Here is a 55844-nt window from a genome sequence, read left to right on the forward strand (position 1 = left end):
CGCACACCATGTCCGACCTGCTCGCCCTCGAGCACCCCGAGGACCGGATGAAGGCGAAGGGTTTCGTCGAGCGGTCCGGCATGGTCATCTGCGGCGGTCTGCCGCGGGCCGAGATGGAGAACCTGACCGAGGTCGTGCCGATGTCCGAGGAGGAGCAGAACATGCTCATCGGCTGGCAGGACCCGCCCGCGTGGGACCCGGCCACCGGCCAGGAGGCGGCGCCGCCCGGCCGGGGCAACTTCCTGGTCAAGGTCGGCGGCCGCCCGGGCATCCCGGTGCACGTCGGTCTCACCTCGGTCGAGCGCGAGATCAACGACACCAACAAGCTGTGGAAGACAGGTGCCGACGGCAACCCGCTGAAGGTCGAGGTGGCCGCCGACGGCTCGGAGGAGGTCGTCGAGCAGTACAGCCTGGACGACCCGACGATGTTGCCGCCACCCGACCCGACCACCCGGCTGGTCGCCCGAACGGGAGTTGACGAGTAATGGCCCAAGGCAGGAAGAGCACCGGTCCCGGCGGGCTGTCGGTCGAGTCGGTCCTGGTCTTCATCGGCATCGGACTGTTCGTCCTGGTCGTCGGCGGTGTCTGGGGCGCGCTGAAGGCCGCGGCCGCGATCAACGACACCCGCGCGGTGCCGGGCCCGATCGGCGCCCTGGCCGACCTGATCAACGGCCGGATCCGCTGGTCCGGCGCGGCCACCGGCGTACTCATCCTCGAGCTCGTCGCGCTGGGTCTGATCGTGGGCACCGCCTGGTACTTCCTCCGCCGGCGGCAGAGCAGCGTCGGCCGGGTCGACAAGCAGGCGTTCCTGATGTCGAAGCGGTCGGAGATCTTCAAGATCACCCGGGAGGGCGCGCAGGCGATCGCCAACCGGCTCGGCGCCGGGCACGCCGGTCCCGGCGTCCTGATCGGCCGGACCGTCCGGGACAACCTCGAGGTGTTCGGGTCCTGGGAGGACATGCACGTCGACATCTGGGGCCCGCGAACCGGTAAGACGACGTCTCGCGCCGTACCGGCGATCCTGGACGCGCCCGGCGCGGTGATCGCCACCTCGAACAAGCGCGACATCGTCGACGCCACTCGGGGGCCGCGGCTGGAGAAGGGCCCGGTCTGGGTGTTCGACCCCCAGGAGGTCTGCGAGGAGCCGCCGAACTGGTGGTGGAACCCGCTGACCTACATCACCGACGAGACCAAGGCCCGCGAGCTCGCCGAGCACTTCGTCGCCTCGCAGCGCAAGCTGAACGCGCAGACCGACGCCTTCTTCGACGCCGCCGGCACCGACCTGCTGGCCGGCCTGCTGCTCGCGGCGGCGGTCGCGAAGCGCCCGATCACGCAGGTCTACAGCTGGCTCGCGGACCAGCGCAACGACGAGCCGGAGCGGATCCTGCGCAACACGCCGGGTCTGCACCTGTCCGCCGACGCGCTGGCCGGTGTCATCAACGCGCCGGACAAGCAGCGCGCCGGCGTCTACGGCACGGCGCAGCAGAGCGCCCAGTTCCTGGTCAACCGCAAGGTGACCCGCTGGGTGATCCCGCAAGGCCCGAACGACACCCGACCGCAGTTCAACCCGCACGAGTTCGTCCGCCAGGGCGGCACGCTGTACAGCCTCTCCAAGGAAGGCGCCGGTACGGCGGGACCGCTGGTCACCGCGTTGACCGTGGCGGTCGTGGAGGCGGCCGAGGAGTACGCCAAGGGCAACCCGATGGGCCGGATGCCGAACCCGCTGGTCGGCGTGCTGGACGAGGCGGCGAACGTGTGCCGCTGGAAGAACCTGCCCGACCTCTACAGCCACTTCGGATCCCGCGGCATCGTGCTGATGACGATCCTGCAGTCCTGGCCGCAGGGTGTGGAGTGCTGGGGCCAGGAGGGCATGGAGAAGCTCTGGTCCTCGGCGAACGTCCGGGTGTACGGCGGTGGCGCGTCGGACGCGAACTTCCTCGAGAAGCTCAGCAAGCTGATCGGCGACTACGACATCATTTCCAGCTCGGTCTCGTACAACAAGGGTGAGCGCGGCACCAGCCGGCAGACCCAGCGGCACAACATCCTCGAGGTGTCCGACCTGGCCTCGATGCCGCCCGGCCGGGCCATCGTCTTCCCTTCGGGCATCCCGGCGACCATGGTGAAGACGGTGCCGTGGTTCACCCGTCCCGACGCCGGGGCGGTGAAGGCGTCGCTGGCGAAGTACGATCCGGGAGCCGCGGCCGGCGGCTCGTCGCAGGGCGGGGCGAACCCGTGGGTGACGGCCGGCACGCAGCAGCAGTCCGGACCGCCCCCGCTGCCGACGGGCGTCCCGGTGTGGGAGCAGCAGAGTGAGGAGCAGCGTCGTGGATGGTGAAGCGCAGGAACTCTTCTACCCGCACGTCGCGGCCTTCGTCGAGGACCGGCTGATCTACCTCTACGCGCGGCGGATCGGGCAGCAGTACGTCTGGTGCCCGGAGTGGTACCGGCACGCCGAGGCGCTGAGCCGGCTGGACTCGATCTGGCGGGCCTGGGAGCACCTCCGGCTCGACCCGGCCACCGGGATGTCGGTCTGGTGGCGTGACCACGCGGACCCGCACATGATGGCGTTGCTGGACCCGGACGGCCCGTTCGCGGCCTGCCGGGGCGCCCACACCGACTACCCGATCCCGCCGCTGCCAGTGGAAGAGCCCCCGGCCGGCCTGTTCTTCGACCAACGCCAGCCCAACCTCCGCGGCATCTGAATGTGGCGCTGGGGCAACCTGCTGCTCGCTTTCCTGGCCGAGCTGGTTGCCCTAGGCATCTTCGCGTGGTGGGGCTGGACAGTTGGTGGTACGACGTTCGTCCAGTTGCTGCTCGCCGTCGGCCTGCCGGCGGTGACCGCGGTGGTGTGGGGACTCTTCGCCGCTCCCACGGCGACTCGGACGACGCCCGTCGTACGGACCGTTGTGAAGGTCGTCGTCTTCGGTCTGGCCGGCGCTGCGCTCTGGAGCCTCGGTCATCCGGTGTGGGCGGTCGCCTTCGTCCTGGTGGTCGCGGCGAACCTGGTGGTGATCCACGTCCAGGGGCTCACGCCTGACTAGTCGTCGCCCAGGCCGATGTTGCGGAGTTCTCCCGGGCGGCGGTCCTTGCGCTTGTCATGCTTCGGCTTGCGGCGTTCGAACTTGCTCGCGACCGGTGTCTCAGTGGGCCTGCGGGCGGCTTCCTCGGCCGGTGGCTGGCCGGGTTGCTGGGCGGCGTCACTCCGCCGGTCGCGCGCGTCAGCGTCGTACTCGTCCGCGCGGCCGCGGTCGTATCTCGCGTCCCGCTCCTCGCGGTCGGCGGCCCGCTCGTATCGGCGTCCGGCGGCTGCGGTGGCGTCTGCTCCGGGCTCGTCGGGCCGTGCCGCCGCTTCGTCGAGCAGGTGGCGGCCATGGGCGCGATCGCTGAGGCCCTGCTGGTACTTGCCTGCCGCGTCGCTACGGAGCCGGTCGGCCTTGACCTCCTCGGCGTACGCGAGCCTGAGCGCCTCGTGGGTCTCCGTCCTGGCGTTGTCCTCGGCTTCCCGATGAACCCGATGGAGCTCCTGCTGGTCCTTCGCGGCGAGCTCGAGCGTCTCCTCGTCATCGCGAAGCTCCTCGAGCTCTTCCTCCTCGCGGAGTTCCTCGAGCTCCTCCTCGCGGGCGTCGTCGGTGTCGGCCATGCCGCTCCTTTCCTCCCGCCAAACCATGCCGCACCGGCAGGGTCAGCGGATAGCCCCAGTCACCAGCCAGGCGTCGCGACGCTCCCGGGTGACCAGAGTGAGCAGCCGCAGCAGCATGAAGCCGCCGAACGCCCACCACAAGGCGACGACACCGCTGTCGAACCACAGCACACTCAGCGCCAGCGGCACGTACAGCACGAGCGCGATCACGCCAGCCACCGCCAGGTACGGTCCGTCGCCCGCGCCGATCAGTACGCCGTCCAGCACGAACACCACACCGTTCACCGGTTGCCAGAGCGCTGCGACGACCAGTACGGCGGCCAACGTACGCCGTACCTCTGGATCGGCGGTGAACCACGGCACGTAGACGTCCCGCAGCCCCCACAGCGCGAGGCCGCCGAGCACTCCGGAGACCAGGCCCCACCACATCATCCGGCGGGTGATCGCGCGCGTCCCGGCGACATCGCCGGCACCCAGCGAGCGGCCGGTCAGCGCCTGCGCGGCGATGGCGATCGCATCGAGGGCGAGCGCCAGGAACGACCACAGCGTGAAGGCGACCTGGTGCGCCGCGACGGACGTCGTGCCGAGTGCGGTGGCGACGAAGGCGAGCAGGATGATTGCCACCCGCAACGTCAGCGTGCGGACGATCAGCGGCACACCCATCTGGGCCGACGCGAGGATGCCGGGGCGGTCCGGTCGCAGCTTGGCGCCGTCCCGTCTGGCGCCCTTGACGACGACCACGACCAGCGCGACCCCGGCGGCTGTCTGGGCGAGCGCCGTACCGAGTGCGGAGCCGGCGATGTCCAGGTCGAGGCCGTAGACGAGCAGGAAGTTCAGGCCGATGTTGAGCAGGTTCGCGCTGATCGCGACGACCATGGGGGTCTTGGTGTCCTGCAGGCCCCGCAGTACGCCGGTCGCCGCGAGCAGCAACAGCATCGACGGGATGCCGAAGCAGGAGATGCGCAGGTAGACGACCGCATGGTCGGCGACATCCGACGACGGGTCGAACGCGGCAATGGCGGCCGGCGCGAGGATCAGCCCGGCCACAGCCAGTACGACGCCCAGCACCAACGCCAGCCACAGTCCGTCGATGCCCTGCGCCAGCGCACCCCGGTGGTCACCGGCGCCGATCCGCCGGGCGACGGCCGACGTCGTGCCGTAGGCGAGGAAGACGCAGACGCCGACCAGGGTCTGCAGGATCGTCCCGGCGATCCCGAGTGCCGCGAGCTGCGGCGTGCCGAGGTGCCCCACGATGGCCGAGTCGGCCAGCAGCATCAGCGGCTCCGAGACCAGCGCGAAGAACGCCGGGACGGCGAGCCGGAGGATCTCCCGGTCCTGCTCACCGAGCAGGCGTCGTAGCCCGGACCTCACCGTTCCGGGTGGCCTGTCATGAGCATGACGCTCATTGTGCCTGACTCAGGCTGTGCACAGGCCACCGGACCCGGGAGTCCGGAAGAAGGTTCGGAAGTTTTTCTTCTCCACAGTTGTGCATTGGTGAAACCGCAGGTCAGGGGCCGGTTGCGGAGCGTTGTCCCCAGATATCCACAGGGTTGTGCCCAACCTGTGCACACCTGCTCCCGGGGTTTCCCACAACTCGTCCACAGGGGGTGTGGACGACGAACTACCACCCTGTGACCCGACCGGCGTACGGTCGCGTGACTGACGCCGTCCCGGTGGCGGATATTGTCGACGGTCCGGCTTATGATTCGATCAGGTGTTCGATTCGAGCCGGTTGGCCGTGGTGCGGGACAACCGGTCGGTGGCGGACGAGGAGGTCGGGCGAAGTGAGCGTGGCGGAGTTCCGCGGGGGACCGGGCAGCGGTCAGGAAGAGCGCAACCCGGAGATGGGCTTCGACCGCACGCCGCCGCAGGACCTGGCGGCCGAGCAGTGCGTGCTCGGCGCGATGATGCTGAGCAAGGACGCGATCGCCGACGTCATCGAGACACTGCGCAGCACGGACTTCTACCGCCCGGCGCACGAGGTCGTCTTCGACGCCATCACCGACCTGTACGCGCGCGGCGAGCCGGCCGACGCGATCACCGTCGCGGCCGAGCTGAACCGGCGCGGCGAGATGGCCCGGATCGGCGGCGCGCCGTACGTGCACACCCTGGTCGCCTCCGTCCCGCTGGCCGCGAACGCCGGCTACTACGCGCACATCGTCCGGGAGAAGGCGATCCTGCGCCGGCTGGTCGAGGCCGGCACCAAGATCGTCCAACTCGGGTACGCCGGTGAGGGTGAGGTCGACGACGTCGTCGACGAGGCCCAGGCCGAGATCTACTCGGTCACCGAGAAGCGCACCGCCGAGGACTACGCGCCGCTGAAGGACATCATGGAGGGCGCCCTCGACGAGATCGAGGCGATCGACTCCCGCGGTGACGCGATGGTCGGGGTGCCTACCGGGTTCACCGACCTCGACGAGCTGACCAACGGCCTGCACCCCGGGCAGATGATCATCGTCGCGGCCCGGCCCGCGATGGGGAAGGCGCTCGCCCTCGACACCCCGCTGCCGACGCCGACCGGCTGGACCACGATGGGCGAGATCGCCGTCGGCGACCAGCTGCTCGACGCCGACGGGTCGCCGACCACCGTGGTCGCGGCGACCGAGGTGATGGTGGACCGGCCGTGCTTCCGGCTCTCCTTCTCCGACGGCTCCACGATCGTCGCCGACGCCGAGCACCAATGGCGGGTCGAGGACGGCGGCCGCCCGGTGGTCTGCACGACCGCCGACCTGCACACGGCGATGTCCGCGAGTCCCGGGCTGACACCGCCGGTCCCGGGGTCGGCGCCGCGTCAGATCACCGGGCACGGTTTCCCGGCCGCGCTGGCCGGCGAAGGTGAGCGCCGGATCGAGTGGATCGACCCGGTCGACAGCGTCCCGGTGCGGTGCGTCGAGGTCGACAACGCCGACCACCTGTACCTGGCCGGCAAGACGATGATCCCGACCCACAACTCCACCCTCGGGCTGGACTTCGCCCGCTCGGCCTCGATCAAGCACGGGCTGACCTCGTGCATCTTCTCGCTGGAGATGAGCCGCAACGAGATCACCATGCGACTGCTCTCGGCCGAGGCGAAGGTGCCGCTGCACCACATGCGCAACGGCAAGATGACCGACGAGGACTGGGCCCGGCTGGCCCGCAAGATGGGCGAGGTCTCCGAGGCCCCGCTGTTCATCGACGACTCGCCGAACCTCACCATGATGGAGATCCGCGCGAAGGCTCGCCGCCTCAAACAGCGCCACGACCTCCGCCTGATCGTGATCGACTACCTCCAGCTGATGACGTCGGGCAAGAAGGTCGAGTCCCGCCAGCTCGAGGTCTCCGAGTTCTCCCGCTCCATCAAACTCCTCGCCAAGGAGCTCGAGCTCCCCGTAGTCGCCATCTGCCAGCTCAACCGAGGCTCCGAACAACGCTCCGACAAACGCCCCATGGCCTCCGACCTCCGCGAATCGGGATCCCTGGAGCAAGACGCCGACGTCGTGATCCTCCTTCACCGGGAGGACGCCTACGAGCGCGAGTCCACCCGGCCCGGCGAGGCTGACTTCATCGTTGCCAAGCACCGTAACGGCCCCACCGCCGACGTGGTCGTCGCCTTCCAAGGCCACTACTCCCGCTTCGTAGACATGGCCCACGACGGCTGAAGTGTCGGTGCGGGCGGATAGCGTCAGCGCATGATCTCCTCTGCCCGGGGTCGGTATCGCGCCGACTGCAACTGTTCGACCGAGGGCGGAGCGCGGGACTCGAAGGTGCAGGCGGTGGTGTTCCAGTTGCTGTCGTTCGTGCTCAAGGGTGGCAGGCAGAACGTGCCGATCCCGGAGGATCGGCGGATGGAAGTCGACATGGTGTTCGAGCCGTCGCCAGACTTCCGGCTGGCGATCGAGTACGACGGGGCCTACTGGCACACCGGTCGAGAAGTGGCCGACCTGAACAAGTCATACCGCCTGATGGGCACTGGATTCGCGCACCGGGTTATGCGACTGCGCGAGGCTCCACTCGAACTCCTCGACATCGACGACGTGTCGTTCGCCAAGGGCACGCCTCCGGTGGAGCTGGCTCAGCTGACCTTGCTGCACTTCTCGCATGAGGCGTATCGACGGCCCCGAGTGGCCGCCGAGGTGTTCTGGAACATAGAGACCTTTCTGAAGAGTTCTGCGACTCGGCTACGGCGCGAGCGGGTCGTCTGCCCGGACTGCCTCTCGCAGGCGAAGTACCTCGAGGTGCTGGAGTCGGCCGACGTGCCGGGGACCGGTCGTCCGCACCGGTTTCCTGGGGTCTGGCAGCCGGGCCGTGCGGCCCGTCGTCGCGCTGCGGGTTAGCGGTCCGTTGTCGTCACTCCGCTGTCCACCGCTTGGCTGAGATGGATTCTTGGGCTAGGAGGCGGAGGGAGGAGATGAGGGTTTCGCCGAGGATGGTGCCGATGACTACGGATTCGGCTAGTTGGTCTCGGGTGGGGTTGGTGGAGACGGCGGCGATCTCGAGTTCGGTGAAGCGTTCGACGGCTTCGGCGTAGGCGTCGAGGAAGCCGACGAGGTTGTCCTGGCCGAGGGTGTGCAGGGCGGCCACGGTTTCGATCAGGGTGGCCAGGGCGGGGGCCGTGGACTCGACGGACCAGCCACGCCGGGCGATCAGGTCGGCGACCTGGGCGGCCGCGGCGGTGCGGGCCTCGTCCGTGGCGGCCGGCTTGCGGGTGGGGGTGAGGGCTCGGTGCGCCCGGCCGATCTGCTCGTGCAGGGGTACGGCGTCGGAGTCGAGCGACTCGAGGATCTCCTTCACCTGCGCCACCGGGACCTGTGCGAGCTCGATCAGGGCCCGGATCAACCGCAGCCGGCGCAGGTGCGCCTCGCCGTACGACGCCTGGTTCGGGCTGCTCAGCTCACCCTGCGGCAGCAGGCCCTCACGCAGGTAGTACTTGATCGTCGGCACCGGTACGCCGGCGGCCCGGCTGAGTTCCCCGATTCGCATCTCGCTTGCCTTCCTCACGGTTGTGATGGATAGTAGCAGTATCCATTAACGGATAGTGCAACTATCCATAGTCAGGAGGTGACCGGATGATCCCCCTCGTCCTGGTACTGACCACGCTGTTGTTCCGGGCGCTGGGTGCGCTCGGAGTACGGCGATTCGCGAGCTGGCCGGTCAGCGCGGCGCATGGGATGGCCGTGATGCTGCTCTTCACCGCCAGCGCGCACTTCGTGCCGGCGAGCGTCACCGCGATGCCGAACCACGCCGACCTGGTCCGGATGGTGCCGCCGTTCCTGCCGTTCGCGGACGGGCTGGTCTACCTGACCGGCGTGCTGGAGTTCGCCGGCGCGGCCGGGCTGGTGCTGACCGCGACCCGTTGGCCGGCCGCGGTCGGGCTGGCGGCGCTGTACGTGACGTTGCTCCCGGCAAACATCTACGCGGCGACCGCCGACGTAGCGTTCGCCGGTGAACCGGCGACTCCACTGTGGCAGCGCATCCCCGAGCAGGTGCTCTACATCGCCGTCGCGCTGTGGGTCGCCTACAAGTCGAACAGCGCGCCGACCCGCGAACTGCTCACCCAAGCCAAGAAGGAGAAAGTGCCCGCATGACGGAAGCTTCGCGTGATATGGCCGGAGCGATCCTGCTCACCATCGTGACGATTCAGTTCGGCGGCTACTTCATGACCAAGATCGTCCGCGGCCAGGTGCCGATGACGGACTTCCAGAAGTCGTTCGCCCGGGCAGGTCACGCCCACGCCGGCGTGCTGGTGATCCTCAGCCTGGTCGGGCTGCTGTACGTCGACCAGACCGGGCTGACCGGGGTCATGCTGTGGGTGGCGCGGCTGGCGATCCCGGTCGCGGCGATCCTGATGTCCGGCGGCTTCTTCGCGTCGTCGGCGGGCAAGGGCCGCACGCAGCCGAACCAGTTCCTCTGGATCCTCTGGCTCGGCGCCGCGTCCCTCGCCCTCGGCGTCCTGACCCTGGGCGTCGGCCTGATCACCGCCTGAACGACCGCTGGAGCCGCTCGCCCACCTGGGCGATCGCCTCCGCGGTCTCCGGGGTCGCCCCATCCACGGTGAAGTCCGCGCCGAGGGCAACCACCGCCGCGACGTACTGGATCAGGAGCTGTGGTGACTCCGCCGTCAACCGCACCACGCACGACTCGGGCCCGTCGTCCTCGACGGTGCCCGGTAGCCACCATCCGTAGAAGTTCCGCTTGAACTCATCGGCCGGCAACCGCACCCGCAGGCTCACCGAGTGCCGGTACGACGCCGTCGCGAACGACTGCACGAGGTACGACGCGGCGTCGGGCGCCGGCAGGTCCCGCGGCGTGAAGTGGTGCCGACCCGGCCGCACGGTGCTGATCCGATCGACCCGGAACGTCCGCCAGTCTGCCCGATCCGGGTCGTAGGCGAGCAAGTACCACTGCCCGTGCACCGCCACCAGCTGATGCGGCTCCACGCGACGCCAACTGCTCGCACCCGACCGGGATTCGTAGTCAAAGGCAACGATCTCCGAGTCCCGGCAGCACGAGGCCAGCAACGCCAGCAGGTGGGCGTCGATCCGGGGCAGGCCGAGGTGCGGGGCCACCGACGATTCGCCGAGCGCCGCGACCTGCGGGCGCAGCCGCGCCGGCAGCACCTGTTCCAGTTTGGCCAGCGCACTCATTGCACTGTCCTCGACCCCTTCGATCCCGGTCACGGTCGCGAGCCCGGCCGCCACCGCGATCACCTCGTCGGCGTCGAGGATCAGGGGTGGCATGTTCCGCCCCGAGGTCAGTCTGTAGCCGCCCGCCGTCCCGGTCGTCCCGGTCACCGGGTAGTCGAGGGACCGCAGCCGCTCGACGTCCCGGCGTACGGTCCGGTCGGTGACGCCGAGCCGTTCGGCGAGTTCGCGGCCGGACCACTCTCGCCGCGACTGCAGCAACGAAAGCAGTCGAAGCAGCCGCCCGGGCAACTCGTTCACATCCACCAGAATTCCACAGCCTTGCGGACAAGAGCTGTCCGCAAGGGCTCCTAGCGTGGGTCACATGATGTTGACGAAGGAATCGAACGGATACGACGAGGCACGGCTCGGCTTCCAGCGGTTCGACCCGCACCAGCCGGACGCGATCTTCCCGGTCACCAGCGCGGCCGAGGTCCAGGAGGCCGTCCAGCACGCGGCGGACAACGGCCACCGCATCGCCGTCCAGGCCTCCGGCCACGGACTGACTCGCGGCAGCACCGGCGTCCTGATCGCCACCCGAAACTTCAACCAGGTGCGGGTCGACCAAGCCGCCAAGACGGCCTGGATCGAGGCCGGGGCGACCTGGCGGCAGGTGATCGAAGCGGCCGCGCCGTACGGGCTGGCCCCGCTGTCCGGCAGCTCCCCCGGGGTCGGCGCGATCTCCTACACGCTCGGCGGCGGCGTCGGCCTGATGGCGCGCCGCCACGGCTTCGCCGCAGATCACGTCCGTCGGATCGAGGTGGTCACCGCGGACGCCGTACGGCGGAACGCCGAAGACGACCCGGACCTGTTCTGGGCCCTGCGCGGCGGTGGCGGCAACTTCGCCGTGGTCACCGGCCTCGAGATCGAGCTCTTCGACGTCCCGACCCTGTACGGCGGCAGCCTGTACGTCGACCTCGCGGACAACCCGACCGTGCTGGAGACGTGGCGCGAATGGACCCGCACGGTGCCGGACGAGGTGACGTCAGGCGTTGCGCTGGTGCCGTTCCCGGACATCCAGCCGGTGCCGGCGCCGCTGCGTGGCAAGCACATCGCGCAGATCCAGCTCGCAATCCTCGGCGATCACGGCGCCGACCTGATCGAACCGCTGCGAGGTGACACCGTCCTCGACACGGTCGGCGAGCTGCCCTACCTCGAGTCCGGCAAGATCTTCGCCGAACCCGAACGGCCGGACAGCTACCGCTCGCGCAACGTCCTGCTCAGCGACCTCGACCCGGACGCGCTCGCGAGCCTGCCCAAGAGCGCATCGACGTGCGTGGTCGGCATCCGGCACCTCGGCGGCGCACTCAGCCGACAGCCGGCCGTTCCGAACGCGGTCGGCCACCGCGCGGCGTCGTACTCGCTGACCGTGCTCTCACCAGGCAAGGGCGACGTGACCGGCCTGCACCGGGAGATCCTCGAGCCGTGGGCCGCCGCGACGATCGGCCGATCCCTCAACTTCAGCTTCGGTGCGCTGACGCCCGACGAGGTCCGCCAGGCCTTCGACCCGGACGATGTCGACCGTCTCGTCGAGCTCAAAGACCGGTACGACCCCGATCAGCGCCTGGCCCCGAACCATCAGCTCACCGCGCTGCGGTGACGTCGATCTCGACGAGCTGGCCGGGGAAGCCGAGCTGGGCGACGCCGAGCAGCGTGCTGGCCGAGGCGAAGGCGGGCGCGAGCGGTGAGGCGTTGAGCTGCGTCCACACCGCGGCGAGGTCCTCACGGACCGGGCTGGCGACGTAGATGACCGTGCGTACGACGTCGTCCGGGGTGGCGCCCGCGGCTTCGAGCGCGGCGAGGATGTTGCGGATCACCTGCCCGGTCTGACCCTCGAGTCCGCCCTCGGCGAGGTCGCCGGACGGCTCCAGCGGACACTGGCCGGCGAGGTAGATGAGGGTGTCGGCCTGGACCTTGGTGATGTGGTGGTAGCCGGGGGTCGGGTGCAGGTTGTCCGGGTTGGCGCGCTCGATCGTCACCCAGCTGAGCAAACGCGACGCCCGGCCCCCGGTCAACGGGATTTAGTCGGCGAAGCGCCGTACGTACCGCTTCTGCCAGGGGGTTTCGACGGCGTGGCGGTCGTAGTACTGCCGGACGAACTCGACGGCTTGTTCAGCGGGGATCCCGTCCAGGATCGCGAGGCAGGCGAGCGCCGTACCGGTCCGGCCGCGGCCGCCGCCGCAGGCGAACTCGACCCGTTCGGAGCCGGCTCGCTGTAGGGCGTCGGCGAAGACCCGGCGGGCTTCGTCGCGGTCGGCGGGCAGCCGGAAGTCGGGCCAGCGCAGCCAACGCGACTCCCACGAGACCTCCGGAGGCGGCTTGCCCAGCAGGTAGACGCCGTACGACGGCAATGGTCCTGCCGGCAGGCCGTTGCGCAGACCGCGTCCGCGCACCGTCAGGCCCGACGGCAGGACCACCACACCGGTTGCCTTCTCGTCCCAGGTCGTCACCTGGTCAGCTTATTCAGGCGGTCAGGCGCTCCTCGGTCGAGGTGGAGAAGAGGTGCAGCTTCTCCGGGTTCGGGGCGAGGTGGACGATCGTGCCCTTGTCGTTGTGCAGGCGGGTGCCGATCCGGGCGATGATCTGCTGGTTCGTGGTGGTGTGCTCCGCGGTGCCGTAGAGGAACGCGTCCGAGCCGAGCTCCTCGATCACCGCGACCTTCACCGGCAGGCCCTCGTCGGCGAGGCTGAACGCCTCCGGCCGGATGCCCAGGGTCAGCGTCTTGTCGTCACCGGCCTTGGCCAGCAGCCTGCGCTCGATCGGGACCACGAAGTCGCCGATCTTGGCGCCGCCGTCGACGATCTCGGCCTCGATCAGGTTCATCGCGGGCGAGCCGATGAAGCCGGCCACGAACTTGTTCCGCGGCCGGTCGTACAGGTTCAGCGGGGTGTCGACCTGCTGCAGTACGCCGTCCTTCAGTACGGCGACCCGGTCGCCCATCGTCATGGCCTCGACCTGGTCGTGGGTGACGTAGACGGTGGTGACGCCCAGCCGGTGCTGGAGCTCGGCGATCTGGGTGCGGGTCTGGACGCGGAGCTTGGCGTCGAGGTTCGACAGCGGCTCGTCCATCAGGAACACCTGCGGGTTGCGGACGATCGCGCGGCCCATCGCGACGCGCTGGCGCTGGCCACCGGACAGCGCCTTCGGCTTGCGGTCGAGGTACTCCTCGAGGCCGAGCAGCTTGGCGGCTTCGAGGACTCGCTTCGCCCGCTCCTCCTTGTGGATGCCCTGCATCTTGAGCGCGAAGCCCATGTTGTCCGCCACCGTCATGTGCGGGTAGAGCGCGTAGTTCTGGAAGACCATCGCGATGTCGCGGTCCTTCGGCGGGCTGTTGGTCACGTCGCGGTCGCCGATGTAGATGGAACCCTCGTTGACCTCCTCGAGGCCGGCCAGCATCCGCAGCGCGGTCGACTTGCCCGATCCCGACGGGCCGACGAGAACCATGAACTCGCCGTCCTGGATGTCCAGGTCGAGCTTGTCCACCGCGGGGAGGTCGGTGCCCGGGTAGACCCGGCTGGCTCCCTTGAACGAGACAGTTGCCATGTTGCGCTTCCTTCCTTCGCCGGCAGGAACGTGCCGGACGGTCCGTAGCAAAGGCCCCCAGACGTGTGGGTGTCTTGCTTCGGTGATGTATCACCAAAGCATCTGTTCCAACGATTGAGCGGCCAGATCCATTCCCCGCCAATGGAACTGCGAGACTATTGACAAAAGAGATTTTTACGTACAAAGTTCTTTGTGTGATGAGAGACGTGATGCACCTGGAGCAGCTCGAGCAAGCGGAGGCGCTGTTCAAGCCGCAGCGCATCGAGGTCCTGCGGCGGCTGGCCGAGCCGCACACCTGCGGCGAGGTGGCGGAGCAGCTCGGCCAGACTCCGCAGCGCGTCTACTACCACGTCAAGCGCCTCGTCGAGGCCGGGCTGGTGACCCTGGTGGAGGAGCGCAAGGTGCGCGGCATCCACGAGGGCATCTACCAGGCGACGGCGCGCTCGTACTGGTTGTCGCCGCGGCTCGTCGGCCGGATCGGCGGGCTGCGCCGGGCCCAGGACGAGCTGAGCCTCGGCTACCTGCTGGACCTGATGGAAGAGGTCCAGACCGACATCGCCGCGCTGGACCGGGAAGCTCCGGAGCTGCCGTCCATCGGGGTGTCCGGTGAGATCCGGGTCCCACCGGACCGGCGGCGGGAGTTCTTCGAAGACCTGCAAAGCACGCTGCAAGACCTGTTCTCGCGCTACGGCGGCTCCGAAGGCGACGCCTTCAAGCTGGCCGTGGCCTGCTACCCCAAGGGAGACCAAGACCATGACTGAACCGCTGATCCTCACCGCCCGCGCCAAGACCGGCATCGACGACGTCCGCCAGGCGCTGACCGACCCGAAGACCCTCAACCTCTGGCTCGGCGAGCACTCCAACGTCGACCTGCCCGGGACCTTCGAGTTCTGGGGCCGCTACATCCCCGAGGGCGACGCGCCGCACCAGCGCGTCCTCGAGTACGACGGCCAGACCCTGAAGCTGGCGTGGACGCTCGGCGGCGAGGAGACCACCACCGAGATCACGCTGGCCGACGAAGGCGCCGACGCCACGCTGATCAAGCTGTCCCAGACCGGGTTCGACTACGCCGACCTGGTGGCCGGCGGCAACATTCGCGGCGTGCTGCAGACCTTCTGGGCGCTCGCGCTCGCCAACCTGGTCGACCACCTCGAGGGTCGTGAGCTGACGCCTCGGCAGGACTTCACCTCGACCGCCTTCAGCGGGGAGGTGCTGATCGACGCCCCGGTCGCGCAGGTCTACGACTCGCTGGTCGACTCCGAGAAGGCGTCCGCGTGGTTCGGGTACCCGATCGGCATCGAGCCGAAGGTCGGCGGCCGGTACGCGATGGGTGGTTTCGACTCCGGGATGCCGGCCGCGAAGGTGGTCGACCTGGTCGAAGGCAGCAAGATGTCGGTCGACTGGGGCCCGGCGGGTGTCAGCACCTGGGAGCTGGCCGAGTCCGAGGGCAAGACCCGGCTCACCTTCGTGATGAGCGGGTTCGACACCGACACCCCGCCGTACTCCGCCTGGCTCGGCTGGCTCAGCGGCGTCGCCGAGCTCCGCCGCTACAACGAGCAGCCGAACTGGCAGCCGATCTGGGTCGCCTAGAAGTAGCCGGGCCGGATGGAGTCCGACATCAGATCGAGCAGGGCGGTCACTGCCCTGCTCGGTCTCCTGCCGCCCATCGTGATCGCCGACAACGTCCAGCGCAGGTCCGGCGCTCCGGCGATCGGCAGCCGGGCCACGCCTGCGAGCTCCGCTCCCTCGAGGTTCGGCACGACGGCGACGCCGAGCCCGGCCCGCACGTAGTCCGGCACCGCGGTCACGTCGGGAACCTCGACCTGGACCCGGCGCTGGATGCCGGCGTTGTCGAACACCCGATCGACCGTCCGCCGGTTGCCGAACCCGCCCAGCATGTCCACGAACCGTTCCCCGGCCAGCTCGTCGAGCCTGATCTCGGTCCGGCCGGCCAGCGGATGCGACGACGGCAGCAGGACGACGAACGGCACCGACCCGATCTCCCGCGCTTCCAGCCCGACCAGGTCCGGCTTGGCCAGGCCGACCAGGGCCAGGTCGAGCCGGCCGTGCCGGACGTCGTCCGCCAGTCCACTCGATCCGCTCGGCGACGTGGTCACCTGGACGTCGACCAGCGGGTACTTCCGGTTGAACGCGCCGAGCAACTCGGCCAGGTCGACCAGCCCGATCCGGGTCATCGTCCCGATCCGGATGTTGCCGCGCAGCCCGGTCGACACCTCCTCGACCGCGGCCCGGGCCCGGTCCAGCGCCTCCAGCGCAGCCTTTGCCTCAGGCAGCAAAGCCTGTCCGGCCGTGGACAGCGTCACGCGCCGGGTCGACCGGTCGAACAGCGTCGTCTCGAGATCGGTCTCCAGCGCCCGTACGGCGGCCGACACGGTGGACTGGACCGTGAACAGGCGCTGCGCGGCGCGGGTGAAGCTCAGCTCCTCCGCGACCGCGACGAAGTACTCGAGCTGCCGGCTGTCCACAGGCCAATTATCGTCAACTCCGATAAGAGCGTGCAAGAACTTTCGTTGGACTCGATAGATCGAGCGAGCGAACCTGGTGACATGTCCACTCTGACCAGCTCGCACGCGCTCGAGTCGAAGCGGGTGCGGTTCGCGCACGGTCCGGGGTTCTGGGTGATCGCCGCGGCGTTCCTGACCGTGATGGCGTTCTCCACCGTCCCGACCCCGCTCTACGCCATTTACCAGCACCGCGACGGCTTTCCGACGTACGTCATCACCGTGATCTTCGCCAGTTACGCGGTCGGCGTGATGGCGTCGCTCTACCTCGCCGGCCACGTCAGCGACTGGCTCGGCCGACGCCGGGTCGCGCTCCTCGCCGTACTCGCGGAAGCCCTGTCGGCGCTCGTGTTCCTGGTGTGGCAGGACGTGCCTGGACTGCTGCTCGCGCGCTTCATCTGCGGTGTCGGCGTCGGCGTGCTGACCGCGACGGCGACGGCGCACCTCTCCGAGTTGCGGCAGGTCGCCCGTCCCGACGAGGACCCGAGCCGGTCGGCGCTCATCTCGAGCATGGTGAACCTGGGCGGGCTGGCGTTTGGTCCGTTGGTGGGTGGTCTGCTGGCGACGTACGTGTCCGCTCCGCTGGAGCGCCCGTACGAGGTCTTCCTGGTGTTGCTGGTGCTGAGCGCCATCGGGATCGCGCTGGTGCCGGAGACGGTCGAGCGGCTGGAGGAACGTCCGGCGTACCGGCCGCAGCGCGTGACGCTGCCGTCGTCGGCGAAGCCGTTGTTCTTCGCCACCGCCATCGGCGCCTTCGCGGCGTTCGCGATCTTCGGGCTGTTCACGTCGCTGGCGCCGACCTTCCTGGCCGGCACACTCCACCACACGTCGCGGCTGCTGGCCGGAGTCGTGACGTTCGTGGTCTTCATCGCCGGGGCGGTGAGTCAGGTCGTCTTCGTCCGGATGAGCCGGCGGAACCAGCTGCGGCTCGGACTCGTGTTCATGTCGCTCGGCCTGGCCGGCGTCGCCGTGGGCGGCCTCGTTCCCAGCCTCTGGATGTTCACCCTCGGCGGTGTCGTCTCCGGTGCCGGCGCCGGCGTCGTCTTCCGGGGCGCCGTCGCGACAGCGGCATCGCTGGCCGACCCGAGCTCCCGGGGAGAGGTGCTGGCTGCGCTCTTCCTGATCGCGTACGCCGGTCTGGCCGTCCCGGTGCTCGGCATCGGGGCCGGCATCGCCTTCCTCCCGGCTCAGGTCGCCCTGCTGCTGTTCTCCGCCGTCATCCTGCTCCTGGTCAACGCCGCCGTACTCCGCATGGTCGCCGCGACGAAGTGATCAGCTGTGATCGTGGTGGACGAACCAGATGCCACGGGCCGGCTCCGTGCCCAGGTTGCGGAACAGGTGCGGGACGGTGGAGTTCAGCCCGAGCGCCTCACCGGCGTGCAGTGTGAAGGTCTCGAACCCGAAGGTCACCTCCAGCTCGCCCTCGAGCAGGTAGCCGTACTCGTACCCGTCGTGGCGCAGCATGCGTTCGTCGTTGGTCGAGCTGGAGCCCGGCGGGTAGACGATCTCGATGAAGTCCAGCTGGTGGGCGGTGTTCGTCGCCAGCTGTTCCCAGACCACGCCGGTGTCCATCACCAGTCGGGTGCGGTTGCCGGGTGAGGTGACCGACAGGCGGCCGGTGCTCCCGTGGTCGTCCCAGACCCGCTCCAGCGAGCCCAGGTCCGAGCGGCGGACCGGCTCATCGGCCGCCCTGCTCAGGGCTGTTGGGATGTCCGTCACCTGCTCCGACGCCACGGCATCGGCGTCCGGCTCGTCCTCGCTCTCGAAAAGGTGGTCGATGGACACGCCGAGGGTCTGCGCCATCGAGTACAGCGTCGCCACCGACGGCTGGGACTTGCCGTTCTCGATCTGGGACAGGAACGACGGGGAGACACTGAGCCGGCGAGCGAGCTCGCGCAGTGTCATCCCCGACTTCTGCCGGGCGGTCCGCAACTGCAGCCCGAGGTTGACCGCGGTCGCGTCCGCCGGGCTTTCTGAAGTACTCACACCAGCACCATGCCTCCGTCGATCATGATCACCTGGCCGGTCAGATAGTCGGAGTCGGCCGACGCCAGGTAGAGCGCCGTACCGAGGATGTCGTCGCCGGTGGCGACCCGGCCGCGCAGAATACCCGCGGCGAAGTCGGCCATCGCCTGGCCGGGGCGCTCCGCGTCGCCGATGTTCATCAGATCCTCGTCCAGCTTCGTCCACAGCGGGGTGTCCACCACGCCGGGGGCGAAGGCGTTGCAGGTGATGTTGTGCTCCGCCAGTGCCCGCGCCGCCGCCTGGGTCAACGCGTTCACCGCGAACTTGCTCGCGCAGTACGGCGCGAAGGACGCGAACCCCTGCCGGCCGGCGATGGACGACGTGTTGACGATCTTGCCCTCCCCGAGGGGCATCATCCTGCGGGCCCCCTCCTGGATGCCGATCAGCGTGCCGAGCGCGTTGACGTCCATGATGGCGCGCCAGTTCTGCTCGGTCACATCGAGCAGGTGCATGGGCTCGTTGAAGCCGGCGTTGTTGAACAGCACGTCCAGCCGCCCGGTCTGCTCGACGAACGCGTCGAAGGCCGCGCTGACCTGGTCGCGACTGCTGACGTCGGCGGTGAGCGGGATCCCACTGCGGCCGGCTTCGGACAGCTCCGCGCAGACCGATTCCGCGGCCTCCTTGCTGCGGTCGAGCACTCCGATCGTGGCGCCCTCGCGGGCCAGGCCCAGGGCGAACACGCGTCCCATGCCGCTTCCTGCGCCGGTGATGACGATGTTCTTGCCGGCCACTCGTTCGGGCATTCGCTGATCCTGTTCGTGTCAGTGGGCGCCGAGAGTGTCCCGGACCCAGTCGATCTCGCGGCTGACGTACTCGTCGATGTCCCCGGTCTTGAGGTGGTCGGGGAGCACGTCCCAGGTGTAGGTCTCGATCTCCAGGTGGTCGGACAGCGGCGTACGGCGGTGCAGGTCGAGGGCGGCCTCGATACTCGACCGGGTGGTTCGGAAACCGCCGATCTCGTCGAGGAACACCGGCACGTGGAAGTGCGTCCGCCACTCCCGGCGGCCGCCCGGCGACTGCTGCCAGGCCTCGATCGCGTCGCCGAGGTTGAGGAACCGGGTGAGCTGCCCGTCGCGGCGCTCCGTGGTCTGGCTCAGGTAGATGGTGTCGGTGAACTGCTTCAGCTCCTGCACCGTGTCGGCGGTGACCTCGGGCACCCAGAGCGCCGCGGCCTCCTGCAGCTTGAAGATCGGGACGCCGGCCGCGACCAGCGACTCCAGCGCGGCCGGGATGTCCTCGAACTCCACCGACTGGTGCCCGATGTCGAAGACCACGCCGAGATGCCGGCGGATCAGGCCGATCGCGGCGGACACCGGCACCGCGGCCAGCTTCGCGAACTCCACGGCGCCGGACCGGGAGTAGATCCGCTCCTCGAAGTACCGCACGGTCTCCGCGGTCGTCTCCAGGAAGCAGAACGGCTCCGGCTCGAGCGCCAGCTTCACCCGGCGGCCGGTACGGCGTTCCACGTCGACGAGATGAGCGACGACGCGGAGCAGGTTCGTCGTGAAGCGGTCGACGAACGCCGGCCCGTCGACGTTCGGCCGGAAGGCCAGCGGAGCGGTCTGGATCGACGGCTCGACGTCCGGCTCGGTGATGTCCACCAGCACGTCGGCGACGCCCATCGTGTAGCGGGTGCGGTCCTCGGTGGCCCAGTCCGGCTCGTACACCTGCTCCATCACCGTCCGGCCCTTGAAGGGCCCGTGCGGGAAGGCGTTCACGGTGTAGACGTACAGGTCCTGCTCGCGCAGGTAGCCGAGGAAGCCGGCGCGCTCGGCGGGATCGTCCAGCAGCGTCGACACGGATGCGCCGGAGAGCCGCAGTGACAGGCCCATCGGAGCGTCCGGCGACACTCGCTGCTTCACGGCCGGAACATGCCGTACGACGCTCTCGCGCATCTCGGCCCAGGTGTCGCCGGGATGCACGAGTGTCGAGTAGGTGAGGTGACCGAGCCGGTCGCTGAGCTTCATGTGGTGTTCACCTTCAGGCGGGAGATGATCACCAATACTGAACAAAATTTCGAGCGGAAGCAAGGTCTTGTGAACATCTGAGGCCGTGTGTACAGTCCCAGCAAACATTCGGCTGGTGATTGTGAGGTGGGAGTATGTTCCGCGTCTCCCGGGGACTGCTGACCGTCAGTGCCGCACTGATCCTGCTCGCCGCCGCAAGCGCCGTCCTGGCGCCGACGAGCGTCGATCACAGCGCGCTGCTCGGCATGCTGCCGTTCGCGGCGGTGCTGGCGATCGTCGGCATCGGCCAGACCCTGGTGGTGCAGCAGGGCGGTATCGACCTGTCCGTTCCCGGCGCGGTCTCGCTGGCGGTGGTCATCACCACGCACCGGCCGGCTGGTGACGACGGCAAACTGTTCGGCGCGCTGCTGCTCGGGCTCGTCGTCGCGATCGGGTTCGGCATCGTGAACGGCGTCCTGATCGGCCACCGGCGGCTCAACCCGATCGTGGCCACCCTCGGCGTCAACGCCTTGTTGTACGCCGCGGTGCTCGGGATCTCGGGTGGTTCGCCGCGACGGACCACCGCGGCGTTGCGGGAGGTGGCCGGCGGCGTGACCGCCGGAATCCCGAACTCCGTCTACATCGCGGTCGTCGTGGTCGCCGTCGCCACGCTCGTCATGAAGACCACGATCGGCGGTCGCCGGTTCGAGGCGATCGGGGCCAACCCGACGGCCGCGTCCGCGACCGGTCTCCCGGTCACCTGGTACCGGGCCGGCGCCTACGTGTGGGCGCAGATCCTGTACTGGCTGGCGGGTGTGCTGCTGGCCGGCATCATCGCCCAGCCCACCGCGTTCCAGGGCGATTCCTACCTCTTGCCGTCGGTGGCCGCGGTGGTCCTCGGTGGCACCTCGCTCCTCGGCGGCCGCGGCTTCCTGGTGGCGACGGCGATCGCCGCGGTCTTCCTCAGCCAACTCGAGCAGTTCGTGCTCGCGCTCGGTGTCTCCTTCGCCATCCGGACCCTCGTCGAGGCGGCCGCTCTCACTGTCGGCGTCGCGCTGTACAGCGTCGACTGGGCCGCCGTCCGCCGCCGCCTCACCTCCACCCCTCAGTTGTCGCTCAGCACGGCACGTTCCACGAAGGGAACCACGTCATGATCCGATCCGCTCGCCGCGCCCGTCTGACCGCATTGCTCGGCGCCGGCGCCGTCGGCCTCGCACTCGCGGGCTGCGGTGGCTCCGGCTCCGCGGCAGACACCTCCGGCAACGCGGCCGCCGCCGGCGATGTCCCGTCCTGGTGCGGGAGCAAGAAGGCCGTCCTCGGGATGACCGACGGCTTCGGCGGCAACAGCTGGCGACTCGTCACCACCGCGTCCGCGAAGGCGGAGGCGGCCAAGTGCCCCAGCGTCACCAGCTTCGAGTACGCCGACGGCCAGGGCGACACGCAGAAGGCCATCGCCGACATCCAGGGCATGGTCGCGAAGGGCGTCAACGCGCTCGTCGTCTTCCCGGACGCCGGCGAGGCGGTGCTGCCGGCGATCCGGAGCGCGTACAAGGCCGGCGTCGTGACCGTGCCCTACCGGGTCGACCCGGGTGGCAAGGCCGGCGAGGACTACGACGTGTTCGTCGACACCGACTTCGCCGAGGCCGGCCGCAACTGGGGCGAGTGGATCAAGAAGACCCTGCCCAGCGGCGGCAACATCCTGTTCCTGAGCGGCCCGCCCGGGAACAGCCAGGGCCGCAAGGAGGCCGAGGGCCTGCACTCGGTGCTCGACGGCGACAGCAAGTACAAGTTCGTCGGCGAGCAGCCGTTCGAGGTGACCAACTGGGACCCGGCGCAGACCCAGAAGGTGCTGACCGCGGCGATCTCGCAGAACGCCGACATCGACGTGATCGTCTCCGACTTCGGCCCGTCCCTGGTGGGCGCGCTGCCGGTGTTCGAGCAGAGCGGCCGGTCCATCCCGGCGATCGCCGCGTCCGACGGCAACGTGCTGTCCTGCTTCTGGGACAAGCACAAGGCCAAGAACCCCGACTTCAAGCTGTTCACGGTGTCGACCCAGAACGACCACTCGCGGCTGGCCATCCAGCACGCGGTCGCCCGCGCCACCGGCGGCCAGGTCCCGGCGTCCTCGACCTTCCCGTCCGTGGTGTTCGAGGACTCCACCTCCAAGGACAAGCCGGTGCAGTGCAAGCCGACGCTGCCCGACGACGTCTACCTGTCCGCGGAGCTGTCCGGCGAGGAGCAGGCGAAGCTCCTGAAGTGATCCCGACCGAACACCTGAGCCGAAGGACGCTGTGGTGATCAACTTGACGCAGGAGACAGGAGCGACCCGGACGACGGGCGCCGATGACACGGGAACGCAGCCCACGCTGGCGTTGCGCGGCATCTCCAAGTCGTACGCCGCGGTCGCCGCGCTGACCGATGTGTCACTCGAGGTGCAGCCCGGTGAGGTGCACGCGCTGCTCGGCGAGAACGGAGCCGGCAAGTCCACGCTGATGGGGGTGGCCTCCGGCACCGTCGCGCCCGACCAGGGGACGATAGCGGTCCACGGCGAGGCCGTCGAGGAGCTGACGCCGGGCCGGGCGACCGAGCTGGGTATCGCCATCGTGCACCAGCACCCCGCGGTGCTGCCCGATCTCACGGTCGCGGAGAACATCGCGGTCGCCGTACCGGCCCGGTTCCTCGAGGGCGCCGACCGGCGTACGGCGATGCGCGCGCTGCTGGATCGCGTCGGGTGCAGCGCTCATCTCGAGGACCGCGTCGGACAGCTCGGCATCGCCCAGAAGCATCTGCTCGAGCTGGCGAAGGCGATGGCGATGAAGCCGCGGCTGCTCATCCTCGACGAGCCGACCGCGCCGCTCGGCCAGGAGTCGGTCGGGCTGCTGTTCGACCTGGTCCGCTCTGCCGCCGCGCAGGGAACCGCGGTCGTCTACATCACGCACCGCCTCGCGGAAGTTCGCGAGCTCGCCGATCGGGTCACCGTGCTGAGGGACGGGCACCACCGCGGGACCGCCGTCGTCGGCGAGGTCACCGACGACGAGTTGCTGGCCATGATCGTCGGCCGGCAGCTGGAGTACACCTTCCCTGGCAAGCAGCTCGCTGCCGACGACGAGGAGCCGGTGCTCAGGGTCGAAGGGCTCTCCGGCGACCGGTTCTCCGGGGTCTCGTTCACCGCGCGACGCGGCGAGATCATCGGTGTCGCGGGCGTCGTCGGCAACGGTCAGAGCGAGTTGCTCCGGGCGCTCGCCGGTCTCGACGGACACGGCGGCGAAGTGGTTGTCGGCGGCAAGACGCTCGGTCATCGGCAGTTGCTGCGGTCATCGGCGTACCTGCCGGCCGACCGGCACCGCGAGGGACTGATGATGACGTTGTCGGTCCGGGAGAACGCGGCACTCAGTGCCCTGGAGCGGCTCGGTCCGTCCCGGTTCGTCAGCCGCCGGCGAGAGGTCGAGTTGGTCGGCGCCGAGGTCGCCGGCCTCGCGGTGAAGACCGCAAGCATCGAGGCGCCGGTCACCAGCCTGTCCGGCGGCAACCAGCAGAAGGTCGTGCTGGCCCGGTCGCTGCTGTCCAAGCCGGCGATCCTGCTCGCCGACGAACCCACCCAGGGCGTCGATGTCGGCGCCCGGGCCGAGATCTACCGCATCCTGCGCGAGGTCTCCACCAGCGGGGTCCCGGTCATCGTCGCCTCGTCGGACGCGAAGGAGCTCGAAGGACTCTGCGACCGGGTCATCGTGCTGTCGCGCGGTCACGTGGTGGCGTCGCTGGCGGGTGCCGAGGTGACCGAGGAACGGATGGTCCGGGCGGCGGTCGAGTCGACCACGCACACCCGCACCGAGGACGAGCGCGCCGCCGGGCGCAGGCTCAGCCCAGGCTTGCGCCGCAAGCTCGAAGGCGACTACGCGCCGGTCCTGATCCTGGCCGCGGTGATGCTCTGCCTCGGTGCCTACATCTACTCCCAGAACGACCGCTACCTGCTGCCGTTCAACGTCACCTCGGTGATGCTGCTGGTCAGCGCGCTCGGTTTCATCGCACTCGGCCAGACGGTGGCCCTGATGACCGCGGGCATCGACCTGTCCGTCGGCCCACTCGCCGGCTTCCTGGTGGTGGTCGGCTCCTTCTTCCTCACCGAGGGGCATTCCGGTACGGCGGTTCTCCTCGGCCTGGCCCTGATGGCAGCACTCGCCGCACTCGCCGGCGTGGTGAACGGCTCGCTGATCAGGTTCGGCAGGTTCACGCCCGTCGCGGCCACCCTGGCGACGTACATCGCGCTGCAGGGTTTCAGCTTCCTGCTGCGCGACAAGCCCGGCGGCCTGATCAGCCGGACGGCGACGGACCTCATCACCACCACGGTCGGACCGGTCCCGCTGGCCTTCGTCGTCCTGGTCCTGATCACGTTCGCGATGGAGTTCCTGCTCCGGACCCGCCGATGGGGCCTGAACATTCGCGCGGTCGGCTCCGACGAGGAGTCCGCGCGGCGGCTCGGCGTACGGACCACCAGGACGGTCGTCACCGGCTACGTCGTGGTCTCCCTGTTCACCTTCCTGGGCGCGCTCATCCTGCTGGCCCAGCTCGGCATCGGTGACCCCGCCCAGGGCGTCGGCTACACCCTCACCAGCATCACCGCGGTGGTGCTCGGCGGCACCAGCCTGCTGGGCGGACGCGGCACCTTCGTCGGCACGCTGCTCGGCGCCGGCCTGATCGTGCAGCTGCTGAACGCGACGACGTTCCTCGGCCTCACCCAGACCTGGCAGTACCTGTTCCAGGGCGCCCTGATCGTGGTCGCCGCCCTGGTCTACAGCCAGGTGCGAGGCAGCGGACGCAAGGCCGAAGGCGTCGCACACTGACCGCACGGGGGTTCCCGTCGCCGACTACGAAAGGACACTGCCGTGCGAGCAGCGCGTTACTACGGAAAGCAGGACATCCGGGTCGAGGAGGTCGCCGCGCCGGAGGTGCGGGAGCCTGACGACGTCCTGGTCGAGGTCCTGTACTGCGGCATCTGCGGGACGGACCTGCACGAGTACGCCGTGGGCCCGATCGTCACTCCGGTCACTCCGCACCCGTTGACCGGCGTCACGTTGCCACAGACCCTCGGGCACGAGTTCTCCGCCCGGGTGGCCGCGGTCGGGCAGGCGGTCCGCGGAGTCCGCGTCGGCGATCGCGTCTCGATCATGCCGGCCATCGTGTGCGGCCGCTGCCGGTACTGCCGGCGCGGTCAGGGCCACCTGTGCGTGCAGTTCGCCTGCACCGGTCTGAGCGCCGAGACCGGTGGCCTGGCCGAGTACGCCGTGGTGAAGGAGTACCAGGTCGCCAAGCTCCCGGACGAGGTCTCCGATCTCGAGGGCGCGATCGTCGAGCCCGCAGCGGTCGCGGCGTACGGCGTCGAACGCGCCGGCGTTACCGGGGGCGACGTCGTCCTGGTCACCGGTGCGGGGCCGATCGGCATCCTGTCCGCGCTGTACGCGAACGCGGTCGGAGCCTCGACCGTGGTCATCTCCGAGCCGAACAAGAACCGCTCCGCGCTGGCCGCGGCACTCGACATCGGCCCGGTCGTGGATCCCACCACCGGGGAGCTCGACGAGGTGGTCGGGCAGCTCACCGATGGCGACGGCGTCGACCTCGCGATCGAATGCTCCGGCAGCACTCCGGGCCTGGCCTCGTGCGTGGAGCAGACCCGCAAGCGGGCCGCCATCGTCCAGACCGGCCTGCACACCAAGCCGGCGACGCTCGACGCGATGGCGCTGTCGGCGAAGGACCTGACCCTGTACGGCAGCTGGTGCTGGTGGATGACCGACTGGCCCCGGATCATCCGCATGGTTGCTTCCGGCACCTATCCGGTCGGTCGGGTGGTCACCGCCGAGATCGGGCTGGCCGATGTCGTGACCAAGGGTTTCGACCCGTTGATCGATCCCCAGGGCGACCAGCTCAAGGTGCTGGTCCGCTCCGCGTTCTGACGATTCCGAGGAGACTGCGATGAGTTCGTTCGGCGACATGCACCATGTCGGCATCACCGTGCGCGATCTCGAGGCCTCACTGGCCTGGTACGAGCGGGTGTTCGGGCTGACGCCCGAGTTCATTGCCGAGGGCTCCGGTCCGGAGCTGGCCACGGCGGTCGGCGTGCCGGAGGCCAAGCTACGGTTCGCGTTCCTGCGCTTCGGCAGCTGCGTGGTCGAGTTGCTGCACTACGACAACGACCGCGAGGACACCTACGACCGGTCCAACGCCGACGTCGGCAGCGCGCACGTCTGCATCGACGTGCCCGACCTGCAGGCGGCGTACGACGACCTGCGCAGCAAGGGCGTGGAGTTCCTCGCGGCGCCACTGCACATCGACGACGGGCCGCTCGAGGGCTGTGCGTTCGTCTACTTCAAGGACCCCAACGGCGTCACGCTCGAACTCTTCCAGAGCAACCACCATGGCTGAACGCAGAGCGTTGGTGGTCGGCGCAACCGGGCTCACCGGCCGCAACACCGCCGAGCACCTGGCCCGGTCCGGCTGGGAAGTGACCGGTGTGTCCCGCAAGCAGGGAATGGACACCGACGGGGTGCGCAACGTCAGCGCGGACATCTCCGACCCGGTGTCGATCGCCGCGGCGGCCCAGGAGGTCCGGGCCACCCACGTCTTCTACTGCACCTGGTCGCGACAGGAGACCGAGGCTCGCAACATCGAGGTCAACGGATCGATGCTGCGCAACGTCCTGGAGAGCACCGGTCGCACTGACACGCTGGAGCACGTCTGCCTGGTGACCGGGCTCAAGCACTACCTCGGCCCGTTCGAGGCGTACGCGCAGAACCCTGCCAAGCCGCCGTTCCACGAGCGCCAGCCGCGGCTGGCGCACGAGAACTTCTACTACACGCAGGAAGACATCCTCTGGGCGGCCGCCGAGCGGTTCGGCTTCAGCTGGACCGTGCACCGGCCGCACACCGTGATCGGCTACACCCTGGGCAACGCCATGAACATGGGCGTGACCTTGGCCGTCTACGGCACACTCGCCCGCGAGACCGGCATGCCGTTCGTCTTCCCCGGTTCACCCGAGCAGTACGACGGCACCACCGACATCACCGACGCGCGGCTGCTCGCCGAGCACCTGGTCTGGGCGGCGACCACGCCGGCGGCGGCGAACGAGGCGTTCAACGTCACCAACGGCGACACCTTTCGGTGGCGGCAGATGTGGGAGGTGGTGGCGACCGGTCTCGGTGTCGAGCCGGCGCCGTACCCCGGACATCCGACGCCGCTCGAGGGCCGGATGGGGGATGCCGCGGCGACCTGGCAGCGGCTCGCCGCTCGGCACGGTCTCGCCGAGCCCGATGTCGACCGGCTGGTCTCCTGGTGGCACACCGACAGCGACCTCGGCCGGACGGTCGAGACCCATGCCTCGATGGCCAAGAGCCGCGAGGCCGGATTCGTCCGGACCCAGGACAGCGCCCGGTCCTTCCTCGAGCTGTTCGACCGGCTGCGGGCCGAGCGCGTCATCCCGGCGGGGGTGGGGCAGGCATGAAGGCGGTCCAGTTCCAGGACGTCGGAACGCTGACGCTGGCCGAGGTCGACGTACCGCGGATCGGCGCCGGCGAGATCCTGGTCGCGCTGCGGTCGGTGGGGATCTGTCACTCCGACTTCGAGCTGCTGGAAGGGCGCTACATCATCCCGTTCGGGTACCCGATCGTCCCCGGTCACGAGTGGTCCGGCCAGGTCGCGGAGGTCGGCCGGGAGGTGACCGGGTTCGCGCCCGGTGACCGGGTGCTGGGCGAGTGCGTGATCGGCCAGGAGCATTTCGGCTTCTCGATCTCCGGGGCCGCCGCGGAGTACTTCGTCGTACGCCCGGAATGGCTGCACAAGGTCCCGGACGAGCTGACCGACAGCCAGGCGGCGCTGGTGGAGCCGTTCAGTTGCGCGTACTTCGCGGCGATGCGGGCAGGCAACGTGAACGCGAGCGACACCGTCGTCGTCTTCGGCGCCGGCCCGATCGGGCTGAGCTGCATGGCAGTCGCCGCGACGATGGGTGCTCGGGTCCTCGCGGCCGAACCGGACAAGACCCGCGCTGACCTCGCCCGGCAGTTGGGTGCCGAAGAGGTTGTCGACCCGACGGCGGACGACTTCGCCGAGCAGGTGCTGGAGCTGACGGCAGGACGGGGCGCCGATGTCGTGATGGAGGCCTCCGGTCAGCCGGCCGCGATGGCAGCAACCCTGGAAGTTGCCGGATTCAACGGCCGGCTGGTCAACATCGGGATCGACGTCGGCCGAAGTGCCACGGCGAAGCTGGGGCTGATCCAGTCCAAGCAGCTGCAGATCCGCGGCACGATCGGGTCGCCTGGTGTCTGGCCGGAGACCCTGCGGTTCCTGGCTCGGACGGGGCTGGACCTGACGCCGATGATCACCAGCCGCTATCCGCTGGAGCGTGCTCCCGAGGCGTACCTCGCGGCCCGCCGTACGGACGAGAACGTCAAGGTGCACATCGAGAACGGCGGTGCAGCGTGAAGGCCGTCGTCCTGCACGCTGCCGGCGACGTCCGCGTCGAGGAGCGTCCCGAACCACCGGCTCCCCGGCCGGGCGAGGTGCGACTGCGGGTGACTCGGGCCGGGCTGTGCGGCACGGATCTCAGCGAGTACACGGCCGGGCCGATGATGACGCCGCTGAAGGCCCGCCATCCGAACTCCGGGGTGCTCGGGCCGGTCGTGCTCGGGCACGAGTTCGTCGGGATCGTCGAGAGCAGTGGTGAACGCTTCACCGCGGGCGACCGGGTCGCCGCGGGAGCCGGTGTCTGGTGCGGGACTTGTGCATGGTGCGAACGCGGCCAGACCAACCTTTGCCAGTCCTACTGGACGTACGGGCTGTCCGCCGACGGCGGGCTCACCCAGCAGCTCACCGTGCCGGAGAAGATGCTGCACCCGATCGCGCCGCATGTTGCCGACGACAACGCCGCGCTCGCGCAGCCTCTCGCGGTAGGTCTGCACGCGGTCGATCGCAGCCGGGTCCGCCCTGGTGACGTCGTGGTCGTGCACGGCGCCGGCGCGATCGGATCGTTCGTCATCGCCGGGCTGAAAGCGGCCGGCGCCGGGCTGATCGTTGCTGTGGACATCGACGAGGGCAGGCTCGGCACCGCCGCCAAGCTCGGCGCAGACGTCACCGTCGACGCGTCCTCGACCGACCCGCTGGAGGTTGTGCGGGAGCTGACGGGCGCTGCGCTGGCCGACGTGACGGTGGAGGCCAGCGGGGTGCCGGACGGCTTGAGCCGGGTGCAGCGGCTGACCCGGCGCGGCGGGACCGTTCTCCTGGTCGGCTTGCCCAATGGGCAGGTGTCCTTCGTCGCCACCGACCTCATCCTGCGCGAGATCGACGTGCTGACCACCGTGGCCCACGTCTGCGACCGGAACCTGCCGGCCGCCCTGGACCTGCTGGCCCGGCGTGACCTCGCGTCGCTGCTGGTCGAACGCGTCGTACCGCTGGACCGGGTTGTGGAGGATGCGCTCACGCCCATGGCGACCGGCAGCGCGCGCGGCAAGCTTCTCGTCGATCCGCAGGTGTTCTCATGACCGCGCGGGTCGGCTTCTGCGGACTCGGCCGGATGGGTGCCGAGATGGTCACCGCCCTCACCCGGCAGGGGTTCGCGGTGACGGTCTGGAACCGGACGTCGGAGCGTGCCCTGGCGGCCGCCGAGCGGACCGGAGCCGCGGTGGCCGAGACGCCTGCGCAGACGGCCGTCGACGCGGATGTCGTCATCACGATGCTCACCGACGGCGACGCCGTACTCCGGGTTCTTGGCGAGGTCCTCGCGGATGCCCGGGAGGGGCTCGTCGTTGTGGACTGCTCGACGACCGGGGTGCACGCGGCCCGGCAGGCGGCCGAGCTGTGCGCCGCGGCCGGTGCGTACTTCGTCGACTGCCCAGTGAGCGGCAGCACGGTCGTCGCGCGGGAGGGCAAGCTCGGCCTGATGGCCGGCGGCGACGCGGCCGTGATCAACCAGGTCCGTCCGGTGCTCGATGCCCTCGGCACGGTCGTCCACGTCGGACCGACCGGTGCCGGAGCGGCTGCCAAGGTGGGGATCAACGCTCTGCTGCACACGTTCAGTACGGCGCTGGCAGAGTGCCTGGTCACCGCTCGCGCCGCCGGTGTCCCGCCTGCCGCGCTGTTCGACGTGCTCGCGGCCGGCGTGCTCTGGAATCGCTTCCTCGACTACAAGCGACCGGCCTTCACCGACCCCGAGGGCACCGACGTCGCCTTCGACCTCCGCACCGCCACCAAGGACCTCGGACTGGCAGCCGGCGCCGCTGACGCCGCCGGCCTGCAGGAGTCCGTCGTACGGCGGGTCCTCGAGCTGCACCGCCTCGCGCTGGACGACGGGCTCGGTGACCGGGACATGGCCGCGATGACGGCCTGGTTCGCGGCCACCGCCGAGCCGGCCGGCGAAACAGAAAGGAACTGACGTGGGTATCCACACCTTTGGAACGAACGCCGTCGACTGGGAGCAGCGGCACGACCTCGACCGCCTGCGCACCGAGCGGCTGGCCCGGCTCCGGGCCGAGCTGGACCGCTCCGACCTCGGCGCGATCCTGGCGTTCGACTTCCCGAACATCCGCTACATGACCGCCACGCACATCGGCACCTGGGCGAACGACAAGCTGATCCGCTTCGCGCTCCTGGTCCGCGGCGCGGAGCCGATCATCTGGGACTTCGGGTCGGCGGCGCGGCACCACCAGCTCTACAACCCCTGGCTCGACCACGCCGGTCCCGAGTCCGCGGACGCCGTCCACGGTCCGCACCACGGCGCCCGGCCGGAAGGCGGCGCACGAGCCGGCATCTCCACCCTGCGCGGTGCCTTCCACCCCGACGCGGGGATCGCCGAGGAGGTGGCGCGCAAGATCAGGACCGAGCTCGAGCAGCGCGGGCTGCTCGGTGAACCGCTCGGCGTCGACGTCATCGAACTGCCGATCCTGGCTGCCCTTCAGCAGGCGGGCATCCAGGTCGTCGACGGCCAGCAGGTCTTCCTCGAGGCCCGGCGGATCAAGACCCGCGACGAGATCGGCCTGCTCACCCAGGCGGCCTCGATGGTGGACGCGGCGTACGACCAGCTCTACGAGTTCCTGCGGCCCGGGGTCCGCGAGAACGAGACGGTCGGGCTGGTCAGCAAGGCGCTGTACGACATGGGCTCGGAGTTCGTCGAGGGCGTCAACGCGATCAGCGGGGAGCGGTGTGCGCCGCACCCGCACGTGTACTCCGACCGGATCATCCGCCCCGGCGACCCGGCGTTCTTCGACATCCTGCACAGCTACCTGGGCTACCGGACCTGCTACTACCGGACCTTCGCGGTCGGCAGCGCCTCGCCGGCCCAGCACGACGCCTACAAGATCTGCCGCGAGTACATGGACCAGGCGATCGCCCTGGTGAAGCCCGGTTCGACCACTGCCGACATCGTCTCGGTCTGGCCGACCGCGCAGGAGTTCGGCTTTCCCGACGAGGAGGCCGCGTTCGCCCTGCAGTACGGGCACGGTGTCGGGCTGTCGATCTGGGAGAAGCCGATCTTCAGCCGGCTGGTGTCCCTCGACCACCCCGAGGTGCTCGAGGAGGGCATGGTGTTCGCCCTCGAGACCTACTGGCCGGCCCGGGACGGCTGGTCCGCGGCCCGGATCGAGGAGGAGCTCGTCGTCACCGCCGACGGCTGCGAGGTGATCACGAAGTTCCCCGCCGAGGACCTGCTCGTCGCCGGCAAGCGGTACTACACGACCGGCGGCATGCTCCCGACCCGGCGTGAGTCGCAGTCGCACCTCAACACGGCCGTGTTCAACGGAGAACTGGTATGACGCTGCCGCTCGAGCGCCACGCGTACGGCGAGCACGAGATCGTGCTGCCGGTCGGGAGCCAGACCAGGTACGACGACGCCGCCGTCGACCGGGACACCCGGCTGCTGATGTACCGCCGGCTGCAGGAGATGCGCCAGTTCGAGAAGCGCGCGTACGACCTGTTCATGCAGAACCTGGTCAAGGGCACCACGCACCTGTCGCTCGGCATGGAGGCGGTCGCCGCCGGGTTCGGCACGGCGATGCGCGCCGACGACTACACCTTCGCGACGTACCGCGGTCACGCCCACACACTGGCGCGCGGCGTGCCGATGGAAGGTGTCCTCGCCGAACTGCTGGGCCGCGCCAACGGGCTGCTCGGCGGCAAGGGCGGATCCATGCACCTGACGAGCGTCGAGCACGGCGTGATGGGTTCGTACGCGATCATCGGGGCGCACCTGACCATCGCGAACGGGGCCGCCTGGTCCGCGCAGTACCGGGACAGCGGCCAGGTCGCGGTCTGCTTCTTCGGCGACGGCACCACCAACATCGGCGCCTTCCACGAGGCGCTGAACTACGCCGCCGTCTTCCACCTGCCGGTCGTCTTCGTGTGCGAGAACAACCAGTACATGGAGTACACCGCGATCTCCGACATCACCGCCGTACGACGTCCGGCCGCGGACCGGGCCGCGGCGTACGGCCTCGAGCCGATCGTGGTCGACGGCAACGACGCGGACGCCTGCCACCTCGCCGCCCGGGACGCGCTCGCGCACGCCCGCTCCGGTCAGGGACCGGTCCTGATCGAGGCCCTGACCTACCGGCACGGCGGGCACTCGCGGGCCGATCCCGGCAAGTACAAGCCGTCCGGCGAGCTCGAGGCATGGCTGGAGCACGATCCGCTGAAGCTCTACCGCGGCCGGCTCAGCCGGCTCGGGTTCGCCGCCGGGGAGCTGGACGAGATCGAACGCCGGGTCGGCGAGGCCGTGGACGCGGCGACCGAGGCGGCCAAGAACGGATCGGTGCCGGACCCGGCATCGGCGTACACCGACGTATGGGCGGACGGAGGACACTCGTGGCGCAACTGACCTACCGGGAGGCGGTGGCCCGCGGCATCGCCCAGGAGATGCGGCGCGACGAGCGCGTGGTGCTGGTCGGCGAGGACGTGGCCGGCTCCGGCGGCGTCTTCAAGACGACCGCCGGGCTGCTCGACCAGTTCGGGCCGCGCCGGGTGATCGACACCCCGATCTCCGAGCAGGCCATCCTCGGCGCCGCGATGGGCGCGGCGATGACCGGGCTGCGGCCGATCGCGGAGATCATGTTCTCCGACTTCTTCGCGGTCTGCTGGGACCTGGTGGTGAACCAGATGGCGAAGACCCGCTACATGACCGCCGGCCAGGTCACGATCCCGCTCGTGGTGAAGAGCGGCAACGGCGGATCGCTCCGGTTCGGCGCTCAGCACTCGCAGTCGATCGAGAACTGGGCGATGGCGGTGCCGGGGATCAAGGTGGTCACGCCGTCGTGCCCCGAGGACGTGGTCGGGCTGATGGCGGCCGCGGTGCGCAGCGACGACCCGGTGTTGTTCTTCGAGCACAAGGGTCTCTACGCCAGCAAGGGAGAAGTCCCCGACGGGATCGTCGAGGACACCCTCGGCCAGGCCAAGGTACGCCGTACCGGTGCCGACGCGACCATCGCGGCGCTCGGCCTGATGGTGCCCCGGGCGCTCGCGGCCGCCGAGCAACTCGCGGAGCGCGGGATCAGCTGTGAGGTGATCGACGTACGGTCGCTCATCCCGCTCGACGCCCGCACCATCCTGGAGTCGGTCGGCCGGACCGGGCGGCTGTTCACCGTCGAGGAGAATCCGCGCGCCCTCGGCTGGGGCGCCGAGATCGCCTCGATCGTCAGCGACGAGGCGTTCTGGGACCTGGACGGGCCAGTAGTGCGGATCACCAGTCCGCACGTGCCGTTGCCGTCCGCGGACTCGTTGGAGGACCTCGTCATCCCGTCGGTCGACCGGATCGTCACCGACATCGAGAAGGCGATGCAGGCGTGAGCGTGCACCGGCACCGGGACAGTCCGCGGGTACGGCGGCTGGCCCGGGAGCACGGGGTCGATCTCGCCGCGGTCCGCCCGTCCGGTCGGCACGGGCGGGCGACGCTTGCCGACGTACGAGCGTTTGCGACAGCGCCCTCTGGGTCCGCGGGGTCTTCGGAGGTCAGGGTCGAGCGATTGTCGCGGCGGCGGAAGGTGATCGCCGAGCGGATGCACCGGTCGCTCCAGGAGTCGGCGCAGCTCACGACGGTCGTGGAGGTCGATCTCACCCGCGTGGTCGGCCTACGCGACGAGCTCCGCACCCGGACTGGCGGTCGGGCGTCGGTGCTCGCGTTCGTCGCGGAGGCCGCCGTACAGGCTCTCGCCGGGCATCCGGTGATCAACGCCCAGCTGGACCTGGCGGCGGGAACGATCACCTACCCGTCGTCCGTCGGTCTCGGCATCGCGGTGGACACGGCGGAAGGACTGGTTGTGCCGGTCATCCGCAACGCCGACGACCTGACGGCCGGCGGGCTCGCCCGCCGGATCGCCGAGCTCGCGGACCGGGCCCGGAACGGTGCGGCGACGGCCGACGACTTCACCCGCGGGACCTTCACGATCACGAACACCGGCAGCCGCGGCGCGCTGTTCGACACCCCGATCCTCAACGCGCCCCAGTCCGCGATCCTCGGCCTCGGCGCCGTCGTCCGGCGGCCGGTCGTAGTTGCCGGTGGCAACGGAGATGAGTTGATCGCGATCCGTTCGATGGCCTACCTGTCTCTCACCTACGACCACCGGCTGGTGGACGGCGCGGATGCCGCGCGCTACCTGACGTCGGTTCGGGAACGACTCGAGAAGGGGATTGCCCGATGAGCACGCAGGAGCAGGCCGTCGTCTCCGCCGTACCGACGGGGTTGTGGATCGGCGGCGACGTCGTCCCGGGATCGCGCGGGACCTTCGAGGTCCACGACCCGGCGACCGGCGCCGTACTCACGGAGGTCGCCGATGCGACTGCCGACGATGCGCTGGCTGCGCTGGACGCCGCCGTGCGCACCGATTGGGCTCGGAGCGCACCGCGTGCGCGCGGCGAGATCTTGCGGCGGGCGTACGAGTTGATGATCGAACGCGCCGACTCGCTCGCTCTGCTGATGACGCTGGAGATGGGCAAGCCGCTGGCGGATGCGCGGGCCGAGGTCGCGTACGCGGCCGAGTTTCTCCGCTGGTTCGGCGAGGAGGCGGTGCGGATCTCCGGCCGGTGGTCGGTGGCGCCGGACGGGACCAGCCGGCTGATGACGATGAAGCAGCCGGTCGGGCCCTGCCTGATGATCACGCCGTGGAACTTCCCGCTGGCGATGGGCACCCGCAAGGTCGGGCCGGCGGTGGCGGCCGGTTGCACGATGGTGATCAAGCCGGCCGCCCAGACACCGCTGTCGATGTACGCCTTCGCCGCGCTGATGCAGGAGGCTGGGCTCCCGGACGGCGTACTGAACGTCGTCACCGCGTCCCGCAGCGGTGAGGTGATGGAGCCGCTCATCCGGGACCCCCGGCTCCGCAAGCTCACCTTCACCGGCTCGACCGGAGTCGGCCGTCGCCTCGTCGAGCAGTCGGCCACCCAGTTGCTGCGCGTCTCGATGGAGCTCGGCGGCAATGCGCCGTTCCTGGTCCTCGCCGACGCCGACCTGGACGCCGCGGTCGAGGGGGCGATGGTGGCGAAGATGCGGAACATGGGGGAGGCCTGCACGGCCGCCAACCGGTTCCTGGTGCACGAGTCCGTGGCCGACGAGTTCGCCGGCCGGCTCGCGAACCGGATGGCGTCGCTGCGCGTCGGCCGCGGCACCGAGCCGGGCGTCCAGGTGGGACCGCTCATCGACGAACCTGCCCGCGACAAGGTCGACCAGCTCGTGCAGGACGCCGTCGACGGTGGCGCGAAGGTCCGCACCGGCGGCCGGCCGGTCCCCGCCACCGGCTGGTTCTACCAGCCGACCGTCCTGACCGACGTCGCGCCCGACGCGGCGTGCCTCCACGAGGAGATCTTCGGCCCGGTCGCCCCCATCACGCGCTTCGCCGCCGTCGACGAGGCGATCCAGCTGGCCAACGACACGGAGTACGGCCTGGCCGCCTACGCCTACACCCGCGACCTCACCACCGCCCTCCGCCTCGCCGAAGAAGTCGACACCGGCATGATCGCCCTCAACCGAGGCATCATCTCCAACCCCGCCGCCCCCTTCGGCGGCACCAAACACTCCGGCCTAGGCCGCGAAGGCGGCCCCGAAGGAATCCACGAGTACCTGGAAACCAAGTACGTCGCCCTCAACAGCTGACCCACCCCAGAGATGTGTGCGGCTGCAGGAATCCGTGCCGGTGAGGTTCACGCAGGCGCGGTTTGGGTCCGCGCGGTGAAGCCTCTTGTCTAGGATTTGGGGATGGGTGTGACGGTGCGGGTCGGGGAGCAGGACGGGTATCTGGCGCGGGTGGGGCGGGCCGGGATGTTGTTGTTGCCGATGATCACGGGGATCGGGGAGCAGGTTCGGGAGTGGGCTGACGAGTTGGCCGGGGAGGGGATCACGGCGCTCGTGTGGGATCCGTTCAAGGGGCGGAGTACGGACAACTCGACGCGCGAGGAGCTCGGTGCGCTGCTGCGGGAGATGGACGACGACAAGGCGCTGGCCGAGCAGACCGAGTTGCTGGACTACCTGACCGGTGAGCTCGGGTGCAGCAAGGTCGGGGTGATCGGCTGGTGCCTCGGTGGGCGGTTCGCGTTCCTGCTCGCGGCGCGGGACCACCGGGTGACCAACGTGGTCGCGTTCCACCCGACCGTCCCGTCGAAGCTTCCGCCGCACCACACGTACGACGCCATCGCCGAGGCCGGCGCGATCACCGCGCCGGTGCTGGTCAGCTACCCGAGCGCGGACACCGCCGTACCCAACGCCGACTTCGAGGCCCTCCAGACCGTCCTCCAGGCCCGCCCGACCGGCGCGACGTTCACCCAGTACTTCCCGGCCGCCGACCACGGCTTCTCCGACAAGTCCCGCCACGACAAACCGGTCAACGCGGACGCCTTCCGCCTCGCCTGGCCCCAGGCCCTGGCCTTCATGAGGACCACCACCCACTAGACAGGGCCCCGATCAGCCGGAGTTTCCGGCCGCGACCTATTGAGAAGAAATCTTTGCATAGGTATCTTCTCATCATGGCCGACTTCCGACCGCGGGTTCTGTCCGACATCGACGCGCTCAAGGCGCTCGCGCATCCGCTCCGCCAGCAGCTGCTGAACTGGCTTCAGCGGCACGGATCGGCGACGTCCGCCGACCTGGCCGCCGAGTTCGACGAAGACCGCGGCGCGACCAGCTACCACCTGCGGCAGCTGGCCCGGTTCGGGTTCATCGAGGAGGACACCGAGCGCTCCGCCGGACGCCGGAGGTACTGGCGCGCCATCCCGCAGGATGTCCGCCTGCCACGCCGTCCGGCGGACCCCGAGATCGCCCTCGCCGCCGACGAGATCGGCAGGCAGTGGATGGAGCGGGCCGATCGCGACCTGACCGCGTACCTGTCCGACAGACCGGCGTACGGCGACTTTGCCGCGGCTGCCATGCACTCCTTCGGAGCCACCACGCTCACCCCCGAGGAGCTGACCCAGTTCGGCGAGGAGTACATCGCGTTCCTGAACCGGTGGCACCGCGACCCCAGGCAGGCAGCGCCCGGGAGCCGGCACATCTCGGTGGTGTTCCACGCGTTCCCCACCCCGGACCCAGGGGACGCGCAATGACTGCCGCGCCCGCGCAGGAGACCGCCGTACGGCCGTCGTTGTGGCGCAACCGTGAGTTCGTGGCGTTGTGGAGCGGCCAGGTCGTCTCGACACTGGGCGCTTCGATCAGCGGTACGGCGATGCCGCTGCTGGTGCTCGCGACGACTGGCTCGCCGGCCGACGCCGGACTCGTCGGCGCCGCGGGGACACTTCCGTTCCTGATCGCCAACCTGCCGGCCGGAACGCTCGTGGACCGGTGGAACCGGCGCAGGATCCTGCTCATCAGCGAGCTCGTCGCGGGGGTGGCAGTCGCCACTGTCCCGATCGCCCTGTGGTTGGGCGCACTGACGATCGCGCACCTGGCCGTGGTCGCGTTCGTGCAGGGGCTGTGCTTCGTCTTCTTCGGGCTGGCTGAGCGGGCGGCGCTGCCGAAGATCGTTCCGGTCGCGCTGCTGTCCACCGCGGTGGCGCACAACGAAGCCCGGAGCCGGGGCGCGGCGCTGGCCGGTCCGCCGCTGGGCGGTGTGCTGTTCGGCCTCGACCGCGCTGTTCCGTTCGTGGCCGATGCGGTCTCGTACGTCGTGGCCGCCTTCGGGCTGCTGTTCATCAGAAGCAACCTGCAGAACGACGACAAGCCGCCGCCGGAACCGCTGTGGCAGGCGACGGTCACCGGCCTGCGCTGGGTCTGGCGCTACCCGCTGATCCGCGCCGCGATCCTGTTGATTGCTATCAGCAACTTCGTGTTCCAGGCGCTGATGCTGGTCATCGTGGTCCTGGCCCAGCGGCAGGGCGCCACCTCCACCGCGATCGGCGTGATGCTCGGCATCTACAGCGGAGGCGGCCTCGTCGGAGCGCTCGCGGCGACCAAGCTGCACCGCCGCTTCCAGCCCAAGACCGTCATCATCGGGGTCAACTGGGTCTGGGCCGCGCTGCTGCCGTTGTTCGCCATCGCGCCGAGCCCGGTGCTGATCGGTGTCGTCGGAGCTGCGTGCGCGTTCATCGGACCGCTGTGGAACGTCGTGATCGTCACCTACGCAACCGTCCTGGTCCCCAACGAACTGCTGGGCCGCGTCACCAGCGCCGCCATGACCCTCTCCTGGGGAGTCATGCCGCTGGCCTCCCTCAGCGCCGGCTTTCTCCTCACCGCCGTCGGCCCCGTCAGCTCCGTCCTGATCCTCGCCGCCCTGATGCTGACCACCGCGCTGGCCGCGACCGCCAGCCCCTCCGTCCGCCATGCCCCACGCCTGCCGTCCACCGAGAACGCCGACCAACCGGGCTAGCCGCGCGTCGCGGGTGCGGGGGAAGAATTCAGGCGGCAGTTGCGGTGCGGCGGTGGGCTGTGGGGGTGGTGCCCCGGACTCGTTTGAAGGCGACGCTGAGGGCGAAGGCGTTGGCGTAGCCGACTTGGCGGGCGATGGATTCGACGGTGTCCCGGGTGTCGCGGAGGAGGTCGGCGGCGAGGGTGATGCGCCAGCCGGTGAGGTAGGTCATGGGGGCCTCGCCGACGAGCGCGGTGAAGCGGCGGGCCAGGCTGGCTCGGGAGACACCGACGCGGTCGGCGAGCTCGGTCACGCTCCACGGATGCGCCGGATTCTCATGGATCAGCCGCAAGGCAAGTCCGGCAACCGGGTCGCTCTGCGCGTGGTACCACCCCGGCGCGTGCGACTCCGGCCGCGCGAACCACGCCCGCAGCGTGGTGATCAACGCCAGATCGAGCCACCGATCCAGCACGCTCTGCTGACCGGGCTCGTCGCGCTGGATCTCGGCCAGCGCGATGTCCATCACCGACCCCGCCACCTCAGCGGCCGGTACGACGAGCACCGACGGAAGCGCCCCCAGCAGCCGCCGGCTCACGTCTCCGGCCATCTGGTAGGAGCCGCTGACAACCATCGCCTCGCCTTCGGCCCGCCCGCCGTACGTGCGCACCCCGAGCCGCGTGCTGTAGTCGACAGGTGCCCCAGGCAACGGTTCGCACCGTCCGCCCGGGTGGATCCGCAGTTGCGGCGCGGTCCCCAGCGCATCACCCACGATGTACGGCGACGTCCCGGTGAACACCGCCATGTCGCCCTGCTCCATCCGCACCGGCTCGATGCCGTCCCGCTGTACCCAGGCCGAACCGCGGACCAGCGTGGCCAGCGCCAGCGTGGCCTCCTCGCGGATGTCGAGCGCCCAGGGCGGATCCATGATCGTCAGGTTGAACACGCCACCGCGCGCCCGGGTCCCGGCCAGCAGGTCGTCGAGAACGTCCATGTCGACCACAGTACGCCAACTGAGCGTCTCGGACATCGAATTGCGCCGAACAACCATGGTTTGTCTCAACGAACCACGATGAACTTGAGCCATGACAACGACACCGATCCTCATCCTGAGTGGTAAAGGCAAGACCGGCCGCCGCGTCGCCGAGCAGCTCGAGGCGCGCAACGTCCCCTACCGGCTGGCCTCGCGGTCGAGCGCACAGCGCTTCGACTGGTACGACGACAGCACCTGGTCCGCGACAATCGCCGGCGCCGAGACGGCGTACCTGGCACCGCCGGTCGGGCCGACCGGACTCGCCCAGGCCGGCCGATTCATCAAGCAGGCCGCCAACGAGGGCCTCCGCCGGGTCGTGCTGCTGTCCGGTCGCGGCGTCGGCAGCCCGGGGCGCGACTTCGCGGTGTACGACGGCGGGCTCGCGCTCGAGCACGCGGTCAAGGACTCCGGCGCCGACTGGACGATCATCCAGCCGGCCTGGTTCGCGCAGGGCTTCAGCGAGGACTTCCTCCGCTACCACGTGCTGGCCGGCGAGATCCGGGTGTCGGCCGGGACCGGCGGGGAGGCCTGGATCGACACCAACGACGTCGGCGACGTGATGACCGCCGTACTGCTGGACGAGGCCTACACCGGCGCCACCCTCGCCATCTCCGGACCCCGGTACCTGAACATGACCGAGATCGCCGCCGAGCTGACCGCGGCGACCGGCCGGCCGATCGAGTACGTCGACCTCGAGCCGCAGGCTCACGTCACCGAACTGGTCGCGGAGGGCCTCGTCCAGGAGGACGCGGAGGCCGTCCGCGACCTGTTCGCGGTGATCCGCAACCACCGGTCCGAGTACGTCTCCGACGGCGTCCAGCAGGTCCTCGGCCGCGCCCCGCGCGACTTCACCGAGTGGGCCCGCGAGACCGCGAAGACCGGAATCTGGCAGCAGTAGTAGAGCAGGCACCACCCCAGGTCGGGAGACTGCAGGATGGGGAGCGGCGGGCGGCCGGGACAGGGTTGAAGCACCCACCAAGGAGGCTTCGATGAAGAGAGTTCCGGCCGCTGTCGCCCTGCTCGCCGCAGTGGCGCTGCCCGCGTCCACAGCGACCGCAGCGCCGCCCGCGCAAGCGATCCGCAACCCGGTTCCCGCGCTCACCCGAGCAGCCCATCCATTGATCAGCACCGACCCGTCGGGCAACGCCTGGGACCTTCGCCCACTGACCAGGATGGTCGGTACGGCGAAGGTCGTCGGCGTCGGCGAGGCCACGCACAACTCGCACGAGTTCTTCACGCTCAAGCACCGCATCTTCCGGACGCTGGTCGAGCAGAAGGGCTTCACCGCGTTCGTCCTGGAGGCGAGCTGGAGCACCGGTCTCGAGCTCGACCGGTACGTCGTCAGCGGTGTCGGCGACCCGCGCGCGATCATGCGCCGCGAGTTCCAGGGCGCGTACGGATTCTGGAACGTCCAGGAGTACCTCGACCTGATCGAGTGGATGCGCGGCTACAACCGCACCCACACCCGCAAGCTCCGCTTCGTCGGCGACGATGTCGGCTACGCGAGCCCGGCCCTGATCGACCGCGTCGCCGCGAAGGATCCCAGGCTCACCCGTCTGTACGCCGGCATCCGCTCGACCGCGGAGTACAACGAGTGGAGTACGACGTACTTCGCCAAGCCCCTGCAAGAGCGCCAGGCCCTCGAAGCATCCGCCCGCGAAGCCCTGACCATCGTCCAGCAGACCAAGGACCGTTGGGCGATCCAGCACGCGCGGGCGATCTGGCAGACCACCAAGCTGTACTCCTTCGACGTCGAGAGCCCGACAGAGTTGCCGAAGGCAATGTTGTTCCGCGACCAGGCGATGGCCGACAACACGGCCTGGTGGACCAGGACGACCGGTGACAAAGCGGTCCTGTCCGCACACAACGGGCACGTCGGCTACGACTCGTCGATGCCGTCGCAGTACCCGAAGATCCAGGGCGCGTTCCTGCGTGAGCAGCTCGGCAAGGACTACGTCAACGTCGGCCTGAGCTTCGACAGCGGCTCGTTCAACGCCAACGACACCGAGGACCCACAGGGCCAGCTACGTACCTTCACCATCCCGTCCGCACCGGCCGGCAACAACGAGCACACCCTCGACAAGGTCCCGTACGACGACTACCTGGTCGATCTGCGGACCCTCCCGAAGCAGACCAAGGACTGGCTGAACGTCGCCCGCCCGACCCGCGACATCGGCACCGCCTACCCGTGGCCCGACCTCCCGGTGAAGCTCGGCCAGACGTACGACGTTCTGATCCACCTCCACCGGGTCACCGCAGCGCATCTCCGCTGACGGACCGCCAGCACTCCACAATCGGTGTCGAGCAGGCGGACGCACGCTCAGCCGCGCGTCTCCGCGGCAATTGATGAGTGCTGGCGGTCCGCATCGCCCCCGCGCCCACCTGAAAGGCGCGGGGGCGATGCGCCGCTCAGCGGTGGCTGTGCTGCAGCTCGACGTACTCGGAGTGCGTCATCTCCTGGAGCTCGGACGCCGCGGTCTTGGCCTGGAGGTTCGCGCCCTGACCGACGGCGCCGCCGCCGAAGACGATGTTCGCCCAGTTGTTCTGCGCGGTCAGCGTCGTGTTGGCGTTGTCGTCGTTGATGTCCGCGGCGGTGGTGTCGGTGGCGTCACCGTCGCAGTTCCAGTCGATCGGCCCGCTGGCCGCGCCGGACGTCGTCCGGGTGGTGCCGTTCGGGCACTTCCACTTGGTCCTCCACGCCGAGGCTGAGCTGCCGAGGCCGACGGACTCGCGCAGGCTGGTCTCGTTCAGCGCAGCCGGGGCGACGTTCGAGTAGCCCCAGTACAGGGTGCCGTTGGACCGCAGCACCCCGCCGAGCTGGAAGAAGTAGTTCATCACGCTCAGGTAGTTGGGCTTGTAGTTGCCGTGGTCGGTGCCGCCGTGCCGCAGGCCCAGGTTGTGCCCGAGCTCGTGGATGAAGGTGCCGACCTCCTGGTCGTCGGTGCCGGCCCAGCCGCACTTCGGGCCGACGGTGACGATGAACGTGTCGTTCGGGATCGCGAACGCCTGGCCGCTGCTGCAGCCGTTGTCGTAGCTGTCGGCCCACAACATGTAGTGGAAGACCGCACGGCGGGCGCTGGCGAAGTTCGCGTTCTTGATCGCGTTGGTCTGCGACCCGGACGGCTGCAGGTTGTTGTCGTACGGGACCTGGTTGCCGCCGCCGAGGTTGTACGCCGCCCCGGCCGCGGCACCCGCGTCGAGGTGGATCCTGATCCCGGTGGTGCCGTCGGGGTTGCTGACCGGCGCGGACGCGAAGACCTGGACGATCCGGTCCAGGCCGGCGGTGCTGGTCAGCCGGCCGGCCATGTAGTCCATCTCGACGAACAGGTCCTTCTTGGTCGGCGACGCGCCCATCGCGGGCAGGTTCACGTCGATGGTGCCGTCACCGTTGGCGTCGTACCCGTTGGTCTCCCAGGTGTCGGGGAGCGAGTCGCCGTCGGTGTCGGTCGCCAGCACGGCCGCGGCCGCGGCCGGGGCTTCGTCGGGCGCAGACGGAACGGCCGCCACCGCGCTCGAGGTGGCGAGCGCGGCGACGGCCAGGGATCCGAGCATGGATCCGAGCATGCTGAGCAGGGCGGGGCGGGGCCTCATCAGATCTCCTAGTGGGCGGTGGGTGATCTGTCCGCCACCGTAAGTGATCCGCCTCACTTTGCGCGGCTCAGCAGAGCCAGTGGCCCAATTGGGCCAGCACAACCCTCCTCGACGTCCTTCGGACGCTGTGCTGATGTGGGGTCAGTTGGCCGAGCGCAGCATCGCCCGGATGCCGACGGTCAGGCCGAGTACGGCGGTCACGATCGCGGCGACCCAGCCCCACAGGGCCGCGCTGGAGAGCACGTCACCGGAGAACAGCGTCCGCTCGGCGTCGACGACGTACGACAGCGGGTTGAACTTCGCCGCGACCTTCATCCAGCCCGGCCCGGTCTCCAGCGGGAGCAGCATCCCGGACAGGATCATCAGCGGGAACAGGAAGGTCTGCTGCACCACCCAGAACATCCAGTCCTGCTTGCGGACCGCGATCGCCAGCGCGTAGCTGAACGCGCCGAGCCCGACCCCGAACACCGCGAGCAGCGCCAGGCCGACGACCGCGCCGCCCAGGTGCAGGTCGAACGCGAACGGCGTCATCACCGCGATCACCACGACCGCCTGCCCGAACAGCGGCACCATCTCCTTCAGCGCCCGGCCGACCAGCAGCGACGACCGCGACAGCGGCGTGACCAGCATGCGCTCGTGGGCGCCGGTCTGGAACTCGAACAGCAGGTTCGCGCCGGTCGTCGAGGTGCCGAACAGCGTGGTCATCACCAGGATCGACGGGACGAACCACTGCCAGACGCCGTCGCCGAAGGTCGCGCCCATCGAGCCGGCCAGCAACGGCCCGAACAGCCCGAGGAACACCAGCGGCTGGATCATCCCGAACAGCAGCGAGAACGGATCCCGCAGCACCGGCTTCAGCTCCCGGGCCATGACGATCCGGATGTCGCGGACCAGGCTCCGCCGCGGCTCGTCCGCAACCTGGACCGGGGTGGTCGAAAGCGCGAGGGTGGTGGTCATGTCAGGCTGCCTTTCCGTTGGTCGCAGCAGCAGCCTCGCGGAGGCTGCGGCCGGTCAGGTTGAGGAACACGTCGTCGAGGGTCGGGCGATGCACCTGCGCCGCCGCGACCGGTACGCCGTACTGCTGGGCTGCTGTGATCAGCTCCGGAAGCGCCGCCGGCCCGTCCGCGACCCGGACGCTGAGCTCGTCGCCGACGGCAACGACTTCCGTGGCTCCCGGCAACTTCTTCGCCAGCTCGGCGAGCTTCGCGAGGTGGCCCGGCGCGGCCGTGACAGCCAGCCGGTCGCCGGCCAGCTTGGCCTTCAGCGCCTCGGCCGTGTCGTCCGCGATCACCTGGCCGTGGTCCACCACGACGACCCGCTCGGCCATCGAGTCCGCCTCGTCCAGGTAGTGCGTGGTGAGCACGATCGTCATCGCGTACTGCTCGCGCATCCGCAGGATGTGGTCCCACAGGTTCGCCCGGTTCTGCGGGTCCAGCCCGGTCGACGGCTCGTCCAGGAACAGCAGCTTCGGCGCGTGCACGAGACCCATCGCGACATCGAGCCGGCGCCGCTGACCACCGGACAGCTCGGACACCTTGCGGCCGGCCAGCTCGGTCAGCTCCAGCGCCTCCATCAGCTCGCCGGTACGGCGCTTTGCCGCCCGCCGGTCGAGTCCGTAGATGACGCCCTGGCCGACCAGCTCGTCACCGGCCCGCTGGTTGTGGCCGGCGCCGTTGCCCTGGCCGACGTACCCGATCCGGCGGCGGACCTGGCTGGGGTGCGCGGTCACGTCGTACCCGGCGACTGTCGCGGTGCCCGACGTCGGCGCGATCAGGGTGGTGAGCATCCGCAGGGTGGTCGTCTTGCCGGCGCCGTTCGGGCCGAGGACGGCGACCAGCTCGCCGGGTTCGACGTCCAGGCTGATCCCGCGGACGGCGTGCACGGTCTCGGTGCGGCTCACCGCGAAGTCCCGGGTGAGCTCTCGGGTGCTGATCACGGATGTCTCCTTCTGCTGAGGTTGGTAAGCACGACTTTTCCAGCAGTAGCGGACAGGTTCTGGCCTGTACTCGTGGCAATCTGAAGTCATGTCCGAAACCTCGGCCCGACTTCTCTCGCTGCTGTCCCTGCTGCAGGCCCGCCGCGACTGGCCGGGCGCGCTGCTGGCCGAACGACTCGAGGTCAGCCCGCGCACCGTCCGCCGCGACGTCGACCGGTTGCGCGACCTTGGCTACCCCGTGCGCGCGACCAAGGGACCGGACGGCGGCTACCGCCTCGACGCGGGTGCGGACCTGCCGCCGCTGCTGTTCGACGACGACCAGGCGATCGCGGTCGCGGTCGCCCTGCAGACCGCGACCACCACGGTCACCGGCATCGAGGAAGGCGCGTTGCGCGCGCTCGCCACGGTCCGCCAGGTGATGCCCGCACGGTTGCGGCAACGGGTCGACGCGCTCCAGGTCACGACGGTCGACCGGTACGCCGGTTCACGCCGGACGAAGGTGGACTCGGACCACCTGATCGCGATCGGGATGGCGCTCCGGGCCCGGGAGGTACTGCGGTTCGACTACGCGTCACCGCGGGCGTCGAACGACGACGAGTGGGTGCCGCCGCGGAAGGTCGAGCCACACCACCTGGTGACCTGGGGCTGGAAGTGGTACCTGGTCGGCTGGGACCTGGACCGGAAGGACTGGCGGACGTTCCGGGTGGACCGGATGACGCCGAAGACGCCGACCGGTCCGCGGTTCACCCCGCGGGAGCTGCCGGCGCCCGACGTGGCGACGTACATCTCGAACCAGTTCAAGTCCCGGGACCAGTGGCCGTGCCGCGGCGAGGCGATCCTGCAGGCGAAGGCGTCCGACATCGCCCAGTGGGCCGGCCGCGACGCGGTGGTCGAGGAGATCACCCCGACCAGTTGCCGCCTCATCCTCAACGGCTGGTCCTGGACCGGGCTCGCCGCCAACTACGGCATGTTCGAGTGCGACCTGGAGTTCATCGGCCCCCAGGAGCTCAAGGACGCCGCCGCCCACCTGGCCCAGCGCTACACCGCGGCCGCGTCATGAGCACCGAACTCGTGCTCGCCGACGCGAACGCCTGGCACGACTGGCTCACCGAGAACCACCAGGTCAACGACGGGATCTGGCTGGTCCTCGCGAAGAAGAACGTGACCACGCCGACGAGCCTCAGCTACGACCAGGCCCTCGACGAAGCGCTCTGTCACGGCTGGATCGACGGGCAGCGGCGGACGCGCGACGAACGCACCTTCCTGCAGCGGTTCACGCCCCGGCGCCGTCGCAGCATCTGGTCGAAACGGAACGTGGGGATCGTCGCGCGGCTGGAGAGTGAGGGCCGGATGGTTGCAGCCGGGCGTGAGCAGGTGGAACGGGCCAAGGCCGACGGACGGTGGGACCGGGCGTACTGAATCAGTACAGCAACGGGTTGAGGGGAGACGAGACCTGGTCGCCGGGCTGGTTGCCGGGCATCCAGGTGGCCAGGTCGGCCTCCTGGTACTTGTTGGCGGGTGGCGCGATCTCCATCGCGGCGTCGACGTAGATGATCGTCATCACGCGGCGGGGGATGTCCGTGGTGTTCGGCGGCGCGTGGTGGAAGGTCCAGCCGAGGTGGTAGCTGACCTCGCCGAGCTCGTACGGCTCGGAGACCTCGGTGAAGTTCTGCTCGGCCAGCGCCTCTTGCAGGACGCGCTCCGACTCGTCGCTGATCGGCAGGTCCCGGCCGTGCTCGAAGACGTGACTGCCGGCGGCGAACGACAGCGGGCCCATCTCCATCGGCGTCTCCTGCAGCGGCACCCACACCGTCACGCACCGGTCGGTGGTGAACGGCCAGTAGTACTGGTCCGCGTGCCACGGGGTGACCCCGCCGCCGGACTCCTTGTACAGCGCCTGGTCGTGGTAGAGCCGGACCGACTGCACACCGAGCAGCTGCGCCGCGATCCGCGCCAGCCGCGGTGAGGAGACGAACTCCAGCACCTGCTCGCTGTCCTGCCACAGGTTCATCACCTGCAGGAACGCCCTCCCGTAGGTGTCACGCTCGTCCAGCGGCAGGTCCTGGGTGTTCAGCTCGATCACCTTGCCGGTGATCTCCGGCTCGTAGGCCGCGATGGTCTCGGCGCTGAGCACGTTCTTCAGCTTCACGAATCCGTGCTCGGCGAAGTGCGCGATGGCGGACCGGCTGAGGGTGTAGTCGGTCACCAGCTCTGGGCGGGTCAGAGTCATGGGACACAAGGGTTGCGGTGCGCTTTATCGATGTAAAGATCAGTGATCAAATCTTTGCCCGAATCGGAGACTGACCCAGCTCAGCGCGCGAACCGGTCCAGCGCCGCCAGGATCAGCTCGTTCGTCCGGCGTCCACCGGCCCCGTGCCCTTCCTGGTCGACCAGGTGCAACTCGGCGTCCGGCCAGGCTTGGGCCATCATCCAGGCGATGTCCGGCGGACCGCTGATGTCGAGCTTCCCGTGGATCAGCACGCCCGGGATGCCGGCCAGCTTGCCCGCCTCGCGCACCAGCACCCCTTCGTCCAGCCACGCGGCGTTGCTCCAGTAGTGCGTGACGAGCCGGGCGAACCGCATCCGGAAAACCGGATCCTCGAACGCGGCGTCCGGCTTCCAGTCCGGGTGGGTCCGGACGTGCGTGTCCTCCCAGTCACACCAGTCCCGTGCCGCCTTCGCCCGGACGGCGGGATCGGGGTCGTGCAGCAGGCGGCTGTACGCCAGCGCCAGGTTCCCGTCCCGCTGCTCCTCCGGTACGCCGTCCCGGAACCGGGCCCACTCCTCGGGGAAGATGCGGCCCATGTCCCGGGTGATCCACTCGACCTCCCGCCGGCTCGTGTTGGTCACGCTGAACAGGACGATTTCGGAGACCGCTTCCGGGTGCTGCTCGGCGTACGCGAGGCCGAGGGTCGCGCCATGGGACGCGCCCAGCAGCAGCCATTTCTCGATTCCGAGGTGGACCCGGAGTTGCTCGAAGTCCGCGATCAGATGAGCGGTCGTGTTGGTGCTCAGGTCCACGTCCGGCTCGGCCGCGTCCGGCGTACTGCGCCCGCAGTTCCGCTGGTCCACCAGGACGGCCTTGTACGCCGAGGGGTCGAAGTACCGGCGCCATCCCGCGTCGGCACCGGAGCCTGGCCCGCCATGGATCACCAGGGCCGGCTTGCCGTTCGGGTTGCCGCAGACTTCCCAGTAGACGCGGTGGCCGTCGCCGACGTCGAGCAGGCCGTGGTCGTACGGCTCGGTCTCGGGATACATGCTCCGATCACAGCACGCCGGTGTAGGTCAGCGCGAATGTGCCGCAGGGAAAGAGGAACAGGGAGGCGAGCACGATGATCCCCTTGAACGACTGCCCCGGCCCGATCAGCCGCCGGTACGCCGCGATCAGCACCGGCACCATCACCACCTCCAGCACGAGCATGCTGCGCGGGATGATCGTGTCCGTCGCGGCCAGCACGACCGACAGTCCCGCCGCCGCGATCCAGGCGCCGTACCCGATCAGGTACGTCGTCCGCGCGCCGAAGCGGACCGCGATCGTCTGGTACCCGGCGGCCCGGTCGGCTTCGAGATCGGCCAGCGTCGTCGGCAGGTACAGACCGACCGCCGCCAACGTCCCCTGGAGTCCCATCAGCCACGGGAAGCCGCTGAGGTCGGGATTGACGGCCGCCCAACCCGCGAGCGGCCCGAACGCGCCGAGCGCCAGCGCGTTGACCGCGACGTCGAAACCCGCCCGGGTCTTCAACCGCACCGGGGGCACGCTGTACGCGTAGCCGAGCAGGACGGCGAGCAGGACACCGAGCGCGAACACGATCCCGACGTGCAGGCTGATCCCGACCGCGGCGACCGCGGCGGCGAACGCCAGCCGCTTCACGGCCCGCAGCGTGATCCGGCCGTCGAGCAGCGGGGACTTGGACTTGCGCGGGTTCAGCCGGTCGCTCGGGAGGTCGTGCGCGTCGTTGATCGCGAGCACCGCGAGCCACACCAGCGGGCCCATCACGACGGCGCCGACGATCAGCCGCGGCCAGTCCTCGAGCGGCGGGACGAGCCGCCGGGTCGCGAGCAGGATGCCGACGTAGTACGGCACGATCGACACGACCCAGAACGCCGGCCGGCCGACCGCGAGCACGTCCCGGACCCGTGGTGCCGCGGTCCGAATCCCCAGCGTCGTGGTCACACCACCACTCTGCTCCCGCCGGCCCGGACCGGTCCTCCTTCCGGAGAGTGAACCCCCTCACTCTCCCGGTTGAATGTGAGCAACGGAACCCTTCTCGAGCGCCACCCAGACCGATCCGTCCGCGTCCAGGGCCAGCCCGTGCGGCTCGGACCCTTCGCCCAGCGCGACCTCCTCGATCAGGTTGCCCGCGGCATCCAACCGAACAACCGCGCCCGCACCCCACAGGGTGATCCAGCAGCCGCCGTCGTCGGTCGCGGTCACCGCGTGCGGCTTCGACCCGGCCGGCAGCGCGAACTCCTCGATCTTCCCGTCCGGCGTGATCCGGCCGGCCTGATCCGCGAGGATCTCCACGAACCACACCACGTCCGCAACCGCGCTGATCCCGACCGGTCCCGCCGCGTCGGTCGGCAACGGGTACGTCGTCACGTTGCCGCTCGTGGTCATCCGCCCGACCGCGTTGCCCTGGTTGAGCGTGAACCACAGGTCGCCCGCAGCCGCGGTGATCATCGCCGGGAACGCCCCGGACGTTCCGATCGGGTACGTCGTCACCGCGCCGTCGACCGTGATCCGGCCGACCTGATCCGTGTCCATCACCGTGAACCACAACGCGCCGTCCGGCCCCGAGCAGATCCCGTACGGCGACCCCGGCACCTCGAAGGCCGATGCCGACGACCCGATCCGCCCGATCCGGTTGTCCCCACTCCGCGTGAACCACACCGCGCCATCCGGGCCCGGCACGATCACACTCGGCCGTTCGCCGGCGTCGTACCGCTCGCCCGAGAGCCGCGCGACCACACCCGCGTGAACCAGCGTCGTCCACACCTCGCCGTTGACGACAGCAACGCCGTACGGACCGGCGATTTCATGTTCGGTGACCAACAAGATCGGCCTCCTTCAGGTCGAGCACCTCACCACGCCAGCGGGAGCGGAACCGGCGGTCGTGGCTGACCACGACGAGCACGCCCGCGTACTCGTCGAGCGCGTTCTCCAGTTCCTCCACAAGCGCGGGTGACAGGTGGTTGGTGGGTTCGTCGAGCAGCAGGACGTCGTACTGCGTGTTCAGCAAGCGCTCCACGGCGAGCCTGCGGCGTTGACCGGTGGACAGTGCACCGGGTTCGTGCTCGGTGGTCTCCTGGGGGAGGTAGCCGATCCGGCCGCGGCGTTGAACGTAGCCGGAGTCCGGCTGGAGTCGACCGGCAAGTACGTCGAGCAGGGTGGACTTGCCGGCGCCGTTCGGCCCGGTGATCAACAGCCGGTCCTGCACCTCGACCGAGATCGGGTGGAGCCGATCGGTGACCGAGACTCCGACCGCCTCCAGGCCGGCGGGCGCTCCCGTCGTCCGCGGGGACGCTCTGAACCGCATCGGCTTCGCCGGGATCGGCGGAGGGTCGTCCTCCAACCGGCGCAGCCGTTCCTTGGCGTTGCGGATCTTGCTGCGCTCAGCCTGGTTGACGCGGCCGGTCGCGCGGTCGTACGCGACCTTGTTGTTGTCCTTCATCAAGCCGCGATGCGAGACCCGGTCGGCCGTGGTCCGGACGGTGACGCGCATAGCGGCGACCTCGTCCTCCCACTGCTGCCGGGTCTGCTCGGCCCGCGCCCGCTCAGCGGCCTTCTCGGCCAGGTAGCCCTGGTATCCGTTGCCGTAGCGGGTGACCCGATGCGTTTCGCCGTCGACCTCGAACAGTGTCGAGGCCACGCGCTCCAGGAACGCGCGATCGTGCGACACCACGACGGTCGTGCAGCGCCTGGATCGGAGATGGTCCTCCAGCCAGGTCGCGGCGGTCACGTCGAGGTGGTTGGTCGGCTCATCCAGCAAGAGGATCTCGGGCGACGACGCGAGCACGGCGGCGAGGTGCAAGCGAGCGAGCTCACCGCCGGACAGTGTGGCCAGGACCCGGTCGCCCGGGAGGTCGCTGAGACCGAGGCCGTGAGTCGCTCGGGCGAAGCGGGCGTCCGCGTCGTAGCCCTCGCGGACCTCGAACGCGGTCTGCAGCTCGCCGTACTCGTCGAGCACATCGTGACCGGCGGCGAGCAGGTGCTCCAGCTCGCGGAGCCGGGCCTCGATCCGGCGAAGGTCCGCCAAGGCGTGGTCGGCGAGGGCCGCGACGTCCAGGTGGAGTGGCAACGGGTTGTCCTGGGCAAGGAAGCCGAGGCTTCCGGCCGCGACGACCGTGCCGTCGGTGGGTGGTTCGAGGCCGGCCGCCATCCGCAGCAGGGTCGACTTGCCGGAGCCGTTCTCGCCGATCAGGCCGCTGACCTGTCCGGGCGGGAAGGCGCAGGTGACCTGGTCGAGCACCAGACGGTGGTCGTAGGACTTGGTGAGGTCGTGCAGAGACAGCTGCGTAGACATGGAGATCCTCCTGACGCGCGCGGGTTCGTTGTCGGAACGGCCGGGGTCAGAAGATCACTGCTGCCTCCACTAATGCGACGAATGTTGCATTAAGATGATGCCATGACGACAGGCGAGCGCGCAAGCAGGCCGGGTGGGCGGACGGCGCGGGTGCGGACCGACGTGCTGACGGCGGTCGAGGCAGAGCTGGCCGAGCACGGGTACGACGGGTTGACGATCGATGCGGTCGCGGCGCGGTCCGGCGTCCACCGGACGACGGTTTACCGGCGATGGAAGACGGTGGCCGGGCTGCTCGTCGACCTGCTGCAGGCAGGGCTCGACGACTCGTGGGAGCCGGCCGACACCGGTTCGCTCGAGGGGGACCTGGTCGAGCTCAACCGCGAGGTGCACGAGGCGCTGACCGCGCGGCCGTCGGTGACCCAGGCGGTGATCGCGGCCTCGTTCCGTACGCCGGAAGCCGCCGAGGCCCTGACCGCGTTCTGGGTGGACCGGTATCGCCGGAGCGCGGACGTCGTACGGCGAGCCGTCGTACGCGGGGAGGTGGATGAGGCGACCGATCCGCACGAGGTCGTGATGGCCGCGACCGCCCCGCTCTACCACCAGCTCGTGCTGCTCCGGCAGCCGTTGTCCCAGGCGGCGGCTGACCGCTACGCGAGAGCAGCCGCCGCATCCGCCCGCTCCGGATTAGGGTCTACTCACGCCTAGGTTTGAGGAGACTGCGTTGACTGGACGTCTGACGAACGAGGTCGTGCTGGTGACCGGAGCCGCGCGCGGGATCGGGCGGGCGGTGGCCGCGAAGGCCGCGGAGGAAGGCGCTGCCGTCGCGCTGGTCGACGTACTGGCCGACCAGCTCACCGCGACGACCGCTGAGCTCCAGGAGACCGGCGCGAAGGTCGCCGCCGCGGTCGGCGACATCACCGACGAGACCTCCGTCCGGCAGGCCGTCGAGAAGCTCACCGACGACCTCGGCTCGCCGATCACGGTGCTGGTCAACAACGCCGGCAAGAACGCGTACGCCGACGCCACCAAGATGACCGTCGAGGAGTGGGACGGCGTCTTCAACGTGGACCTGAAGGGCGCCTGGCTGATGGCCCGGCAGGTGCTGCCCTCGATGATCGAGAACCGGCACGGCTCGATCGTCAACATCGCCTCGATCCACTCCAGCCTGACCACGGCCGGCATGTTCCCGTACGCCGCGGCCAAGTCCGGCCTGGTCGGGATGACCCGCAGCCTCGCCCTCGACGTCGCGCCGCACCAGGTCCGGGTGAACGCGGTCAGCCCCGGCTACATCGGCACCGACCTGCTCGAGGAGTTCTTCGACACCATCCCCGGCGAACGCGAGAAGGCGCTCAGCGTGCACCCGCTGGGCCGCATCGGGACGCCGGAGAACGTCGCCGAGGTGGTCTGCTTCCTGGCCTCGCCGGCCGCCGCCTTCGTCACCGGCGCGAACTGGGCGGTCGACGGCGGTCTCGGCGTCCGCTACGCCTGACCCCAGCGAGCTCAGCCGGGGTTGTAGGCGCAGGCCTCGGCGAGGTTGTCCGAGGTGGTCGGCGTCGCGGTCGGCTTGCTGGTCGGCTTGCTGGTCGGCCGGCGCGTCGTCGTCGTTGCCGGTGCGGTCGGGCGCGGCTTCGGCTGCGGGTTGAGCGCGGTGCGCACGATGGTCCGCATGCCGGCGTAGTTGGGGTTGCGCCCGTTCGGGTAGTTCTTCTGCTTGTCGAGGTCGACGTTGCTGATCTTGGCCGACTTCACCTTCTGGCCGAGGCCGATCAGGTGCGCCATCAGGTCCGGCGGGACGTCGGTGCGGATCAGTTCCTCGCCGGCCTTCGCGATCGACTGGTAGTTCGTGAGGACGTTCTGCGGGGTGGCGCGTTCGACGATCGCCTTGATCGTGCAGCGCTGACGCGCCTGCCGCGCGACGTCCGCGCCCGGCACCTGGTAGCGGCCGCGGGCGAACCAGAGCGCGTCCTCGCCGTTCAGGTGCCGGTTCGGACCGGGCTCGAGGTAGCGGCTCGGCGGGATCTTCTTGTCGTCGTTCCCGCCGACCGGCACCGGGTAGTTGATGTTCACCGTGATCCCGCCGAGCGCCTCGACCAGCTGCTCGAACCCGGCCAGGTTGATCTGCACGTAGTAGTGCAGCTTCAGCCCGAGCGCCTCGCCGACCGACAGCTTCAGCACGTCGGCGCCCTCGTTGTCCGAGGGCCCGAGAATCCCGCGATGCAGCTCCGGCACCATCCGGTACATCGCGTCGAGGTAGAAGTTCGGCTGCTCCTTGGGTCCGTTCGGGTCCCAGAAGCCGGTCGGGTAGAGCTTGGACAGCGGCGAGTCCTTCGGGAACGGCATCCGCATCCAGTTCCGGGTCAGCGAGATCAGCGCGGTGTCCCCGGTCTTGGTGTCGATACTCGCGACCATCACGGTGTCGGTCCGGGTCCCGTCCCGCCCTTCGCCGTCGTCCGCGCCGAGCAGCAGGATGTTCAGCCGGGGGAGCTGCGCCCACACGTCCTTGGGGTTGGTGATCGTCGGCCGCGTCTGACTCTTCGTCTTCTCGTTCCCGAACACCTTGCGCACCAGGCTGCGTTGCGCCATCAGCGTCTGCGCTCCGAGCGCCGTACTGGACGCCATGCCGAAGCAGACCAGCCCGACCACCACCGCGCCGAACAGTCTCGACACCGGCGGCGCCGTGAGAGGCCGCAGCATCTTGTACGACGTGACGAGAACGACGACCCAGCACACGGCGGCCGCGGCCAGCCCGCCGACCATCCAGAGCAGCAACTCCGGATCCAGGGCCCACCCGATCACGTCGTCCCGGCGCTGCAGGCCGACGTACGCGGCGGCGCCGTACACCGTGAGGCTGATCAGCGTCACCACGGCGCCGAGCCGGAACCGGCGGGCCGCCAGGTACGCCGTACCGGGGAGAAGGACGCCGAGGACGGCGAGCGCCAGTGCGGCGAGGGACGACCGTTGCCGAGGTGTCGAGCGCCGGGCTCGACCGGGACGCGCGGCGCGGCGGGCTCTGGTGCTCGGGGACACGACGCTCCTGCTCGATCGGCGGCAAGACAGTGGACACGTCCCCGGTTCGCGTCCACTTCCTACGATTCCCTGACCGGACAAAAAGTTCGGACTGGCAGGATGGTTTGGTGACTGACATTCAGGTACGGCGGGCCAAGCCGGACGACGCAGACGCCCTGGTCCGGCTGCGTGGCCTCATGCTCGAGGCGATGGGCAACGACGCCGGCGGCCCGGACGCCCCGTGGCGGGGGATCGCGCGGGAGTGGTTCGCCGGGCAGCTAGCGTCGCCGGAGACCTTCGCCGCGTACGTCGTCGACGACCCGAGCGTCGGCGTGGTCGCGGGCGCGGCGGGCAACGTCTACGTCCACCCACCGGGCCCGAAGGACCTCACCACGCTCCGCGGTCACCTGTACAACGTGAGCACCGAGCCGGACTTCCGCCGCCGCGGACTCGCGCGGGCCTGCGTGGTCGCCTTGATGGACTGGTTCCGCGACGAGACCGCCGTCGGCCAGGTCGAGCTGCACGCGACCGACGACGGTATCGACCTCTACCGGGCACTGGGGTTCGTCGAGGCGAACTACCCGACGATGCGCTTCTCCAACGTGGGATGAGAAGGGTTTCTGGGCAC

Annotated in this window: 56 protein-coding genes and 1 pseudogene; 36 read left to right on the top strand and 21 right to left on the bottom strand. The window is 69.6% G+C overall.

Annotated features, from left to right (window positions below):
* The 4 genes and pseudogenes from ACWCOV_RS32465 to ACWCOV_RS32480 all read left to right on the top strand — a co-directional run.
* Positions 1-485: pseudogene (locus tag ACWCOV_RS32465) on the top strand (ATP/GTP-binding protein); the annotation flags it as partial.
* Complete coding sequence (locus ACWCOV_RS32470) at positions 485-2335, top strand: type IV secretory system conjugative DNA transfer family protein (RefSeq protein ID WP_449833157.1); 1851 nt, start codon at positions 485-487, stop codon at positions 2333-2335. The pseudogene ACWCOV_RS32465 and the gene ACWCOV_RS32470, both read left to right, overlap by 1 nt.
* Entirely contained in the window at positions 2325-2702 is a 378-nt protein-coding gene (locus ACWCOV_RS32475) for a DUF4913 domain-containing protein (RefSeq protein ID WP_360513997.1), read from the top strand. Before ACWCOV_RS32470 ends, ACWCOV_RS32475 begins: the two co-directional genes overlap by 11 nt.
* Positions 2703-3041, top strand: a complete 339-nt coding sequence (locus tag ACWCOV_RS32480; protein ID WP_449833158.1) for a YrdB family protein — start codon at positions 2703-2705, stop codon at positions 3039-3041. It abuts the gene before it with no gap.
* Here the strand turns inward: ACWCOV_RS32480 and ACWCOV_RS32485 are convergent.
* Together ACWCOV_RS32485 and ACWCOV_RS32490 are read right to left on the bottom strand one after the other, a co-directional pair.
* Entirely contained in the window at positions 3038-3640 is a 603-nt protein-coding gene (locus ACWCOV_RS32485; protein ID WP_449833159.1) for a hypothetical protein, read from the bottom strand. The two genes, ACWCOV_RS32480 and ACWCOV_RS32485, sit on opposite strands and share 4 nt — an antisense overlap.
* Before the next feature lie 42 nt (positions 3641-3682).
* The gene (locus ACWCOV_RS32490; protein WP_449833160.1) at positions 3683-5011 is read right to left on the bottom strand and encodes an MATE family efflux transporter; all 1329 of its coding nucleotides are present in this window, start codon (positions 5009-5011) and stop codon (positions 3683-3685) included.
* A 473-nt stretch (positions 5012-5484) separates the two neighbouring features.
* Between ACWCOV_RS32490 and dnaB the strand changes: the two genes are divergently transcribed.
* Both dnaB and ACWCOV_RS32500 read left to right on the top strand, forming a co-directional pair.
* Positions 5485-7278: a replicative DNA helicase gene (dnaB, locus tag ACWCOV_RS32495; protein WP_449833215.1), complete on the top strand. Its 1794-nt coding sequence runs from the start codon at positions 5485-5487 to the stop codon at positions 7276-7278.
* 30 nt (positions 7279-7308) lie between these two features.
* Positions 7309-7953, top strand: a complete 645-nt coding sequence (locus tag ACWCOV_RS32500) for a hypothetical protein (protein ID WP_449833161.1) — start codon at positions 7309-7311, stop codon at positions 7951-7953.
* A gap of 13 nt (positions 7954-7966) precedes the next feature.
* Here ACWCOV_RS32500 and ACWCOV_RS32505 read toward each other — a convergent pair whose 3' ends face one another.
* Positions 7967-8599, bottom strand: coding sequence for a MerR family transcriptional regulator (locus ACWCOV_RS32505; RefSeq protein ID WP_449833162.1), 633 nt, complete (start codon positions 8597-8599; stop codon positions 7967-7969).
* A gap of 86 nt (positions 8600-8685) precedes the next feature.
* Here ACWCOV_RS32505 and ACWCOV_RS32510 point away from each other — a divergent pair, with 86 nt between their 5' ends.
* Positions 8686-9204: a DoxX family protein gene (locus tag ACWCOV_RS32510; RefSeq protein WP_449833163.1), complete on the top strand. Its 519-nt coding sequence runs from the start codon at positions 8686-8688 to the stop codon at positions 9202-9204.
* The gene (locus tag ACWCOV_RS32515) at positions 9201-9602 is read left to right on the top strand and encodes a hypothetical protein (protein ID WP_449833164.1); all 402 of its coding nucleotides are present in this window, start codon (positions 9201-9203) and stop codon (positions 9600-9602) included. The genes ACWCOV_RS32510 and ACWCOV_RS32515 overlap by 4 nt, the downstream gene beginning before the upstream one ends.
* Here ACWCOV_RS32515 and ACWCOV_RS32520 read toward each other — a convergent pair.
* Complete coding sequence (locus ACWCOV_RS32520; RefSeq protein ID WP_449833165.1) at positions 9592-10560, bottom strand: helix-turn-helix transcriptional regulator; 969 nt, start codon at positions 10558-10560, stop codon at positions 9592-9594. The genes ACWCOV_RS32515 and ACWCOV_RS32520 overlap by 11 nt on opposite strands.
* Positions 10561-10624: 64 nt before the next feature.
* On the opposite strand from ACWCOV_RS32520, the gene ACWCOV_RS32525 reads away from it, so the two are divergent.
* On the top strand, positions 10625-11899 hold the full coding sequence (locus ACWCOV_RS32525) for an FAD-binding oxidoreductase (protein ID WP_449833166.1): 1275 nt from the start codon (positions 10625-10627) through the stop codon (positions 11897-11899).
* On the opposite strand, the gene ACWCOV_RS32530 is transcribed toward ACWCOV_RS32525, so the two are convergent.
* Genes ACWCOV_RS32530 through ACWCOV_RS32540 form a run of 3 tightly spaced genes read right to left on the bottom strand, consistent with a single transcriptional unit; the run spans position 11883 to position 13842 of the window.
* Positions 11883-12278, bottom strand: a complete 396-nt coding sequence (locus ACWCOV_RS32530; protein WP_449833167.1) for a RidA family protein — start codon at positions 12276-12278, stop codon at positions 11883-11885. The genes ACWCOV_RS32525 and ACWCOV_RS32530 overlap by 17 nt on opposite strands.
* A 42-nt stretch (positions 12279-12320) precedes the next feature.
* Entirely contained in the window at positions 12321-12749 is a 429-nt protein-coding gene (locus ACWCOV_RS32535; protein ID WP_449833168.1) for a protein-tyrosine phosphatase family protein, read from the bottom strand.
* 13 nt (positions 12750-12762) lie between these two features.
* The gene (locus ACWCOV_RS32540; RefSeq protein WP_449833169.1) at positions 12763-13842 is read right to left on the bottom strand and encodes an ABC transporter ATP-binding protein; all 1080 of its coding nucleotides are present in this window, start codon (positions 13840-13842) and stop codon (positions 12763-12765) included.
* A 197-nt stretch (positions 13843-14039) separates the two neighbouring features.
* Between ACWCOV_RS32540 and ACWCOV_RS32545 the strand changes: the two genes are divergently transcribed.
* Together ACWCOV_RS32545 and ACWCOV_RS32550 are read left to right on the top strand one after the other, a co-directional pair.
* A complete protein-coding gene (locus ACWCOV_RS32545; RefSeq protein ID WP_449833170.1) occupies positions 14040-14603 on the top strand; it encodes an ArsR/SmtB family transcription factor in 564 nt (187 codons plus the stop codon).
* Positions 14596-15432, top strand: a complete 837-nt coding sequence (locus tag ACWCOV_RS32550) for an SRPBCC domain-containing protein (RefSeq protein WP_449833171.1) — start codon at positions 14596-14598, stop codon at positions 15430-15432. Before ACWCOV_RS32545 ends, ACWCOV_RS32550 begins: the two co-directional genes overlap by 8 nt.
* On the opposite strand, the gene ACWCOV_RS32555 is transcribed toward ACWCOV_RS32550, so the two are convergent.
* Complete coding sequence (locus tag ACWCOV_RS32555) at positions 15429-16328, bottom strand: LysR family transcriptional regulator (protein WP_449833172.1); 900 nt, start codon at positions 16326-16328, stop codon at positions 15429-15431. The two genes, ACWCOV_RS32550 and ACWCOV_RS32555, sit on opposite strands and share 4 nt — an antisense overlap.
* A gap of 81 nt (positions 16329-16409) precedes the next feature.
* Here ACWCOV_RS32555 and ACWCOV_RS32560 point away from each other — a divergent pair, with 81 nt between their 5' ends.
* A complete protein-coding gene (locus ACWCOV_RS32560) occupies positions 16410-17636 on the top strand; it encodes an MFS transporter (RefSeq protein ID WP_449833173.1) in 1227 nt (408 codons plus the stop codon).
* Here ACWCOV_RS32560 and ACWCOV_RS32565 read toward each other — a convergent pair whose 3' ends face one another.
* From ACWCOV_RS32565 to eboE, 3 genes are read right to left on the bottom strand one after another with little or no spacing between them, the layout of a single operon-like run.
* Positions 17637-18350, bottom strand: coding sequence for a helix-turn-helix domain-containing protein (locus tag ACWCOV_RS32565; RefSeq protein WP_449833174.1), 714 nt, complete (start codon positions 18348-18350; stop codon positions 17637-17639).
* On the bottom strand, positions 18347-19132 hold the full coding sequence (locus ACWCOV_RS32570) for an SDR family NAD(P)-dependent oxidoreductase (protein WP_449833175.1): 786 nt from the start codon (positions 19130-19132) through the stop codon (positions 18347-18349). Before ACWCOV_RS32570 ends, ACWCOV_RS32565 begins: the two co-directional genes overlap by 4 nt.
* A gap of 18 nt (positions 19133-19150) precedes the next feature.
* The gene (gene eboE / locus ACWCOV_RS32575) at positions 19151-20356 is read right to left on the bottom strand and encodes a metabolite traffic protein EboE (RefSeq protein WP_449833176.1); all 1206 of its coding nucleotides are present in this window, start codon (positions 20354-20356) and stop codon (positions 19151-19153) included.
* Between the two features lie 134 nt (positions 20357-20490).
* Here eboE and ACWCOV_RS32580 point away from each other — a divergent pair, with 134 nt between their 5' ends.
* The 17 genes from ACWCOV_RS32580 to ACWCOV_RS32660 all read left to right on the top strand — a co-directional run bounded on the left by ACWCOV_RS32580 (position 20491) and on the right by ACWCOV_RS32660 (position 39150).
* Positions 20491-21489 carry an ABC transporter permease gene (locus ACWCOV_RS32580; RefSeq protein ID WP_449833177.1) on the top strand — a complete coding sequence of 333 codons (999 nt, stop codon included), beginning with the start codon at positions 20491-20493 and terminating at the stop codon, positions 21487-21489.
* The gene (locus tag ACWCOV_RS32585) at positions 21486-22595 is read left to right on the top strand and encodes a substrate-binding domain-containing protein (RefSeq protein ID WP_449833178.1); all 1110 of its coding nucleotides are present in this window, start codon (positions 21486-21488) and stop codon (positions 22593-22595) included. Before ACWCOV_RS32580 ends, ACWCOV_RS32585 begins: the two co-directional genes overlap by 4 nt.
* A gap of 34 nt (positions 22596-22629) precedes the next feature.
* On the top strand, positions 22630-25176 hold the full coding sequence (locus ACWCOV_RS32590; protein ID WP_449833179.1) for an ATP-binding cassette domain-containing protein: 2547 nt from the start codon (positions 22630-22632) through the stop codon (positions 25174-25176).
* 42 nt (positions 25177-25218) lie between these two features.
* A complete protein-coding gene (locus ACWCOV_RS32595) occupies positions 25219-26283 on the top strand; it encodes a 2,3-butanediol dehydrogenase (protein WP_449833180.1) in 1065 nt (354 codons plus the stop codon).
* A gap of 19 nt (positions 26284-26302) precedes the next feature.
* A complete protein-coding gene (locus ACWCOV_RS32600) occupies positions 26303-26752 on the top strand; it encodes a VOC family protein (protein WP_449833181.1) in 450 nt (149 codons plus the stop codon).
* Complete coding sequence (locus tag ACWCOV_RS32605) at positions 26745-27827, top strand: SDR family oxidoreductase (RefSeq protein ID WP_449833182.1); 1083 nt, start codon at positions 26745-26747, stop codon at positions 27825-27827. The genes ACWCOV_RS32600 and ACWCOV_RS32605 overlap by 8 nt, the downstream gene beginning before the upstream one ends.
* Positions 27824-28804 (top strand): zinc-dependent alcohol dehydrogenase, encoded by a 981-nt coding sequence (locus ACWCOV_RS32610; RefSeq protein WP_449833183.1) that lies wholly within the window; start codon positions 27824-27826, stop codon positions 28802-28804. Before ACWCOV_RS32605 ends, ACWCOV_RS32610 begins: the two co-directional genes overlap by 4 nt.
* Complete coding sequence (locus ACWCOV_RS32615; protein WP_449833184.1) at positions 28801-29859, top strand: zinc-dependent alcohol dehydrogenase; 1059 nt, start codon at positions 28801-28803, stop codon at positions 29857-29859. Before ACWCOV_RS32610 ends, ACWCOV_RS32615 begins: the two co-directional genes overlap by 4 nt.
* On the top strand, positions 29856-30749 hold the full coding sequence (locus ACWCOV_RS32620; protein ID WP_449833185.1) for an NAD(P)-dependent oxidoreductase: 894 nt from the start codon (positions 29856-29858) through the stop codon (positions 30747-30749). Before ACWCOV_RS32615 ends, ACWCOV_RS32620 begins: the two co-directional genes overlap by 4 nt.
* Before the next feature lies 1 nt (position 30750).
* Positions 30751-32124 carry a M24 family metallopeptidase gene (locus ACWCOV_RS32625; RefSeq protein ID WP_449833186.1) on the top strand — a complete coding sequence of 458 codons (1374 nt, stop codon included), beginning with the start codon at positions 30751-30753 and terminating at the stop codon, positions 32122-32124.
* Entirely contained in the window at positions 32121-33185 is a 1065-nt protein-coding gene (locus ACWCOV_RS32630) for a thiamine pyrophosphate-dependent dehydrogenase E1 component subunit alpha (protein ID WP_449833187.1), read from the top strand. The genes ACWCOV_RS32625 and ACWCOV_RS32630 overlap by 4 nt, the downstream gene beginning before the upstream one ends.
* Positions 33173-34150 carry an alpha-ketoacid dehydrogenase subunit beta gene (locus ACWCOV_RS32635; protein ID WP_449833188.1) on the top strand — a complete coding sequence of 326 codons (978 nt, stop codon included), beginning with the start codon at positions 33173-33175 and terminating at the stop codon, positions 34148-34150. The genes ACWCOV_RS32630 and ACWCOV_RS32635 overlap by 13 nt, the downstream gene beginning before the upstream one ends.
* Entirely contained in the window at positions 34147-35001 is an 855-nt protein-coding gene (locus ACWCOV_RS32640; RefSeq protein ID WP_449833189.1) for a 2-oxo acid dehydrogenase subunit E2, read from the top strand. Before ACWCOV_RS32635 ends, ACWCOV_RS32640 begins: the two co-directional genes overlap by 4 nt.
* Positions 34998-36449, top strand: coding sequence for an NAD-dependent succinate-semialdehyde dehydrogenase (locus ACWCOV_RS32645; protein WP_449833190.1), 1452 nt, complete (start codon positions 34998-35000; stop codon positions 36447-36449). Before ACWCOV_RS32640 ends, ACWCOV_RS32645 begins: the two co-directional genes overlap by 4 nt.
* A gap of 102 nt (positions 36450-36551) precedes the next feature.
* Positions 36552-37241: a dienelactone hydrolase family protein gene (locus ACWCOV_RS32650; protein WP_449833191.1), complete on the top strand. Its 690-nt coding sequence runs from the start codon at positions 36552-36554 to the stop codon at positions 37239-37241.
* Positions 37242-37315: 74 nt separating this feature from the next.
* On the top strand, positions 37316-37891 hold the full coding sequence (locus ACWCOV_RS32655; RefSeq protein ID WP_449833192.1) for an ArsR/SmtB family transcription factor: 576 nt from the start codon (positions 37316-37318) through the stop codon (positions 37889-37891).
* The gene (locus tag ACWCOV_RS32660; protein ID WP_449833193.1) at positions 37888-39150 is read left to right on the top strand and encodes an MFS transporter; all 1263 of its coding nucleotides are present in this window, start codon (positions 37888-37890) and stop codon (positions 39148-39150) included. The genes ACWCOV_RS32655 and ACWCOV_RS32660 overlap by 4 nt, the downstream gene beginning before the upstream one ends.
* 28 nt (positions 39151-39178) lie before the next feature.
* Here the strand turns inward: ACWCOV_RS32660 and ACWCOV_RS32665 are convergent, their stop codons facing one another.
* Positions 39179-40120 carry a cupin domain-containing protein gene (locus tag ACWCOV_RS32665; protein WP_449833194.1) on the bottom strand — a complete coding sequence of 314 codons (942 nt, stop codon included), beginning with the start codon at positions 40118-40120 and terminating at the stop codon, positions 39179-39181.
* A gap of 91 nt (positions 40121-40211) precedes the next feature.
* Here ACWCOV_RS32665 and ACWCOV_RS32670 point away from each other — a divergent pair, with 91 nt between their 5' ends.
* Both ACWCOV_RS32670 and ACWCOV_RS32675 read left to right on the top strand, forming a co-directional pair.
* On the top strand, positions 40212-41057 hold the full coding sequence (locus ACWCOV_RS32670) for an NAD(P)H-binding protein (protein ID WP_449833195.1): 846 nt from the start codon (positions 40212-40214) through the stop codon (positions 41055-41057).
* A 91-nt stretch (positions 41058-41148) separates the two neighbouring features.
* On the top strand, positions 41149-42432 hold the full coding sequence (locus ACWCOV_RS32675) for an erythromycin esterase family protein (RefSeq protein ID WP_449833196.1): 1284 nt from the start codon (positions 41149-41151) through the stop codon (positions 42430-42432).
* A gap of 136 nt (positions 42433-42568) precedes the next feature.
* Here ACWCOV_RS32675 and ACWCOV_RS32680 read toward each other — a convergent pair whose 3' ends face one another.
* The 3 genes from ACWCOV_RS32680 to ACWCOV_RS32690 all read right to left on the bottom strand — a co-directional run bounded on the left by ACWCOV_RS32680 (position 42569) and on the right by ACWCOV_RS32690 (position 45686).
* Entirely contained in the window at positions 42569-43750 is a 1182-nt protein-coding gene (locus ACWCOV_RS32680; RefSeq protein ID WP_449833197.1) for a hypothetical protein, read from the bottom strand.
* 141 nt (positions 43751-43891) lie between these two features.
* A complete protein-coding gene (locus ACWCOV_RS32685) occupies positions 43892-44707 on the bottom strand; it encodes an ABC transporter permease (RefSeq protein ID WP_449833198.1) in 816 nt (271 codons plus the stop codon).
* 1 nt (position 44708) lies between these two features.
* Positions 44709-45686 carry an ATP-binding cassette domain-containing protein gene (locus ACWCOV_RS32690; RefSeq protein WP_449833199.1) on the bottom strand — a complete coding sequence of 326 codons (978 nt, stop codon included), beginning with the start codon at positions 45684-45686 and terminating at the stop codon, positions 44709-44711.
* Positions 45687-45774: 88 nt separating this feature from the next.
* Here ACWCOV_RS32690 and ACWCOV_RS32695 point away from each other — a divergent pair, with 88 nt between their 5' ends.
* Both ACWCOV_RS32695 and ACWCOV_RS32700 read left to right on the top strand, forming a co-directional pair.
* On the top strand, positions 45775-46746 hold the full coding sequence (locus tag ACWCOV_RS32695; protein WP_449833200.1) for a helix-turn-helix transcriptional regulator: 972 nt from the start codon (positions 45775-45777) through the stop codon (positions 46744-46746).
* On the top strand, positions 46743-47105 hold the full coding sequence (locus ACWCOV_RS32700) for a YdeI/OmpD-associated family protein (protein ID WP_449833201.1): 363 nt from the start codon (positions 46743-46745) through the stop codon (positions 47103-47105). Before ACWCOV_RS32695 ends, ACWCOV_RS32700 begins: the two co-directional genes overlap by 4 nt.
* A 1-nt stretch (position 47106) precedes the next feature.
* Here the strand turns inward: ACWCOV_RS32700 and ACWCOV_RS32705 are convergent, their stop codons facing one another.
* The 5 genes from ACWCOV_RS32705 to ACWCOV_RS32725 form a co-directional block, all read right to left on the bottom strand.
* Positions 47107-47916, bottom strand: a complete 810-nt coding sequence (locus ACWCOV_RS32705; protein ID WP_449833202.1) for a phytanoyl-CoA dioxygenase family protein — start codon at positions 47914-47916, stop codon at positions 47107-47109.
* 80 nt (positions 47917-47996) lie between these two features.
* Positions 47997-48944, bottom strand: coding sequence for a prolyl aminopeptidase (pip, locus tag ACWCOV_RS32710; RefSeq protein ID WP_449833203.1), 948 nt, complete (start codon positions 48942-48944; stop codon positions 47997-47999).
* 7 nt (positions 48945-48951) lie between these two features.
* Positions 48952-49860, bottom strand: coding sequence for a UbiA prenyltransferase family protein (locus ACWCOV_RS32715; protein ID WP_449833204.1), 909 nt, complete (start codon positions 49858-49860; stop codon positions 48952-48954).
* A 57-nt stretch (positions 49861-49917) separates the two neighbouring features.
* Positions 49918-50742 carry a Vgb family protein gene (locus ACWCOV_RS32720; protein ID WP_449833205.1) on the bottom strand — a complete coding sequence of 275 codons (825 nt, stop codon included), beginning with the start codon at positions 50740-50742 and terminating at the stop codon, positions 49918-49920.
* Complete coding sequence (locus ACWCOV_RS32725; protein ID WP_449833206.1) at positions 50723-52210, bottom strand: ABC-F family ATP-binding cassette domain-containing protein; 1488 nt, start codon at positions 52208-52210, stop codon at positions 50723-50725. Before ACWCOV_RS32725 ends, ACWCOV_RS32720 begins: the two co-directional genes overlap by 20 nt.
* Positions 52211-52312: 102 nt before the next feature.
* Between ACWCOV_RS32725 and ACWCOV_RS32730 the strand changes: the two genes are divergently transcribed.
* Positions 52313-52915, top strand: coding sequence for a TetR/AcrR family transcriptional regulator (locus ACWCOV_RS32730; RefSeq protein ID WP_449833207.1), 603 nt, complete (start codon positions 52313-52315; stop codon positions 52913-52915).
* Between the two features lie 16 nt (positions 52916-52931).
* Positions 52932-53699 (top strand): SDR family NAD(P)-dependent oxidoreductase, encoded by a 768-nt coding sequence (locus ACWCOV_RS32735; protein WP_449833208.1) that lies wholly within the window; start codon positions 52932-52934, stop codon positions 53697-53699.
* An 11-nt stretch (positions 53700-53710) separates the two neighbouring features.
* Here the strand turns inward: ACWCOV_RS32735 and ACWCOV_RS32740 are convergent, their stop codons facing one another.
* Entirely contained in the window at positions 53711-55237 is a 1527-nt protein-coding gene (locus ACWCOV_RS32740) for an LCP family protein (RefSeq protein ID WP_449833209.1), read from the bottom strand.
* Between the two features lie 107 nt (positions 55238-55344).
* Here ACWCOV_RS32740 and ACWCOV_RS32745 point away from each other — a divergent pair, with 107 nt between their 5' ends.
* Positions 55345-55827, top strand: coding sequence for a GNAT family N-acetyltransferase (locus tag ACWCOV_RS32745; protein WP_449833210.1), 483 nt, complete (start codon positions 55345-55347; stop codon positions 55825-55827).
* The last annotated feature ends 17 nt before the right edge of the window (positions 55828-55844 follow it).

This window comes from Kribbella sp. NPDC002412 (genome assembly GCF_053592935.1).

Coding starts and splice junctions, on each gene's coding strand:
- ACWCOV_RS32605 (WP_449833182.1), top strand. CDS start 26,745: ATGGCTGAACGCAGAGCGTTGGTGGTCGGCGCAACCGGGCTCACCGGC.
- ACWCOV_RS32660 (WP_449833193.1), top strand. CDS start 37,888: ATGACTGCCGCGCCCGCGCAGGAGACCGCCGTACGGCCGTCGTTGTGG.
- ACWCOV_RS32670 (WP_449833195.1), top strand. CDS start 40,212: ATGACAACGACACCGATCCTCATCCTGAGTGGTAAAGGCAAGACCGGC.
- ACWCOV_RS32480 (WP_449833158.1), top strand. CDS start 2,703: ATGTGGCGCTGGGGCAACCTGCTGCTCGCTTTCCTGGCCGAGCTGGTT.
- ACWCOV_RS32500 (WP_449833161.1), top strand. CDS start 7,309: ATGATCTCCTCTGCCCGGGGTCGGTATCGCGCCGACTGCAACTGTTCG.
- ACWCOV_RS32610 (WP_449833183.1), top strand. CDS start 27,824: ATGAAGGCGGTCCAGTTCCAGGACGTCGGAACGCTGACGCTGGCCGAG.
- pip (WP_449833203.1), bottom strand. CDS start 48,944: ATGTATCCCGAGACCGAGCCGTACGACCACGGCCTGCTCGACGTCGGC.
- ACWCOV_RS32485 (WP_449833159.1), bottom strand. CDS start 3,640: ATGGCCGACACCGACGACGCCCGCGAGGAGGAGCTCGAGGAACTCCGC.
- ACWCOV_RS32730 (WP_449833207.1), top strand. CDS start 52,313: ATGACGACAGGCGAGCGCGCAAGCAGGCCGGGTGGGCGGACGGCGCGG.
- ACWCOV_RS32695 (WP_449833200.1), top strand. CDS start 45,775: ATGTCCGAAACCTCGGCCCGACTTCTCTCGCTGCTGTCCCTGCTGCAG.
- ACWCOV_RS32630 (WP_449833187.1), top strand. CDS start 32,121: ATGACGCTGCCGCTCGAGCGCCACGCGTACGGCGAGCACGAGATCGTG.
- ACWCOV_RS32560 (WP_449833173.1), top strand. CDS start 16,410: ATGTCCACTCTGACCAGCTCGCACGCGCTCGAGTCGAAGCGGGTGCGG.
- ACWCOV_RS32470 (WP_449833157.1), top strand. CDS start 485: ATGGCCCAAGGCAGGAAGAGCACCGGTCCCGGCGGGCTGTCGGTCGAG.
- ACWCOV_RS32700 (WP_449833201.1), top strand. CDS start 46,743: ATGAGCACCGAACTCGTGCTCGCCGACGCGAACGCCTGGCACGACTGG.
- ACWCOV_RS32515 (WP_449833164.1), top strand. CDS start 9,201: ATGACGGAAGCTTCGCGTGATATGGCCGGAGCGATCCTGCTCACCATC.
- ACWCOV_RS32550 (WP_449833171.1), top strand. CDS start 14,596: ATGACTGAACCGCTGATCCTCACCGCCCGCGCCAAGACCGGCATCGAC.
- dnaB (WP_449833215.1), top strand. CDS start 5,485: ATGGGCTTCGACCGCACGCCGCCGCAGGACCTGGCGGCCGAGCAGTGC.
- ACWCOV_RS32540 (WP_449833169.1), bottom strand. CDS start 13,842: ATGGCAACTGTCTCGTTCAAGGGAGCCAGCCGGGTCTACCCGGGCACC.
- ACWCOV_RS32725 (WP_449833206.1), bottom strand. CDS start 52,210: ATGTCTACGCAGCTGTCTCTGCACGACCTCACCAAGTCCTACGACCAC.
- ACWCOV_RS32680 (WP_449833197.1), bottom strand. CDS start 43,750: ATGAGGCCCCGCCCCGCCCTGCTCAGCATGCTCGGATCCATGCTCGGA.
- ACWCOV_RS32675 (WP_449833196.1), top strand. CDS start 41,149: ATGAAGAGAGTTCCGGCCGCTGTCGCCCTGCTCGCCGCAGTGGCGCTG.
- ACWCOV_RS32650 (WP_449833191.1), top strand. CDS start 36,552: ATGGGTGTGACGGTGCGGGTCGGGGAGCAGGACGGGTATCTGGCGCGG.
- eboE (WP_449833176.1), bottom strand. CDS start 20,356: ATGAAGCTCAGCGACCGGCTCGGTCACCTCACCTACTCGACACTCGTG.
- ACWCOV_RS32580 (WP_449833177.1), top strand. CDS start 20,491: ATGTTCCGCGTCTCCCGGGGACTGCTGACCGTCAGTGCCGCACTGATC.
- ACWCOV_RS32655 (WP_449833192.1), top strand. CDS start 37,316: ATGGCCGACTTCCGACCGCGGGTTCTGTCCGACATCGACGCGCTCAAG.
- ACWCOV_RS32705 (WP_449833202.1), bottom strand. CDS start 47,916: ATGACTCTGACCCGCCCAGAGCTGGTGACCGACTACACCCTCAGCCGG.
- ACWCOV_RS32645 (WP_449833190.1), top strand. CDS start 34,998: ATGAGCACGCAGGAGCAGGCCGTCGTCTCCGCCGTACCGACGGGGTTG.
- ACWCOV_RS32620 (WP_449833185.1), top strand. CDS start 29,856: ATGACCGCGCGGGTCGGCTTCTGCGGACTCGGCCGGATGGGTGCCGAG.
- ACWCOV_RS32665 (WP_449833194.1), bottom strand. CDS start 40,120: ATGGACGTTCTCGACGACCTGCTGGCCGGGACCCGGGCGCGCGGTGGC.
- ACWCOV_RS32585 (WP_449833178.1), top strand. CDS start 21,486: ATGATCCGATCCGCTCGCCGCGCCCGTCTGACCGCATTGCTCGGCGCC.
- ACWCOV_RS32545 (WP_449833170.1), top strand. CDS start 14,040: ATGAGAGACGTGATGCACCTGGAGCAGCTCGAGCAAGCGGAGGCGCTG.
- ACWCOV_RS32525 (WP_449833166.1), top strand. CDS start 10,625: ATGATGTTGACGAAGGAATCGAACGGATACGACGAGGCACGGCTCGGC.
- ACWCOV_RS32685 (WP_449833198.1), bottom strand. CDS start 44,707: ATGACCACCACCCTCGCGCTTTCGACCACCCCGGTCCAGGTTGCGGAC.
- ACWCOV_RS32600 (WP_449833181.1), top strand. CDS start 26,303: ATGAGTTCGTTCGGCGACATGCACCATGTCGGCATCACCGTGCGCGAT.
- ACWCOV_RS32570 (WP_449833175.1), bottom strand. CDS start 19,132: ATGCCCGAACGAGTGGCCGGCAAGAACATCGTCATCACCGGCGCAGGA.
- ACWCOV_RS32505 (WP_449833162.1), bottom strand. CDS start 8,599: ATGCGAATCGGGGAACTCAGCCGGGCCGCCGGCGTACCGGTGCCGACG.
- ACWCOV_RS32510 (WP_449833163.1), top strand. CDS start 8,686: ATGATCCCCCTCGTCCTGGTACTGACCACGCTGTTGTTCCGGGCGCTG.